At 75.0% G+C, this 54192-nt stretch carries 63 protein-coding genes (1 of these 63 only partly in view); 33 read left to right on the top strand and 30 right to left on the bottom strand.

What is annotated here, in order from left to right; all coding sequences use genetic code 11:
* The 3 genes from ACI797_RS22075 to ACI797_RS22065 all read left to right on the top strand — a co-directional run.
* Positions 1 to 784 carry the 3' portion of an endo-1,4-beta-xylanase gene (locus ACI797_RS22075; protein ID WP_456861431.1) on the top strand. Its footprint begins 488 nt before the window's first position, so the window shows 784 of its 1272 coding nt (coding positions 489-1272); the start codon falls outside the window, past its left edge; its stop codon occupies positions 782 to 784.
* A gap of 72 nt (positions 785 to 856) precedes the next feature.
* Positions 857 to 3220 (top strand): beta-xylosidase/alpha-l-arabinosidase, encoded by a 2364-nt coding sequence (locus ACI797_RS22070; RefSeq protein ID WP_456861429.1) that lies wholly within the window; start codon positions 857 to 859, stop codon positions 3218 to 3220.
* Positions 3220 to 4224 carry an acetylxylan esterase gene (locus ACI797_RS22065; protein ID WP_456861427.1) on the top strand — a complete coding sequence of 335 codons (1005 nt, stop codon included), beginning with the start codon at positions 3220 to 3222 and terminating at the stop codon, positions 4222 to 4224. The genes ACI797_RS22070 and ACI797_RS22065 overlap by 1 nt, the downstream gene beginning before the upstream one ends.
* 48 nt (positions 4225 to 4272) lie before the next feature.
* Here the strand turns inward: ACI797_RS22065 and ACI797_RS22060 are convergent, their stop codons facing one another.
* Positions 4273 to 5283 carry a LacI family DNA-binding transcriptional regulator gene (locus ACI797_RS22060; protein ID WP_456861425.1) on the bottom strand — a complete coding sequence of 337 codons (1011 nt, stop codon included), beginning with the start codon at positions 5281 to 5283 and terminating at the stop codon, positions 4273 to 4275.
* A 191-nt stretch (positions 5284 to 5474) separates the two neighbouring features.
* On the opposite strand from ACI797_RS22060, the gene ACI797_RS22055 reads away from it, so the two are divergent.
* The 8 genes from ACI797_RS22055 to ACI797_RS22020 all read left to right on the top strand — a co-directional run bounded on the left by ACI797_RS22055 (position 5475) and on the right by ACI797_RS22020 (position 11422).
* Entirely contained in the window at positions 5475 to 6620 is a 1146-nt protein-coding gene (locus tag ACI797_RS22055; RefSeq protein ID WP_456861423.1) for an endo-1,4-beta-xylanase, read from the top strand.
* Between the two features lie 308 nt (positions 6621 to 6928).
* Positions 6929 to 7531, top strand: coding sequence for a dihydrofolate reductase family protein (locus ACI797_RS22050; RefSeq protein WP_456861420.1), 603 nt, complete (start codon positions 6929 to 6931; stop codon positions 7529 to 7531).
* Positions 7532 to 7665: 134 nt separating this feature from the next.
* Positions 7666 to 8115 (top strand): iron chaperone, encoded by a 450-nt coding sequence (locus ACI797_RS22045; RefSeq protein ID WP_456861418.1) that lies wholly within the window; start codon positions 7666 to 7668, stop codon positions 8113 to 8115.
* An 84-nt stretch (positions 8116 to 8199) separates the two neighbouring features.
* Positions 8200 to 8982 carry a DUF899 family protein gene (locus ACI797_RS22040; RefSeq protein WP_456861416.1) on the top strand — a complete coding sequence of 261 codons (783 nt, stop codon included), beginning with the start codon at positions 8200 to 8202 and terminating at the stop codon, positions 8980 to 8982.
* A gap of 84 nt (positions 8983 to 9066) precedes the next feature.
* On the top strand, positions 9067 to 9237 hold the full coding sequence (locus tag ACI797_RS22035) for a CsbD family protein (RefSeq protein WP_456861414.1): 171 nt from the start codon (positions 9067 to 9069) through the stop codon (positions 9235 to 9237).
* 225 nt (positions 9238 to 9462) lie between these two features.
* Positions 9463 to 9681: a HupE/UreJ family protein gene (locus ACI797_RS22030; protein ID WP_456861412.1), complete on the top strand. Its 219-nt coding sequence runs from the start codon at positions 9463 to 9465 to the stop codon at positions 9679 to 9681.
* A 33-nt stretch (positions 9682 to 9714) separates the two neighbouring features.
* Positions 9715 to 9903 carry a hypothetical protein gene (locus ACI797_RS22025; RefSeq protein WP_456861410.1) on the top strand — a complete coding sequence of 63 codons (189 nt, stop codon included), beginning with the start codon at positions 9715 to 9717 and terminating at the stop codon, positions 9901 to 9903.
* Positions 9904 to 9967: 64 nt separating this feature from the next.
* The gene (locus ACI797_RS22020; RefSeq protein ID WP_456861408.1) at positions 9968 to 11422 is read left to right on the top strand and encodes a protein kinase domain-containing protein; all 1455 of its coding nucleotides are present in this window, start codon (positions 9968 to 9970) and stop codon (positions 11420 to 11422) included.
* Positions 11423 to 11648: 226 nt separating this feature from the next.
* On the opposite strand, the gene ACI797_RS22015 is transcribed toward ACI797_RS22020, so the two are convergent.
* From ACI797_RS22015 to ACI797_RS22005, 3 genes are all read right to left on the bottom strand, one after another.
* Positions 11649 to 12458, bottom strand: a complete 810-nt coding sequence (locus tag ACI797_RS22015) for a hypothetical protein (RefSeq protein WP_456861406.1) — start codon at positions 12456 to 12458, stop codon at positions 11649 to 11651.
* 160 nt (positions 12459 to 12618) lie between these two features.
* Positions 12619 to 13461: a siderophore-interacting protein gene (locus tag ACI797_RS22010; protein ID WP_456861404.1), complete on the bottom strand. Its 843-nt coding sequence runs from the start codon at positions 13459 to 13461 to the stop codon at positions 12619 to 12621.
* Between the two features lie 59 nt (positions 13462 to 13520).
* Positions 13521 to 14159, bottom strand: coding sequence for a DUF1707 domain-containing protein (locus ACI797_RS22005; protein WP_456861402.1), 639 nt, complete (start codon positions 14157 to 14159; stop codon positions 13521 to 13523).
* Between the two features lie 132 nt (positions 14160 to 14291).
* Here ACI797_RS22005 and ACI797_RS22000 point away from each other — a divergent pair, with 132 nt between their 5' ends.
* The 3 genes from ACI797_RS22000 to ACI797_RS21990 all read left to right on the top strand — a co-directional run bounded on the left by ACI797_RS22000 (position 14292) and on the right by ACI797_RS21990 (position 16534).
* Complete coding sequence (locus ACI797_RS22000) at positions 14292 to 15398, top strand: sensor histidine kinase (protein WP_456861400.1); 1107 nt, start codon at positions 14292 to 14294, stop codon at positions 15396 to 15398.
* On the top strand, positions 15395 to 16051 hold the full coding sequence (locus ACI797_RS21995; RefSeq protein WP_456861397.1) for a response regulator: 657 nt from the start codon (positions 15395 to 15397) through the stop codon (positions 16049 to 16051). Before ACI797_RS22000 ends, ACI797_RS21995 begins: the two co-directional genes overlap by 4 nt.
* Before the next feature lie 81 nt (positions 16052 to 16132).
* Positions 16133 to 16534, top strand: a complete 402-nt coding sequence (locus tag ACI797_RS21990) for a hypothetical protein (protein WP_456861395.1) — start codon at positions 16133 to 16135, stop codon at positions 16532 to 16534.
* Here the strand turns inward: ACI797_RS21990 and ACI797_RS21985 are convergent.
* Together ACI797_RS21985 and ACI797_RS21980 are read right to left on the bottom strand one after the other, a co-directional pair.
* A complete protein-coding gene (locus tag ACI797_RS21985) occupies positions 16531 to 18612 on the bottom strand; it encodes a SpoIIE family protein phosphatase (protein ID WP_456861393.1) in 2082 nt (693 codons plus the stop codon). The genes ACI797_RS21990 and ACI797_RS21985 overlap by 4 nt on opposite strands.
* An 88-nt stretch (positions 18613 to 18700) precedes the next feature.
* Positions 18701 to 19279 carry a hypothetical protein gene (locus ACI797_RS21980; protein ID WP_456861391.1) on the bottom strand — a complete coding sequence of 193 codons (579 nt, stop codon included), beginning with the start codon at positions 19277 to 19279 and terminating at the stop codon, positions 18701 to 18703.
* Between the two features lie 128 nt (positions 19280 to 19407).
* Here ACI797_RS21980 and ACI797_RS21975 point away from each other — a divergent pair, with 128 nt between their 5' ends.
* Entirely contained in the window at positions 19408 to 20028 is a 621-nt protein-coding gene (locus ACI797_RS21975) for a TetR/AcrR family transcriptional regulator (protein WP_456861389.1), read from the top strand.
* Between the two features lie 19 nt (positions 20029 to 20047).
* Positions 20048 to 21085, top strand: coding sequence for a DUF2332 domain-containing protein (locus ACI797_RS21970; RefSeq protein ID WP_456861387.1), 1038 nt, complete (start codon positions 20048 to 20050; stop codon positions 21083 to 21085).
* Here the strand turns inward: ACI797_RS21970 and ACI797_RS21965 are convergent.
* From ACI797_RS21965 to ACI797_RS21945, 5 genes are all read right to left on the bottom strand, one after another.
* A complete protein-coding gene (locus ACI797_RS21965) occupies positions 21082 to 21864 on the bottom strand; it encodes a motility protein A (RefSeq protein ID WP_456861385.1) in 783 nt (260 codons plus the stop codon). The genes ACI797_RS21970 and ACI797_RS21965 overlap by 4 nt on opposite strands.
* 2 nt (positions 21865 to 21866) lie before the next feature.
* The gene (locus ACI797_RS21960; protein ID WP_456861383.1) at positions 21867 to 22136 is read right to left on the bottom strand and encodes a flagellar FlbD family protein; all 270 of its coding nucleotides are present in this window, start codon (positions 22134 to 22136) and stop codon (positions 21867 to 21869) included.
* Between the two features lie 100 nt (positions 22137 to 22236).
* Entirely contained in the window at positions 22237 to 23535 is a 1299-nt protein-coding gene (locus ACI797_RS21955) for a hypothetical protein (protein ID WP_456861381.1), read from the bottom strand.
* The gene (locus ACI797_RS21950; protein WP_456861379.1) at positions 23532 to 23945 is read right to left on the bottom strand and encodes a hypothetical protein; all 414 of its coding nucleotides are present in this window, start codon (positions 23943 to 23945) and stop codon (positions 23532 to 23534) included. Before ACI797_RS21950 ends, ACI797_RS21955 begins: the two co-directional genes overlap by 4 nt.
* On the bottom strand, positions 23942 to 25792 hold the full coding sequence (locus ACI797_RS21945; RefSeq protein WP_456861376.1) for a hypothetical protein: 1851 nt from the start codon (positions 25790 to 25792) through the stop codon (positions 23942 to 23944). The genes ACI797_RS21950 and ACI797_RS21945 overlap by 4 nt, the downstream gene beginning before the upstream one ends.
* Positions 25793 to 25864: 72 nt before the next feature.
* Between ACI797_RS21945 and ACI797_RS21940 the strand changes: the two genes are divergently transcribed.
* On the top strand, positions 25865 to 26626 hold the full coding sequence (locus ACI797_RS21940; RefSeq protein ID WP_456861374.1) for a MerR family transcriptional regulator: 762 nt from the start codon (positions 25865 to 25867) through the stop codon (positions 26624 to 26626).
* Here the strand turns inward: ACI797_RS21940 and ACI797_RS21935 are convergent.
* A complete protein-coding gene (locus ACI797_RS21935; protein WP_456861372.1) occupies positions 26598 to 26777 on the bottom strand; it encodes a hypothetical protein in 180 nt (59 codons plus the stop codon). The genes ACI797_RS21940 and ACI797_RS21935 overlap by 29 nt on opposite strands.
* A 132-nt stretch (positions 26778 to 26909) precedes the next feature.
* Here ACI797_RS21935 and ACI797_RS21930 point away from each other — a divergent pair, with 132 nt between their 5' ends.
* Positions 26910 to 27926, top strand: a complete 1017-nt coding sequence (locus ACI797_RS21930) for an iron-siderophore ABC transporter substrate-binding protein (RefSeq protein ID WP_456861370.1) — start codon at positions 26910 to 26912, stop codon at positions 27924 to 27926.
* Between the two features lie 23 nt (positions 27927 to 27949).
* Positions 27950 to 28732 carry an isocitrate lyase/PEP mutase family protein gene (locus tag ACI797_RS21925; RefSeq protein ID WP_456861368.1) on the top strand — a complete coding sequence of 261 codons (783 nt, stop codon included), beginning with the start codon at positions 27950 to 27952 and terminating at the stop codon, positions 28730 to 28732.
* A gap of 167 nt (positions 28733 to 28899) precedes the next feature.
* Here ACI797_RS21925 and ACI797_RS21920 read toward each other — a convergent pair whose 3' ends face one another.
* Positions 28900 to 30108, bottom strand: a complete 1209-nt coding sequence (locus tag ACI797_RS21920; RefSeq protein ID WP_456861366.1) for an acyltransferase family protein — start codon at positions 30106 to 30108, stop codon at positions 28900 to 28902.
* A 269-nt stretch (positions 30109 to 30377) separates the two neighbouring features.
* Between ACI797_RS21920 and ACI797_RS21915 the strand changes: the two genes are divergently transcribed.
* Positions 30378 to 31082 (top strand): response regulator, encoded by a 705-nt coding sequence (locus tag ACI797_RS21915; RefSeq protein WP_456861364.1) that lies wholly within the window; start codon positions 30378 to 30380, stop codon positions 31080 to 31082.
* A 10-nt stretch (positions 31083 to 31092) separates the two neighbouring features.
* On the opposite strand, the gene ACI797_RS21910 is transcribed toward ACI797_RS21915, so the two are convergent.
* The 13 genes from ACI797_RS21910 to ypfJ all read right to left on the bottom strand — a co-directional run bounded on the left by ACI797_RS21910 (position 31093) and on the right by ypfJ (position 40368).
* Positions 31093 to 31824, bottom strand: a complete 732-nt coding sequence (locus tag ACI797_RS21910; RefSeq protein ID WP_456861362.1) for a response regulator — start codon at positions 31822 to 31824, stop codon at positions 31093 to 31095.
* Positions 31818 to 32270: a hypothetical protein gene (locus ACI797_RS21905; RefSeq protein ID WP_456861360.1), complete on the bottom strand. Its 453-nt coding sequence runs from the start codon at positions 32268 to 32270 to the stop codon at positions 31818 to 31820. Before ACI797_RS21905 ends, ACI797_RS21910 begins: the two co-directional genes overlap by 7 nt.
* Before the next feature lie 38 nt (positions 32271 to 32308).
* The gene (locus ACI797_RS21900) at positions 32309 to 32488 is read right to left on the bottom strand and encodes a hypothetical protein (protein ID WP_456861358.1); all 180 of its coding nucleotides are present in this window, start codon (positions 32486 to 32488) and stop codon (positions 32309 to 32311) included.
* Positions 32485 to 33099, bottom strand: a complete 615-nt coding sequence (locus tag ACI797_RS21895; protein ID WP_456861355.1) for a signal peptidase I — start codon at positions 33097 to 33099, stop codon at positions 32485 to 32487. The genes ACI797_RS21900 and ACI797_RS21895 overlap by 4 nt, the downstream gene beginning before the upstream one ends.
* 31 nt (positions 33100 to 33130) lie before the next feature.
* Positions 33131 to 33754, bottom strand: coding sequence for a TasA family protein (locus tag ACI797_RS21890; protein WP_456861353.1), 624 nt, complete (start codon positions 33752 to 33754; stop codon positions 33131 to 33133).
* Between the two features lie 204 nt (positions 33755 to 33958).
* The gene (locus ACI797_RS21885; protein WP_456861350.1) at positions 33959 to 35218 is read right to left on the bottom strand and encodes a sensor histidine kinase; all 1260 of its coding nucleotides are present in this window, start codon (positions 35216 to 35218) and stop codon (positions 33959 to 33961) included.
* Positions 35215 to 35598 (bottom strand): response regulator transcription factor, encoded by a 384-nt coding sequence (locus tag ACI797_RS21880; RefSeq protein WP_456861348.1) that lies wholly within the window; start codon positions 35596 to 35598, stop codon positions 35215 to 35217. Before ACI797_RS21880 ends, ACI797_RS21885 begins: the two co-directional genes overlap by 4 nt.
* Positions 35599 to 35696: 98 nt before the next feature.
* The gene (locus ACI797_RS21875; protein WP_456861346.1) at positions 35697 to 36398 is read right to left on the bottom strand and encodes a DUF3618 domain-containing protein; all 702 of its coding nucleotides are present in this window, start codon (positions 36396 to 36398) and stop codon (positions 35697 to 35699) included.
* A 20-nt stretch (positions 36399 to 36418) separates the two neighbouring features.
* Positions 36419 to 36961: a phage holin family protein gene (locus tag ACI797_RS21870; protein ID WP_456861344.1), complete on the bottom strand. Its 543-nt coding sequence runs from the start codon at positions 36959 to 36961 to the stop codon at positions 36419 to 36421.
* A gap of 3 nt (positions 36962 to 36964) precedes the next feature.
* Positions 36965 to 37780 carry a hypothetical protein gene (locus ACI797_RS21865; RefSeq protein ID WP_456861342.1) on the bottom strand — a complete coding sequence of 272 codons (816 nt, stop codon included), beginning with the start codon at positions 37778 to 37780 and terminating at the stop codon, positions 36965 to 36967.
* Positions 37781 to 37924: 144 nt separating this feature from the next.
* Positions 37925 to 38584, bottom strand: coding sequence for an NADPH-dependent F420 reductase (locus tag ACI797_RS21860; protein WP_456861338.1), 660 nt, complete (start codon positions 38582 to 38584; stop codon positions 37925 to 37927).
* Positions 38585 to 38625: 41 nt separating this feature from the next.
* Positions 38626 to 39405, bottom strand: a complete 780-nt coding sequence (locus ACI797_RS21855) for an enoyl-CoA hydratase/isomerase family protein (protein ID WP_456861336.1) — start codon at positions 39403 to 39405, stop codon at positions 38626 to 38628.
* Positions 39406 to 39426: 21 nt separating this feature from the next.
* Positions 39427 to 40368: a KPN_02809 family neutral zinc metallopeptidase gene (gene ypfJ / locus ACI797_RS21850; protein ID WP_456861334.1), complete on the bottom strand. Its 942-nt coding sequence runs from the start codon at positions 40366 to 40368 to the stop codon at positions 39427 to 39429.
* Positions 40369 to 40552: 184 nt separating this feature from the next.
* Between ypfJ and ACI797_RS21845 the strand changes: the two genes are divergently transcribed.
* The 4 genes from ACI797_RS21845 to ACI797_RS21830 all read left to right on the top strand — a co-directional run bounded on the left by ACI797_RS21845 (position 40553) and on the right by ACI797_RS21830 (position 43052).
* On the top strand, positions 40553 to 41059 hold the full coding sequence (locus ACI797_RS21845) for a SigE family RNA polymerase sigma factor (RefSeq protein WP_456861332.1): 507 nt from the start codon (positions 40553 to 40555) through the stop codon (positions 41057 to 41059).
* Complete coding sequence (locus tag ACI797_RS21840; protein WP_456861330.1) at positions 41056 to 41715, top strand: hypothetical protein; 660 nt, start codon at positions 41056 to 41058, stop codon at positions 41713 to 41715. Before ACI797_RS21845 ends, ACI797_RS21840 begins: the two co-directional genes overlap by 4 nt.
* A 329-nt stretch (positions 41716 to 42044) precedes the next feature.
* The gene (locus tag ACI797_RS21835) at positions 42045 to 42491 is read left to right on the top strand and encodes a nitroreductase family deazaflavin-dependent oxidoreductase (RefSeq protein WP_456861328.1); all 447 of its coding nucleotides are present in this window, start codon (positions 42045 to 42047) and stop codon (positions 42489 to 42491) included.
* Between the two features lie 75 nt (positions 42492 to 42566).
* Positions 42567 to 43052 (top strand): hypothetical protein, encoded by a 486-nt coding sequence (locus ACI797_RS21830; protein WP_456861326.1) that lies wholly within the window; start codon positions 42567 to 42569, stop codon positions 43050 to 43052.
* A 34-nt stretch (positions 43053 to 43086) separates the two neighbouring features.
* Here the strand turns inward: ACI797_RS21830 and ACI797_RS21825 are convergent, their stop codons facing one another.
* Positions 43087 to 44058 carry an aldo/keto reductase gene (locus ACI797_RS21825; protein ID WP_456861324.1) on the bottom strand — a complete coding sequence of 324 codons (972 nt, stop codon included), beginning with the start codon at positions 44056 to 44058 and terminating at the stop codon, positions 43087 to 43089.
* Positions 44059 to 44104: 46 nt separating this feature from the next.
* Here ACI797_RS21825 and ACI797_RS21820 point away from each other — a divergent pair, with 46 nt between their 5' ends.
* Positions 44105 to 44980, top strand: coding sequence for a hypothetical protein (locus ACI797_RS21820; RefSeq protein WP_456861322.1), 876 nt, complete (start codon positions 44105 to 44107; stop codon positions 44978 to 44980).
* Here ACI797_RS21820 and ACI797_RS21815 read toward each other — a convergent pair.
* A complete protein-coding gene (locus ACI797_RS21815; protein ID WP_456861320.1) occupies positions 44977 to 46038 on the bottom strand; it encodes a winged helix DNA-binding domain-containing protein in 1062 nt (353 codons plus the stop codon). The two genes, ACI797_RS21820 and ACI797_RS21815, sit on opposite strands and share 4 nt — an antisense overlap.
* A gap of 96 nt (positions 46039 to 46134) precedes the next feature.
* Here ACI797_RS21815 and ACI797_RS21810 point away from each other — a divergent pair, with 96 nt between their 5' ends.
* The 7 genes from ACI797_RS21810 (at position 46135) to ACI797_RS21780 (ending at position 50410) form a co-directional block, all read left to right on the top strand.
* On the top strand, positions 46135 to 46878 hold the full coding sequence (locus tag ACI797_RS21810) for an SDR family NAD(P)-dependent oxidoreductase (RefSeq protein WP_456861466.1): 744 nt from the start codon (positions 46135 to 46137) through the stop codon (positions 46876 to 46878).
* 13 nt (positions 46879 to 46891) lie between these two features.
* A complete protein-coding gene (locus tag ACI797_RS21805) occupies positions 46892 to 47467 on the top strand; it encodes a class I SAM-dependent methyltransferase (protein WP_456861318.1) in 576 nt (191 codons plus the stop codon).
* Between the two features lie 117 nt (positions 47468 to 47584).
* Positions 47585 to 47806, top strand: coding sequence for a three-helix bundle dimerization domain-containing protein (locus ACI797_RS21800; protein ID WP_456861315.1), 222 nt, complete (start codon positions 47585 to 47587; stop codon positions 47804 to 47806).
* 33 nt (positions 47807 to 47839) lie between these two features.
* Positions 47840 to 47962, top strand: a complete 123-nt coding sequence (locus ACI797_RS21795; protein ID WP_456540044.1) for a hypothetical protein — start codon at positions 47840 to 47842, stop codon at positions 47960 to 47962.
* A 9-nt stretch (positions 47963 to 47971) separates the two neighbouring features.
* Positions 47972 to 48397 (top strand): DUF1801 domain-containing protein, encoded by a 426-nt coding sequence (locus ACI797_RS21790; protein WP_456861313.1) that lies wholly within the window; start codon positions 47972 to 47974, stop codon positions 48395 to 48397.
* A gap of 56 nt (positions 48398 to 48453) precedes the next feature.
* Entirely contained in the window at positions 48454 to 50073 is a 1620-nt protein-coding gene (locus ACI797_RS21785; RefSeq protein WP_456861311.1) for an ABC-F family ATP-binding cassette domain-containing protein, read from the top strand.
* 31 nt (positions 50074 to 50104) lie between these two features.
* Complete coding sequence (locus ACI797_RS21780; protein WP_456861309.1) at positions 50105 to 50410, top strand: hypothetical protein; 306 nt, start codon at positions 50105 to 50107, stop codon at positions 50408 to 50410.
* 69 nt (positions 50411 to 50479) lie between these two features.
* Here the strand turns inward: ACI797_RS21780 and ACI797_RS21775 are convergent, their stop codons facing one another.
* Complete coding sequence (locus ACI797_RS21775) at positions 50480 to 51712, bottom strand: amino acid deaminase/aldolase (RefSeq protein ID WP_456861307.1); 1233 nt, start codon at positions 51710 to 51712, stop codon at positions 50480 to 50482.
* Between the two features lie 85 nt (positions 51713 to 51797).
* On the opposite strand from ACI797_RS21775, the gene ACI797_RS21770 reads away from it, so the two are divergent.
* A complete protein-coding gene (locus ACI797_RS21770) occupies positions 51798 to 53132 on the top strand; it encodes a D-arabinono-1,4-lactone oxidase (RefSeq protein WP_456861305.1) in 1335 nt (444 codons plus the stop codon).
* A 35-nt stretch (positions 53133 to 53167) separates the two neighbouring features.
* On the opposite strand, the gene ACI797_RS21765 is transcribed toward ACI797_RS21770, so the two are convergent.
* On the bottom strand, positions 53168 to 54058 hold the full coding sequence (locus tag ACI797_RS21765; protein WP_456861303.1) for an aldo/keto reductase family oxidoreductase: 891 nt from the start codon (positions 54056 to 54058) through the stop codon (positions 53168 to 53170).
* Positions 54059 to 54192: the final 134 nt, after the last annotated feature.

Here is a 54192-nt window from a genome sequence, read left to right as displayed (position 1 = left end):
GCTGATCGACACCTGGGACGCGATCAACGAGGTGGTGATCATGCCGGTCTTCGCGAACGAGGACCGGCAGAACGCGATCACCCGCCTGTGCCGTCGCATCGGTCGCATCCCGACGATCCGGCTGGCCTTCGAGGAAGCGCGCGCGGCGAACCCGGCGACGACCCTGGTCCTGAACGACTTCAACCTGTCGACGGCCTACGAGTGCCTCATCGAGGGCGTCCTGGAGGCCGGGGTGCGGGTCGACGCGATCGGCCTGCAGAGCCACATGCACCAGGGCTACTGGGGCGAGGAGCGGACGCTGGAGGTCCTGGAGCGGTTCTCCCGCTACGGCCTCCCTCTGCACTGGACCGAGACGACCCTCGTGTCCGGGGACCTGATGCCGCCGGAGATCGTGGACCTGAACGACCACCAGGTCCCGCAGTGGCCCTCCACGCCGGCGGGGGAGGAGCGGCAGGCCGACGACATCGTCCGCCACTACCGGACGCTGCTGGGCCACCCGGCGGTCGAGGCCGTGACCTACTGGGGGATCACCGACCGAGGGGCCTGGCTCGGCGCCCCTGCCGGACTGGTGCGCGCCGACGGCACTCCCAAGCCGGCCTACGACGCCCTCCGGGGCCTGGTCAAGGGGGACTGGTGGCTGGCACCCACCCGTCTGCGGACCGACGGCGAAGGCCGGGTCACCGTCCGTGGATGGGCTGGTGACTACGCGGTGTCGGTGGGGGAGGACTCCGGGACCTGGACGCTGCGGCAGGACTCGCCGCAGCAGGAGGTCACCCTCGCCTGACCGCCGGACCGGAGCAGGACAGGCCTCGGCCGATCGAACCCACGACAACAGACAGGACGGATTACCGAGGGCATGGTCACCAACGCCGACACCGACCCAGCGCCCTGGCGCGACCCGCGGGTCCCCACCGAGGACCGGGTCGCGGACCTCATCAGCCGCATGACCCTGGAGGAGAAGATCGCCCAGCTGTACGGCGTCTGGGTGGGCTTCGATGCGACCGAGGGCGAGGTCGCCCCCCACCAGCACGAGATGGCCGCGGCGCCGGTGGACTGGGACGAGCTCATCCGCAGTGGGCTCGGGCAGCTGACCCGGCCGTTCGGGACGGCGCCGGTGGACCCGCTCGTCGGGGCCAAGGGTCTGGCGGAGAGCCAGCGGCACATCGTGGCGGCCGGCCGCTTCGGGATCCCCGCGCTGGTGCACGAGGAGTGCCTCACGGGGCTCGCGGCGTGGACGGCGACCGTCTTCCCCTCACCGCTGTGCTGGGCGGCCGGCTTCGACCCGGACCTCGTGGAGCGGATGGGTCGGCTCATCGGTGAGGGCATGCGCCGGCTCGGTGTCCACCAGGGGCTCGCCCCGGTCCTCGACGTCGTCCGCGACCTGCGCTGGGGACGCGTCGAGGAGACCATGGGCGAGGACCCGCACCTGGTCGGCACGATCGGCAGCGCGTACGTGCGCGGCCTGGAGTCGAGCGGCGTCGTGTCGACCCTCAAGCACTTCGTCGGGTACTCCGCCTCTCGAGCGGGGCGCAACCTCGCCCCGGTCTCCGCCTCCCCCCGGGAGATCGCAGACGTGCTCCTCCCGCCGTTCGAGATGGCGCTGCGGGCCGGTGCGCGGTCGGTGATGAACGCCTACACCGACATCGACGGGGTGCCGTCGGCGGGCGACCCGGCGCTCCTCACGTCACTGCTGCGCGGGACCTACGGGTTCACCGGCACCGTCGTCGCCGACTACTTCTCGATCGCCTTCCTCCAGACGCTGCACGGCGTCGCCGCCTCGCCGGCGGACGCGGCCGCCCGTGCCCTGGAGGCGGGTATCGACGTGGAGCTGCCGACGGTGAGCTGCTACGGCGAGCCCCTGGTGGAGGCGGTGCGGACCGGTGCTCTGGCCGAGGGACTGGTGGACCGCGCGCTCCGCCGGGTGCTGCTGCAGAAGTGCGACCTCGGCCTGCTGGACCCCGACTGGTCGCCGGACCCACCGGCGGTCCTCGACGGCGGGGTGACCCTGGACTCCGAGGAGTCCCGGGCCGTCGCCGGGGAGCTCGCCCGCCGCTCGGTCGTCCTGCTCTCCAACGACGGGACCCTGCCGCTGCGGCCCGGGCTGCGCCTGGCGGTCGTGGGCCCCCGTGCCGACACCGCGCAGGCGATGCTCGGCTGCTACTCGTTCCCGATGCACGTCGGCGTCCACCACCCCGACGTGCCCGTGGGTGTCCGCATCCCGACCCTCACCGACGCGCTGAGGTCGGACCCGGCGGCGTACGGCGTCGTGTTCGCCGAGGGGTGCCCGGTGCTCGGCGGCGACGACGAGGGGATCGAGGCCGCCGCGCGGGCCGCAGCCGACGCCGACGTGTGCGTCGCCGTCCTCGGCGACCAGGCCGGGCTGTTCGGCAACGGCACGTCGGGCGAGGGTTGCGACGCCGTGGACCTGCGGCTCCCCGGCCGGCAGGAGGAGCTGCTCGAGGCCCTGCTCGCAACGGGAACGCCCGTCGTGCTCGTCCTGCTCGTCGGCCGCCCCTACGAGCTGTCGCGCCAGGTCGACCGGCTCGCCGCGGTGGTGTGCGGGTTCTTCCCCGGCGAGGAGGGTGCTCCCGCGCTGGCGGACGTCCTGAGCGGGCGGGTGAACCCGTCGGGCCGGCTGCCGGTGAGCTTCCCGCGCGCGGGGAGCAGCCAGCCGGGCACCTATCTCGCAGCGCCCCTGGGCGGCCGCACCGACGTGAGCACCGTGGACCCGACCCCGCTGTTCCCCTTCGGGCACGGCCTGGGATACGGGTCCGCGACCTGGGCCGGGGTGCGGGCGCTCAGCGGAGCCGAGTGGGCCACCGACGGGACCACCGAGCTGGAGGTCGAGCTCCGCAACGACACCGACCGGGAGGTCAGCGAGGTCGTGCAGGTCTACCTGCACGATCCCGTCGCCGAGGTGGTCCGCCCGGTGCAGGCGCTCGTCGCCGCCCGGCGGGTCGACCTGGCCGCCCGGTCCACCGCCGCCGTCCGGTTCACCCTGCACGCCGACCTCACCTCCTTCACCGGCCGGGACGGCACGCGGGTCGTCGACCCGGGGGAGGTGGAGCTGCGGGTGGGTGCCTCCAGCGCCGATGTGCGGGACGTGCTGCGGTTCACGCTCACGGGCAGCCGTCGCACGGTCGGGTTCGAGCGCGTGCTGCACCCCGAGAGCGTCGTCCAGCACCGGACGGCGGACGGAGCTGCGGAGATCGACGGCTGATGCCGCAGATCGACCTCTCGCTCGACGAGCTCCAGCGCTACGCCCCGGACCTCCCGGCGCCGGAAGACCTCCGCGAGTTCTGGGAGGCCACCCTGGAGGAGGCGGGCACGTGGCCGCTCGACGCATCCTGCGCACCCGTCGACTCGGGGCTGGTGGCGGTCGAGAGCCATGACGTGTCCTTCGCCGGCTTCGGTGGCCACGAGGTCCGCGCCTGGCTGCACCTGCCTGCCCGGGCTCTGCGGGGGGACGGCCGGTTGCCCGCGGTCGTCCAGTACCAGGGCTACAACGGGGGGCGAGGGCTACCGCACGAGCACGTCTTCTGGGCGTTGGGGGGGTTCGCCCACCTCGTCGTGGACACCCGCGGGCAGGGCAGCGGCTGGACCGTCGGGGACACCGGCGACCCCGTCGGGTCCGCCGCCGCGCAGCCGGGATTCATGACCCGCGGCGTGCTGTCCCCGCAGGACTACTACTACCGCCGCGTCTACACCGACGCCGTGCGGGCCGTGGACGTCCTCCGAGCCCACCCGGAGGTCGACGGCGACCGGATCGCGGTGACCGGCATCAGTCAGGGCGGCGGCATCGCGCTGGCCGTCGCGGCGCTCGCACGCGGGGTGCGGGCGGTCATGCCCGATGTGCCGTTCCTCTGCGACTTCCCGCGGGCCACCCGCATCGCTCCCGGTGACCCGTACGGCGAGATCGTGCGGTATCTCAAGGCCCACCGCGACCGCGTGGACCAGGTGTTCCGGACGTTGAGCTACTTCGACGGCGCGGTCCTGAGCCGCAGCTCGTCGGCCCCGGCGCTGTTCTCCGTCGCCCTCATGGATGCGACCTGCCCGCCGTCGACCGTGTTCGCGGCGTACCACGCGTACGGAGGGCCCAAGGAGCTCCGGATCTACCCCTTCAACGACCACGAGGGCGGAGAGGCCCTGCAGCAGCGCGAGCAACTGGCCTGGCTGCGCGGCCGGCTCGAGGTGCCCACCGCCCGGCACGCCACGTCGCCGTGACCCGGTGCGAGCTGACGGCCCCCACGGCGTGATGGGCCACCGAGGCGGTCAGCGCGGAGCGGCGGTGCTGTCCCGGACGACCAGTTCGGTGGCCAGCTCCACACGGGGGCCGACCACCGATTCGCCGCGCACCAGGCGGAGAACCGTGCGGGCGGCCAGCGCGCCCATCTCCGCCAGGGGCTGGCGGACGGTCGTCATGGGGGGTGACGCCCACCGGGTCTCCGGGAGGTCGTCGAAGCCGACGACGCTGACGTCCTCGGGCACCCGGCGCCCGGTGCGCCGCAGGGCCTCGTACACGCCCAGCGCCATGTGGTCGTTGGCGGCGAAGACCGCGGTGGGGGGCTCGGCGAGCCCCAGCATCCCGGTGGCCCCGCGGAACCCGGACTCGAAGCCGAAGTCTCCTTCCGCCACGAGTTCCGGGTCGAAGGGGAGCCCCGCCGCCTGCAGGCCGGCGCGGTACCCGTCGAGCCGCGCCCTGCTGCACCACAGCGTCGGAGGTCCGGCGACGAAGCCGATCCGACGGTGGCCGAGCCCTGTCAGGTGTTCGGTCGCGCTCACCCCACCGGCCCAGTTGGTCACGCCGATCGTCGGCACGTCGAGGCTCGGCACACCGGCCGGGTCGATCACCACGGCGGGCACGTGCAGGCTCTTCAGCTCCGCGTGCAGCGCCGGATCGAGGTCCGTCGTCACCAGCACCGCGCCGTCGCTGGCCCGCGCCGAGACGTTCTCCAGCCACTCACGCGTGTCGCTGGCGCGCCGGTGGATCGCCGAGACCACCGTGCCCACACCTTCCGCGTGGGCCGCCTCCTCGACACCCCGGATGATCTCCACCGCCCAGGGGCTGTCCAGGTCGTTGAACACGAGGTCGAGGAGCTGGGCCCGGGGCCGGCTGCCCCGGCGCTGGTAGCCGTGCTGCCGCAGCAACTGCTCCACCCGCTCCCGGGTGTGCGCGGCCACGTCGGCCCGACCGTTGAGCACCCGGCTGACGGTCGGCACGGAGACGCCGGCCTCGGCGGCGATGGCGGCGATGGTGACCGTGCGCTGCTGGGTGTCGGACACCGGGCTCCCTCCTCGTGGGCCGTCCGAGCCTATGCCGCCCGCCCGCGTGCGGCGTCGTACCACGACCTCCGGCCGATGTAGCCGCGCGGACTTGACCGTGGCGCAGGTCACTGCATAGCCTCGCTGCACCGCCTACCGGAAGTTTCCGGAAGTTCCGTGGCGGTCAGACATCACCATCCCGAGGAGCTTCTTTGCGCGCGTCTCGCCCCCTGATGACCGGCGCCCTGTCGCTGGTGACCCTGATGGCCGCCCCCACCGCGGCTCTCGCTGCCCCCGCCCCGCCCGCCGCCCCCAGCGCTTCTCAGCACTCGGCCGCCATCGGCCAGGAGACCCTGCGGAGCCTCGCCGAGGAAGCCGGCATCGAGTTCGGCGTCGCCGTCAACACGGACCTGCTGGCGGACAACGGCAAGTACCGCAACATCGTCAACACCCAGTACTCCAGCGTGACGGCCGAGAACGTCATGAAGTGGGAGGCCCTGAACCCGGCGCCCGGCGTGTACGACTGGGCGGCGGCTGAGGCGCTCATCGCCAACGCCGAGGCCAACGGTCAGGTCGTGCGCGGGCACACGCTCGTGTGGCACAACCAGCTGCCGACCTGGCTCACGACCGGCGACTACACCGCCGAGGAGCTGCGCGCGATCCTCGAGGACCACGTCCGGACGGTCGCCGCCCACTTCGCCGGCGACATCCAGCAGTGGGACGTCGTCAACGAGATCTTCAACGACGACGAAGCCGGCAGCTTCCGCGAGACGATCTGGTACCAGGCCTACGAGGAGCTCGGCCTCCCCGGCGAGCAGTACGTCGCCGACGTGTTCCGCTGGGCCCACGAGGCCGACCCGGACGCGCTGCTCTTCTACAACGACTACAACCTCGAGTTCACCGGCCCCAAGAGCAACGCCGCGTACGCGTTCGTGCAGGAGCTGCTGGCCGACGGCGTGCCGATCCACGGCGTCGGGTTCCAGGGCCACCTGGACACCCAGTACGGCTACCCGGACCTGCGGAACAACCTGCAGCGCTTCGCCGACCTCGGTCTCGAGGTGGCGCTCACCGAGGTGGACATCCGCACCTACGTGACCCAGAAGCCGAACGGCACCTACACCAACACCCCGGCCGACCCGGCCGAGGCGGCCCAGCAGGTCGAGTGGTGGGCGCAGGCGCTCGAGGACTGCCTCGCCGTGGAGGCCTGCAACTCGTTCACGGTGTGGGGCGTCTCCGACGCCAACTCCTGGATCCCCGGCTGGTTCACCGGCCAGGGCGCCGGCCTCCTGTACGACATGCACTCCAACCCGAAGCCGCAGTACGAGGCGGTGCGGGAGGTCCTGCGCGCGGCCGCCTGATCACCTCGGCGGTCGTGCACACCGTCCCGGCCGCCGACCCGTGGCGGGGTGTCCGCATGACTCAGCTCCACCCCGATGACCAGGCCGTTCTCCCTCGGGAGAACGGCCTGGTCCGTGCATGCCGGAGCTGTGCCCGGCTGTGAGGCACCGCCCGGTGGGTCCCGAGGTCCGACCCGACCGATGAGTCGAGCCGGGGTGGCGGGTCTCCACGTGCATCAGCAGCCGCGCGCCCCGTGGAGGGCAGGTAGTTCCCCAGCGGCGTCGTCGCGCAGGCCTACCAGTCGGAGTACACCGGAGGAGCGAGGACCGTGGGCAAGGTGGTGGCGAACGCGATCATGTCCCTCGACGGGTACGTCGCGAAGCAGGACAACACGATCGGCCGGTTGTTCGACTGGCTGCAGAACGGCGAGGTCGAGATCCCGACCCCCGCCGGCGACTTCACCGTCCACCTGTCCCCGCCCAGCGCGGAGCACTGGCGGCGGTGGACGTCCTCGCTGGGGGCGCTGGTCTGCGGCCGGACGCTCTTCGACGTGGCCGAGGGCTGGCAGGGCCGGCACACCCTCGACGTCCCCGTCGTCGTCGTGACCCACCGGGTACCGACCGACTGGGTCGACGCGCACCCCGACGCCCCGTTCACCTTCGTGACCGACGGGATCGAGGCCGCGGTCGCACGAGCCCAGGAGCTGGCCGGGGACCGTGTCGTCGCGATCACCGGGGGCACCGTCGCCCGGCAGTGCCTGGACCTGGGGCTGCTCGACGAGGTGGCCGTCGACCTGGTCCCCGTCGTGATGGGCGAGGGCAACCGCCCGTTCTTCGGCCAGCTGGCCTCCCAGGATGTCCTGCTCGGCAACCCGACGGTCTGCCTGCCCGGCGACAGGGTCACCCACCTGGTGTTCCCGGTGCTGCGCTGACCGAGACCGCCCTTCGCGGGTTCGTCCACCGGTCTTCCTGACCGCTGTCACACATGCGGGCCGGGACGTGTCATTGCATCGAGGAGCACGTCGCTCCCGTCGACACGATCGACGCAGGCGAAGGGGAGAGCAGCATGTCCACCCACACCACCACGAGGACGACCGACGGCTTCAGCGCTGCCGAGCGGGCCGCCATGAAGCAGCGCGCGGCGGAACTGCGCGCCGAGGGACGGAGCGGCGCGAAGAAGGCCGAGGGGCTCCAGGCCCTGCTCGACAGCCTCGCGAAGATGGACCCCGCCGACCGGGCGATCGCCGAGCGCGTCCACGTCACGGTGACCGCCCACGCTCCCGACCTGGTGCCCCGGACCTGGTACGGCATGCCGGCCTACGCGAACGCCGACGGCAAGGTCGTCCTCTCGTTCAAGAACGCCGGCAAGTTCGGTCAGCGCTACTCGACCCTCGAGTTCCAGGACCCGGCCCACCTCGACGACGGCGAGATGTGGCCCGTGGGGTTCGCGCTCGTCGCGTGGACCCCGGCGGTGGAGGACGAGGTCGCCGCGCTCGTGCGGGCCGCCGTCTCATGACCCGGCAGGGCGATGAGTTCCGCCCGGGCCGCGGGTCTTCCTGGTGACCGACGTCGCTCGGCACGAGCCACCCCGGAGGACACCGTGACCACCACCCCGGACCAGTCGACCACCACGCTCCCCGGCCGCCCGCCCGTCGTCGACCTGGCCACCTGGCAGGCCGCCCGGGACGAGCTGCTGGTCCGCGAGAAGGCGCACACCCGCGAGGGCGACGCCCTCGCCGCGGCCCGCCGCCGGCTGCCGATGGTCGAGTTCGACCCGACGGTCGAGGTCGTCGGACCCGACGGCTCCGTGCCGTTCCTCGACCTGTTCCGGGGCCGCGACGAGCTCGTCGTCTACAAGCACATGTGGTACGACGGCGCGCCGCACCAGGGGCAGTGCGAGGGCTGCACCATGACGGCCTGGCAGCTGCAGGACACCGTCTACCTCGAGGCCCGCGGCGTCTCGTTCGCCGTCCTCACCACCGGGGTCTGGGACGAGGTGGCCGCCTTCGTGGAGTTCATGGGCTACCGCCAGCCCTGGTACTCGGTGCGCGACGTGCCCGAGCCGGTCGGCGGGGAGATGGGGTACCTCACCTGCTTCCTGCGCGACGGCGACCGCGCCTTCCTCACCTACTCCACGACGGGCCGCGGCAACGAGCCGGTCGCCGCGTCCTTCGCCCTGCTCGACCGGACGCCCTACGGCCGCGGCGAGGCCTGGGAGGACAAGCCCGAGGGCTGGCCCGAGGGGAACCACGCGTGCTGGTACTGGCGCAAGGACGCCGACGGGAACCCCACCTGGGGCGAGACCAGCCGGCCCGTGGCCCAGTGGACCCGCCCCGGCGCGACCCCCGTGGACACCCTCGGCCGGAGAGGTCCGCACCACTGACGGACGCTCGGCGCCCTCTCGACGGCGATCGGGCGCCACCGACCCTCGGCATGCAGGCGGCCGCGGGTGGGTACTGAACGCGGCATGAGCGCTGAGGACAAGGCGAGCAACAAGGTCGACGAGCTGGCGGGCAAGGTCAAGGAAGGCCTGGGCCGCGTCACCCGCGACCCCGCCCTCGAGGACGAGGGCAAGCGCCAGCAGACCGCGAGCAACCTCAAGCAGGCCGGCGAGAAGGTCAAGGACGCCTTCAAGTAGGCCCGACCCGCGCCGCCCCCGGCCGGCCCGCCGTGCGGCGGGCCAGCCGGCGGTGCGCGCGCGTCAGGCGTCGAGGCCGGAGAACGAGGGAGGGGCCTCCTCGCCGTCCCGGTTCACCCGGAACATGAAGGCCTCCTCCAGCGGCGCGAGGTAGGCGTCGGCCTCCTCCTCGGTGAGGCCACCCGGGGCGAGCAGGTCGTCGAGGGCGGGCCGGCGCTCGGCTGGGTGTCCGTGCCGAGCGGGCCGGTGGAGGTGCTCATCGCCGGCGCCTTCGGCCTGGTGCACGGGCTGGCGTTCGCCGGCATCCTCACCGACCTCGGCCTCGGCGGCTCGACCTCGCTGCTCCCGCTGCTGGCCGTCAACCTCGGCGTCGAGCTCGCCCAGCTCCTCACCGTGGCGCTGCTCTTCCCGTCGCTGTACCTCGCCTCGCGCACCCGCTGGTAGGCCGTCCTGCGGATCGGGATCGCGTCGGTCGCCGTGGCCGCCGCCACCGGCTGGGCGCTCGAGCCCCTCGGCGTGCTCGCCGACCCGCTCGGCGGGGTGGAGGCAGCGCTCGTCGCCCACCCTGGGACGGTGGTCGCCGGCGTGGCCATCGTGGCCTGTCGACTCGTCGACAGGTCGCCGCGCGTCGCTTCACGACTCAGCGAGACCGCATGGTTACGGTGAGGTCACGTCGGGACGGGGGTCCGGCAGCTCGACCCCACCCGACCCGGAAGGACGACGGCTGAACGTGCGAGCCGCGGCTGAGGACATCCGCAGGACCGGTTCCCGCGAGGGCGACCTCCTCGGGGACCGCTACGAACTCGAGTCGGTGATCGCCTCCGGCGGCATGGGCCAGGTGTGGCGGGCCCGGGACACGGTGCTCGACCGGCCGGTCGCGGTGAAGGTGCTCAGCGGCCAGCTCACCACCGATCCCACCTTCGTCACCCGCTTCCGCTACGAGGCGCGGCACGCCGGCCGCCTCGGGGACCCCAACATCGCCGCCATCCACGACTACGGCGAGGGCACCGACGGCGACGGCGAGGAGCTCGCCTACCTGGTGATGGAGCTCGTCGAGGGCGAGACGCTGTCGAAGCTGCTCCGGCGCACGCCCCGGCTCGACCCGGCGACGGCGTTGGACGTCGTGCGCCAGACAGCCTCGGCACTGGCCGCCGCGCACGCCGCCGGGGTGGTGCACCGCGACGTCAAGCCCGCCAACGTGCTCGTCCGGCCCGACGGCGTCGTCAAGCTCACCGACTTCGGCATCGCCTGGTCGTCGGCGAACGTGCCGCTGACCCGCGCCGGCCAGGTCATGGGCTCGGTGCACTACCTCGCGCCCGAACGCCTGGACGGCGACCGCGCCACCCCGGCCAGCGACGTCTACTCCCTCGGCGCCATCGCCTACGAGTGCCTGGCCGGCCGCCGCGCCGTGGAGGGCGACAACTCGGTCACCACCGCCTTCAAGCACGCGCGCGAGACGCCGCCGCCGCTGCCCGACGACGTGCCGGCCGACGTCCGGGCGCTGGTCGAGCGCGCCATGGCCCGGCAGCCGGCCGACCGCTTCGCCGACGGCGCCGCCCTGCGCGACGCCGTCGACGCGCTCCCGGCGGCCGCGATCCCCGACCGGCACCCGACCGTGGTGCTGGCCGCCGAGGACGTCGACGGCGCCACCGTGGCCCTCGACCCGGGGCGACGCCGGTCGCGCATCGTCCCCGCGGTCGTGGCCGTCGCCGTCCTGGCCGTGATCGCCGTCGTGGTGGGCAGCGCCCTCCTGCTCTCCCCGGACGCCCCGGCGACGGACGCTGCGCCGGCGCCGGTCCCCGCGACGTCCACCTCGGCCGATCCGGCCGTCGTGACCGCCGTCGTCCTCTCGGCGGACGGGCTGGTCGGCAGCACCGTGGCGGAGGTGCGCTCCCAGCTGATCGCCCGCGGTCTGCAGGTGCAGCTGCGGCCGGCCGAGTCGGCCGACGCCCCGGCCGGGCAGGTGCTCGCCCTCGACCCGCTCGGCGAGCTCGCGCCCGGCCAGCTGGTCACCGTCACCTACGCGGTCGCCCCGGCACCCGCGCCCACGACCGCCCCGCCCGCTCCGCAGACCACCGAGGCGCCGGCCGCCGAGCCGAGCGCCGTCGACACGCCGGAGCAGGACGACGACGGGCGCGGCGGCGGCCGGGGTCACGGCAACCGTGGCGGCCGCGGGGACGACTAGCGCCGCGGCGATGCCGCCCGGTGGCGGCTCGGAGCGGTATCGCGGCCGTCCGACACCGCTCCGATCCGACTCGGGGCGACGTCCGGCCGTCCGGGATGCCGATCCCGGACGGACGTGGCAGCCTGTCCGCAGGCCACGCCCCACCGGGTGGAGGGGGACTCCCCGGCGGGGCACCGGGTCGGGTTCAGAGCACCAGCTCCCCGGCTCGGCCATGCCCGCCGCACGGTCACGGCGCCGGCGTCGCCTCCAGCGGTGCCGGCTGCGTCGTGCGCGGCGAGGACGTCGAGGAGGACGACGACGAGGAGCTCGAGGACGTCGACGTGGACGACGACGTCGAACGCGTCGGCTCGGCCGGCTCCGACCCCTCCGGCTCCACCTCCTCGTCCGCCGACCCCGTGGGATCGGCCGCGGACTCCTCGGCGGTCGACGTCGCCGGCGCGCCCGTGCTGGGGGCGGACGGCGTCGACGGGGCCGGGGTCGTCGAGCTCGCGGGGGAGTCGGCCAGCTCGCCGAGCGTCGTCGTCCCCGAGGAGGAGGAGCTGGTGACCATCGCCGAGACCGGCTGCTGGCCGATCACCTCGATGCCGGTGATGATCCCCATCGCCACGGCGAAGACGCCGACGGCGTAGGCGGCCATCCGGCCCCAGCGCGGCTGGAACCGCCGGCCGGGCGCGCGGCGCGGGTCGCGCTGCGCGGGCAGGACGGCGGTGGCGGCGGCGTCGGTCTCGGCGGGCTCGGCCGCGGCCGCGGCGGCCCGCGGCGTCCGGCCGGTGGCCAGCACCTTGCGCAGCCGCTCGTTGGTCTTGGCCAGGGAGCTGCTGTAGAGCGCGGCGCCCACGCTGCTGACCACGCTGGCGAGCGCGGCGCCGACGAGCGTCCCGGCAACGCCGAAGAACGAGAGCAGGACCGCCGACGACACCGCGGCGAGCGCGCCGGCCGCGATCTGGACGACGTTGATGACGCCGCCCTTGGGCTTCTCCTCCTCGGCCTTCGGGTCGTCGGTCTCGGCTGCGGTCTGGGGGCTCGGGGAAGTCATGGGCTCCGGGGTGGACGGGCACGAACAGGGGAAGAGGACCCGGCGCGCGGCCGGGCCACCGGTTCGAGGCTACGACCTCCGGCCGCCCGGCGACGGGCCGTCGTCCCCGCTCAGCGCGCCGCTGACCAGCGGGAAGACAGCCGTGTGATTCCCGGCACGTTCAGACGGCGACCGCCGCCTCCTCCGCCTCGATGGCGGCGTTCCACTCCCGCTTGCCGGCCTGCCAGCCCTCCTCGGTGTCCCCGCGCCGCCAGTAGCCGGAGATCGACGTGAACTCCGGCCGCAGGCCGTACTGCGCGCGCAGGAACCGGCGCAGGTCGCGGACGGCGCCGGCCTCGCCGTGCACGAACAGGTGCGGCGTGCCCTCGGGCAGCGGCGCGGCGAGCACGGCGGCGACCAGCGCCACGCCCGGCACGCCGTCGCGGCGGTGCACCCAGGCCAGCTCCACGCCGTCGCCGACGACCAGGTCGTCCTGCTCCTCGGTGGCGTCGGCCACCTCGACGAAGACGAGGGCGCGGGCGCCGGCCGGCAGGGCCTCGAGGGCCGCGCCGATCGCCGGCAGCGCGCTCTCGTCGCCGGCGAGGAGGTGCCAGTCGGCGTCGGGGGAGGGCGCGTACGCCCCGCCCGGGCCGAGCAGCTGGATCAGGTCGCCGGGCCGCGCGGCCGCCGCCCACGGGCCGGCCAGCCCCTGGTCGCCGTGGTGCACGAAGTCGATGGTCAGCTCGCCGGTGGCGGCGTCCCACGACCGGACCGTGTAGGTGCGGGTGACCGGCCACTGCTCGCGCGGGAACTCCGCCCGCACCTGCTCGACGTCGTACGGGACGCGGTAGGGCGCCCCGGCCGGCGGGAACAGCAGCTTCACGTAGTGGTCGGTGAACGCGCCGGCCGGGAACCCGGCCAGGCCCTCCCCGCCCAGCACCACCCGGATCATGTGCGGCGTCAGCCGTGAGGTGCGCAGCACCTCGGCGACGCGGGGGGCGCGCGGACGTCGTGCCTCGGTCATGCGACCGCCTCTCTCGAGATCATCGCCGGCCAGGTTAGCCTTACCTCAGTCCGCGGCGGCTACAGCTCCTTGCGCCGCTCGCCCAGCCGGTCGAGCAGGGCGCGCCAGCGGCTGGGCGACTCGCCGGGGGCCAGGCTGCGCAGCCGCAGGTCGCCGAAGACCGCCGAGGCGCGGACGACGACCACCGGCGTGCCGGCCAGCCGCGGCACCGGGGCCAGCTCGGTCCTGCGGTCGCCGAACACCGTCCAGCCGTGCAGCTCGGCCTCCACGCCCTCGGGGACGATCACCTCGACGTCGCCGAAGACCGTGCGCAGCTCCAGCTCCAGCCGCGGCTCGCCGGTGCGCAGCCCGCGCAGGTCGACGCGCACGTCCCCGAAGACGGTCCAGGCCGAGGGCGTGTACCCGGTGAGCCGGAGGTCGCCGAAGACCGAGCGCGTGTCCTCGGGCAGCCGGGCGCCGACGACCTCGGCGCCGCCGGGCACCGCGGGGGTGCCGGGCGCCGGCAGGTCGGCCACCAGCGGTGCCAGGTCGTCCAGGGTCACCGCGGCGTAGGCGGCCGCCGCCCGCTCGCCGAACTCGTCGACGTCCAGGCGGCCCTCCGCCAGCGCCGCCTGCAGCCGGTCGACGGTCGTCATGCGGTCGACGTCGGAGGCGCGCAGGGCGGGTGCGCGCCCGGGCTCGGCGGGGACGTCGGACACGCGCCGACCGTAGCGAGAAACCGATCCGGCACTCCACCGTGTCGTCGTCAGCAAGGCCGGGGGAGCGGTGCTGTCCGCCGCCCGCCCGTGCGGGGCGTTGACCGCCGGGCGGCGGGCCCGCACAGTGGGCCGGTGAGGCGCGCGCTGGCGGTCCTGGCCTGCCTGGCGCTGCTGACCCTGGTGGCCGAGGTGGCGGGGGAGCCGCACGCCGTGCCGGCGATCGCGGTGGGCGCCGGCTACGTGCTGCTCGCCACCGTCGGCTTCGCGTGGGTCGACCGGCAGACCCCGGCCCGCCGGCGGTGGCTCGCGGCCGGCTACGTGCTCGTCGCGCTGCCGCTGGGCTTCCTCGTCTTCGGCCTCGGTGCCGCCGGCGTCGGCGGCACGCTCATGCTGCTGGTCCTGGTGAGCCAGGCCTGGCTGCTGCTGCCGCTGCCCGCCGCCGTCGCCGTGACCGCGGTGGTGCCGCTGGTGCACCTGCCCATGGGCTGGGTGGACTTCGTGCGCAACGCCCTCGGCCTGCTCGGCGCCGCGGTGTTCACCGCCGTCGTCACCGAGCTGCTGCGCCGCGAGCAGCGGTCCCGCGCGGAGCTGGCCGCGGCGCACGAGCAGCTGCGCGGGTACGCCGCCCAGGCCGAGGAGCTGGCCACCACGCAGGAGCGCAACCGGCTCGCCCGCGACATCCACGACGGCCTGGGGCACCACCTCACCGTGGTCCAGATGCAGGTCCAGGCCGCGCGCGCGGTGCTGGGCACCGACCCGGCCCGGGCCGACGACGTCCTGGCCAAGGCGCAGGTGCAGGCGCAGGAGGCGCTGGCCGAAGTGCGCCGGTCGGTGGCCGCCCTGCGCGAGCAGCGCACCCGCCCGCCGCTGCGCACCGCGCTGGAGGCGCTCGCGGCCGAGGCCTCGGCGGCCGGCGTGCCCACCGTGCTCGACGTCGAGGGGACGCCGCGGCCGCTGCCGGCCGAGGCGGAGGAGTCGCTGTTCCGGGCCGCCCAGGAGGCGCTCACCAACGTGCGCAAGCACGCCGGCGCCGGGAGCGCCCGGGTGGTGCTCGACTTCCGCGGCCCCGCGACGGTGCGGCTGGAGGTGTGCGACGACGGCCGCGGCCTGCCGGCCGCCGAGGGCACCGGCTTCGGCCTGGTGGGCATCCGCGAGCGGGCGGCGCGGGTCGGCGGCCGGCTCGACGTCCGGTCGGCGCCGGGCGGGGGGACGACGCTGCTGGTCGAGGTGCCCGGGTGAACCGGCCGGTGCGGGTGCTGCTCGCCGACGACCAGGCGCTGTTCCGCGAGGCGCTGGGCACCTTGCTCGGGGCGCGCCCCGAGGTCGAGGTGGTCGGCGAGGCGGCCGACGGCGCCGAGGCGCTGGACCGGGCCGCCGAGCTCCGTCCGGACGTCGTCCTCATGGACCTGCACATGCCGCTGCTCGACGGGGTCGCGGCCACCCGGCGGCTGCGCGCCGAGCAGCCGGAGGTGCGCGTGCTGGCCCTGACCACGTTCGACGACGACGAGGACGTCTTCGCCGCGCTGCGCGCCGGGGCTCTCGGCTACCTGCTCAAGGACGTCTCCTCCGACCGGCTGGTCGAGGCGCTGCTCGCCGCCCGGCGGGGCGAGTCGGTGCTCCAGCCGTCGGTGGCGGCCAAGGTGGTGGCCCAGTTCGCCCGGCTCCCCGCCGAGCCGGCGCCGCGGCCGCAGCCGCTGGTCGTCCCGCTGTCGGACCGCGAGCTCGAGGTGGTGCGGCTGCTCGCCGGCGGGCGCAGCAACCGCGAGATCGCGCAGGAGCTGTACCTCGCCGAGGGCACGGTGAAGAACCACGTGACCAACGTGCTGGCCAAGCTCGGTGCCCGCGACCGCACCCAGGCGGCGCTGCGGGCCCGGGCGCTCGACCTCCTCTGACCGGGGTCACGCCATGACGTGACCCGGGGTCATGACCTCCGGCACGTCAGTTCCGGGCGGGTCGGCGCCACCCTTCCCGCCATGACGACGGAGACGCTGCCCACCACCACCCGCCGGCGCGCGGTGTGGCACTTCACCCGCCACTACCTCGAGATGGTCGTGGCCATGCTGGCCGGCATGGTGGCCCTCGGTCCCGTGTGGAGCCTCGTCTGGCCCGGCTGGACGGCGACCACCGAGGTGCACGTGCTCGGCATGGCCACCAACATGGCGATCGGCATGACCGCCTGGATGGCCTTCCGGCGGCACTCCTGGGGATCGATCGCCGAGATGTCGGCCGCGATGTACGTGCCGTTCCTGGTGCTGCTCGTGCCGTACTGGGCCGGCGCGGTCTCGGCCGGGTTCGTGTTCACCGCCGGGCACGTGCTGATGCTGCCGGCGATGGCGGTGCCGATGCTCCGCCGCCGGCACGAGTTCGCCCACTAGCCCGGGCGGACCTCCGGCTCCGCGGTCACCGGTGCCCCCTGCAGCCGCAGGCAGAGGAGGACGACGTCGTCCTGCAGCCGCCGGCCACCGGTCAGCTCGCGCATCACCCCGTCGCACCACTGGGCGGGGTGGTCGCCGTCCAGCCCGGCGGCGACGTCGGCGAGCCGGCCCAGCCCGGCGTCGAGGTCGGCGCCGCGGCGCTCGACCAGGCCGTCGGAGTACCAGATGAGCACCGCCCCGGGCGGGACGTCGACCTCGGCCTCCGTGCGGGCCGCGGTCTGCACCGCCAGGGGGCGCGAGCGGCCACCGGGCAGGAACTCGGCGCGGTGGTCGGTGACCAGCAGCGGCGGCGGGTGCCCGGCGCAGGCGTACCGCAGCCGGCCGGCCACCGGGTCGTACTCGCCGTAGCCGATCGTGGCGAACCGCGCGCCCGGGATGGCCGTCGAAGCCAGGTCCAGCGCCTCCAGCACCGCGGCCGGCCCGTCGTGCGGCGCGGCGGCCACCACCCGCAGCGCCGAGTGCAGCCGGCCCATGGCCGCCGCGGCCCCCAGGTCGTGGCCGACGACGTCGCCGACGACGAAGGCGATCCGCCCGTCCGCCAGGGGGAACGCGTCGTACCAGTCGCCGCCGATGTCGTGCTGCTCGTCGGCCGGCCGGTAGCAGCCGGCGACCAGCGCGCCCGGGAGCACGTCGGGCACCGAGGGGAGGAAGGCCTGCTGCAGCTGGTGGGCCGCCTCCCGCTCGGCCTCGTACAGCCGCGCCCGGTGCAGGGCCTGGGCCATGAGCTCGGCGAGCGTGCGGGCCACCGCCGTCACGTCGTCGTCGAGGGCGTCCGCGGTGTCGAACCCGAACGACAGCGCGCCCACCGTCGTCCCCGCGGCCCGGGCCGGCACGGCCAGGTCGGAGCCGGTCCGCACCGGGGCGCCGGTCAGCGCCGCCGTCGTCACGATCGAGGCGTCGTCCAGCGGCACCTCGGCCGGGCCGGACGCCGCACCGGTGGTCCAGACCCGCAGCCGGGCGCCGTCGGGCGTGAGCACGCCGACCGCACCGGAGTCGGCGAGCAGCCCGATCCCGGAGCGCACCAGCACCTCGGCGATCGCGTCGGACGTCGCCGCGGTCGCCAGGCCGGCCGTGACCGCCTGCAGCGCCTCCACCCGGCGGCGGGCCGAGCGCTCGCGCCGGGAGGCCGACCGGGCCCGCTCGCGCTCGAGGATCTCCACCGCGAGCAGCCACGCGCTGAGCACGGTGACCGCCACGAACAGCTGGAGGGCGGCCGCCTCCATGCGCGGGGAGTCCTCGAGACTGGCCCAGGGGCCGTGGCCGGTCACGGTCATGACGTTGGCCGTCACGGCGAGCGCCAGGCCGGCCTCGGTGACCACGGGGACGCCGTAGCGGACGGCGAACCAGAGCAGCAGCGGCAGGGTGAGGTAGGCCACCGGTGCCTGCGTCGGCCAGAACGTCACGACCGTCAGCGCGACGGTGGCGGCGACGCAGGCCAGGCGGTGCAGGATGCCCGCGGTGGTCGGCCGGTCCCGCTCGAGCCGCCAGCAGAGCACCGCCCCGCCGACGGTGATGGCGCCGAGGCCGTCCCCGGCCCAGAAGGGGAGGAGCCCGTCGAGCACCGCCGGGCCCTGGGACAGGTGGATGGTCACCGAGCCGATCAGGCCGCCGACGAAGGGGCCGGCCACCCCGCCGCAGAGGAGGAAGTAGCCGAGGTCGCGGCGCCGGCTCAGGTCGACGTCGCGCACGAAGCGGCGCAGCAGGGTGGCCGCCACCAGCGGCTCGGCGGTGTTCGCGAGGGCGAAGCCGAGCACCCACGGGAACTCGAGCCCCTGGCTGACGTCGACGACCACCTCGACCACCGCGGCGGTGCCGAGGACCCACGGCCACCGGCGCGGCTCGTTGAGCACCAGTGCGGCCAGGGTGACCCCGGCGGGCAGGAAGAGGACCGCGCCGGTGGGGGAGGACTCGAAGAGCAGGAAGGAGGTCAGCGCCCCGACCGCGTACGCGGCGCCCACGAGCAGGACCAGCCGCCACGGCACCCGCCGGTGGGCCGCGCGCTGGTCCGGGCTCGCCATCAGGCCTCCGCTGCTCGAAGTGCCCCGCGCGTCCTCACGAGATCAACTGCGGTACACGATGCCAGGCGCACCGCCGGGCGGACAGGGCCTATGACGGCGCACCCCGCCGCCGCGCGGTCTGCACCTCCAGGCCGCCGACGAGGAAGTCGACGAGCACGTCGATGTCGACCGCCGAGCGGGCGCCGCCCCGCAGCCGGTCGAGCACCAGCCCGCGCAGCACCCAGTTGAGCGTCTGCAGGGCCGACGGCGGGACGTCGCGCGCGGCGGCCCGGCTGAGCACGGTGCCCAGCGCCCGCGCGAGCGGCCGGTCGAGGGCCAGGCCGGCCGCCTCCCGGAGCGGCAGGTGCCACTCGGCGGCGCTGAGGACGGCGGCCACCGCCATCTCGTCGGTGGTGCGCGGCCCGCGCCAGCCGGCAAGCAGGGCGCGCAGGTCGCCGGTGAGCGAGCCGGTGACCGGGGGCTCGGCGAACAGCTCGACACCGGAGATCGCCGTGACCACGAGCTCGTCGAGGTCGGGGGAGTCGCCGAGCGCCGCGGCGGCCGGGCCGGCGCGCAGCGCGACCGCGTCGGTGGTCAGCCCCTCGTAGCCGTGCTCGCCGAGCGCGTCGAGCACGGCGCGCAGCACCGGTCGCGAGCCCGGCGACTCCCAGCTGTGCCGGCTGTGCACGCGTCCCCCCGCCTCGGGCACGTCGGTCGTCGCCCTTGTCGGCGACGGTAGGTCCGGTACCAGGAAACCAGCCGGTTCCGGATGTGCCGCGTCCGGGGTGCGCGGACGGGCGCCGGTACGGTCGCGTCATGGGGGACGAGCGGCACGACGAGGTCCGCCGCCGAGGACGCCCGCTGGACCGGGCGCTGGACGGCGCGATCCGCAAGGCCGCGCTCGAGGTGCTCTCCGAGACCGGCTACCGCCGGCTGACCATGGACGAGGTCGCGATGGTGGCCGGCGTCAGCAAGGCGACCATCTACCGCCGCTGGCCGAGCAAGGTCGACCTGCTCGTCGACGTCGTCGACGCCGCCAGCGACGACACGCTGGTCCGGGTGGACACCGGCACGCTGCGCACCGACCTCGTCGCGCTGCTGGGCGCGCTGACCGAGATCCTCACCGGGCCCGGCGGCGGCGCCAGCCGCGCGCTGCTCGGCGTGCTCGACGAGGAGCCGCTGCTCGCGGAGGCCTACCGGCGCGGGCCCCTGGCGCGCTGGGCCCTCGCGTTCACCGACGCCTTCGAGCGGGCGGTCGCCCGCGGCGAGGTGCCCCCCGGCGCCGGCGCCACCCTGGCCGCGGAGGCGGGGCCGGCGATCGTCGTCCAGCGGTGGATCGTCGGCGGGCTGCCGCTCAGCGAGGACCTCGCGGCCGACGTCGTCGACCGGGTCATGCTGCCGCTGCTCACCGCGGCTCCTCCGCCGGCCGGTGGCTAGGTCCCGCTCCCTCGCCGACGTGTACCGGCACTTCGGCGGGGTCGACGCCGCCGGGACGTCGCCGCTGCACGCGCGGGTCGCCGTCGCGGTGAGCGAGTCGGACGCGGCGTTGCGGGCCCTCGCCTCGGCGCCGGCCCGGGCGCGGAACCCGACCGTGGTCCTCGCCGCGCTGCACGACCTCGCCCTCGCGGGGCACGCCCCGGCGCTCGCCGCCGCGTACGCCGCCGCGGACGCCGCCGCCGCTGCCGCCGCGGCCGTCGACACGCTGGTGCGGAGCACCGACGCCGTCCTCGACGTCGCCGTCCGCCGGCGGCCGCTCCCGGACGAGACCGGGCACTGCGCCGTCCTGTACCCGGCCGTCGCCGAGGTGGCCCGCCGGGTGGGCGCGCGGGCGGTCGGGCTGGTGGACGTGGGCTGCTCGGCGGCGCTGGACCTCAGCGTCGACCGGGTGGGCATCGCGTACGGCAACGGGCAGGTGCTGGGCGACCCGTCGTCGCCCGTGCAGATGTCCGCAGGGGTCGTGGGGGACCGGTCTCTGCCGACGGGCGCGGTCCCCGAGGTCGTGGCCCGGGTCGGCGTCGACGCCGACCCGGTCGACGTCACCGACCCGGACGACGCCCGGTGGCTGCGCGCCTGCGTCCCGCCGGACCGGCCGGAGCGGGCAGCGGCGCTCGAGGCCGAGCTCGCGCTGGCGGCGACGGAGCCGCCCGTGCTGCTGCGGGGGGACGTCGTCGACCTGCTGCCCGACGCCGTCGCCCGCGTGCCCGCGCACGCCCTGCCCGTCGTCACCACGACGTGGGCGCTGTCGGGCCTGCCGCTCGAGCGCCGCCTGCACTTCCTGCACCGCCTCGACGAGGCGGCGGCCGGCCGGCCCGTGGCGTGGGTGTCGGCAGAGGGTGTGGGGGTCGCGCCGGCGGTGCCGACGCTCGGCGACCGCCGGGCCTCCGGCCACAGCATCCTCGGTCTGGCGGTGCTCGACGGGTCGGTGCTGCACGCCGAGGCCGTCGGCCGCTGCTGGTCGCGGGGGCGGCTGCTGGCCTGGCTCGCCGACTCCTAGGCCGCCGCCCGCGCGCGGGCGGCAGCCGCCTCGGCGGGAGGCAGCAGCCCGGTGAGGCGCTGGCGCACGAGGTGGGGGTTCGTGCGGGCCTGGATCTCGGCGATGCCGGTGAGCAGCAGCTCCAGCTGCGCCGAGCGCAGGGCGCTGGTCCGCAGGATGCGCGCGCTCATCGGCAGCCAGAGGACGTTGGCCGACAGCACCCCCCAGAGCGTGGCGACGAAGGCCGAGGCCACCAGCGGTCCGATCGTGTCCGGCTGGTCCAGCCGACCCATCACGTGCATCAGGCCGACGACCGTGCCGATGATGCCGACCGTCGGCGCGTAGCCGCCCATGCGGGCGAAGAAGCGCGCCGCGGCGCGGTCCTCCGCCTGGAGCACCGAGATCTCGGCCTCCAGGTAGGCCTTCAGCCGCTCGGGGTCGGTGCCGTCGATCGCCAGCCGCAGGCCGCGCCGCAGGAACGGGTCGTCGACGTCGCCCACCCGGCGGTCGAGGGCGAGCAGCCCCTCGCGCCGCGCGCGGCCGGCCAGGTCGACGAGGGCGTCGATGCGCTCGGCCCCCGTCGGCACGCGCGCGGGCGCGAGTGCCTGGCGCATCCACCGGCCGACCTTGCGGACGTCGTCCATGGCGGAGCCGGCGACCACCGCACCGGCCGTCCCGGCGACGACGAGCACGATCGCCGGGAGCAGGAGCAGCTCCGACGGCGCGACGCCGTCCGCGAGCATCGTGACGAGCAGCCCGCCCAGCGCGACGGCGATGCCGATCAGCGTCGTGGGGTCCACCGTCAGCGCTCCCGGCGGCGCGGGAACGGCACGACGGCCGCCCCGGTGACCTCCGCCCGGTCCGCGGGCGTGTCGATCAGCCGCCAGGCGCTGACCATGACCGCCGCCCGGTAGGCCCCGATCTTGGCCGTGACCTGCTCGGGCGACTCCGTGACGACGTACTTCGCGCCGTCGGTCAGGAACACCACGGTCTCCGGGTGCGCCTCGATCCGCTCGATCGCGGCCGGGTCCAGGCAGCAGCGTTCCCCGGTGGTGCGCGTCAGTGCGATCACCGTCGCCCCTCTCCTCGACCTGGGTGGGCATCCGCCGCATCGGCCCCGCCGGGGCCGCCCTGGAGCCGGGGCGGGCGAGGTCCACCCGGACGGGTGACCCCTAGAAGCCGAAGAGCAGGCCGAGCCCCGCGATCGTGAAGACGATCATGACGTTGACCAGCGGCAGCTGGTCGGACGCCGGGGCGCCGGGGAACAGCCGCAGCGCCCGCTCGTGGGCGAGCGTGACCCCGACGACGTGGCCGGCGACCACCGACCCGACCTGCACGTAGGCGATGGCGTCGGGGCCGACCGCGGTCAGGTCCGCCACGTTGCCCGCCGCGCCGAAGAGGTCGACGCCGCCGGTGCCGAACGGGTCGTTGAGCAGGATCCAGGTGTGCTGCCCGTCGAGGACGAGCAGGCTGAAGTAGTGCGCGACGGTGTAGCCGAGCGCGATGGGCAGGACGGTGGCGGCGAACAGGCGGGGGCAGTGCCGGCCCGCCTGCCGGCCCATCCGCGCCGAGAGGCGGGTGCCGGCGACGTACAGCCCGGCCACCAGCGCGGTCGACGCCAGCAGTCCCGCGGTGCCGGTCAGCACGCCGTCCCCGGCGCCCGGACCGCTCTGCCACCAGGCGGTGCGGGTGAGCCCGTCGAAGCCCGTCGAGCCCAGCAGGACGACGACCACCGCCGCCAGCCCCCGCTCGGGCGGTGTCGTCAGCGCGTTGGTCAGCGGGTCGCGCAGCACCACCCGGCCGTCGTCCCGGCGCGCCCAGACCGAGAGCCGGCCGAGCAGCGTGGAGTACACCTCGAAGGCGTCGCCGCGGGCGAACCAGCCGTCGCCGAACCACCACGCGGCCGCCAGGTGCACCACGGCGCAGCCGGTGACGAACCCGGCGACGACGGCCGGTTCCGCGCGGTCGGCCGGCACCAGCTCCAGCCACACGAAGACCAGCAGCGACCCCGCGGCCGGCCAGAGGCCGAGGGCGGGCAGCCGGGCGGCCGCGCGGCCGCGCCCCGGCAGGGCGCGGGCCAGCAGGCGCAGCGGGTTGACCACCCGCCAGACCGGCCCGAGCAGCAGGCTCGCCGGCACCAGCCCCACCCAGAACGTCACGTACAGCGCCCAGGGCGCCAGGTTGCGCGCCGCCTCCCGCGGCCCGGCCAGCGCGACGGCGAGCACGAACAGGACGACGACGAGGGCGGACGCCTGCAGCGCGGTGCGCACGCCGGCGCTGTCGGCGGCCCGCTGCAGCCACGCCGGCACGGGGCGGCCCGACGACGCGTTCCCCAGCAGCGGCCGGCGCCAGACCAGCAGCAGGACGGCGAAGCTGGCGAGGATCGCGAAGCCGCCGCCGTAGAGCGCCAGGCCGCCGGGGATCAGCAGGTCGGTGCGCGAGCCGACCCCGTGCGCGAGGACGCCGGTCACCGCACCTGCAGGGACAGCAGCTCCTGACCGCGCTCCTCGAGCTCCACCTCGAAGACCCCGGGGACGGTGGCCTCGAACGTGACCGTGCCCGGGGCGTCGGGTGCGACGTCGGCCATCAGGTCGTAGCCGTGCACGTGCACGTGGTCGGCGACGTCACTGGTCACCTGCAGCGTCACCGCCGTCCCGAGCTCGACCGGGATCCGGCCGCCGCCGCCGACCTGCCCGCCGCGGTAGGCCACCTCGACCACCTGCGCCCGCGCGCTCGGCTCCGCGGACGCGGTCACGGACGACGTCGTCCCCGGTGACGAGCTCGTGGGGTCCGCCCGGGCGGGCGGTGGCGCGGTGCCGGCGCAGCCGGCGAGGAGCAGGGCCACCCCGGCGGGGACGGCGGCCCGGAGCAGCCGGCTCACCGGCGGCCGGTGCCGGTGGCCTCGGGGGCGTCGACCGGCCGGTCGGGGAAGGCCTCGCTCGCGCTGCCGCGCCGCGAGTAGCGGCCCACGCCCCACGAGATCGCGGCGAGGATCGCCAGCGTGCAGGCCAGGACCACCAGGCTGGAGGCGCCCCACAGCCAGCGCGGGGCGTCGTCGGTCTGCTCGCGCTGCAGCAGCTCCTTCTCGGGGATCGCCTCGCGGGTCACGCCGTCGGTGGCCGCGATCTCCTCGGCGCCGATGACCGGGTCCTCCGGCAGCCAGATCGGGACGGCGGTGAGCACGCGGCCGTCGTGCACCCGCAGCAGGGTCTTCCAGGTCCCGTCGAGCGGCACCGGCTCCGTGGTGCGGTAGGTGCCCGGGCCGACCTCCTCCAGGTCGTCCACCACCAGGCCGCCGCCCTGCCAGGAGGTGATCTGCGCCCACGCCGGGTCGTCGACGGCGTCGTGCGGGATGAGCTGGACGGTGACGATGCCGGTGCGCGGCGAGTCGGTGACCTCCTCGATGCCGACGGTGGCCTGCACGTCGTCGGGCACGGTGGCGATCAGCCCGTTGGCCACGGCCGCCGCGATCGCGGCCAGGCTCGCCACCAGCACGCCGCGGGCGGCGGCGGGCCGCGGCAGCCGGCGGCGGAGGCCGAGGGCGAGCAGGGCGCCGAGCAGGGCCCCGGCGAGCCCGCCGACCAGCGCCATGAGGGTGCCCTCGACGGCGGTGTCGCTGCCCCACGACAGCGTGCTGACCAGGTTGCTCCACCCGGCCTCGCTGAGGTGGCCGAGCGTGCCGATGCCCAGGCCGGCCACCGCCGCGTAGAGCAGGGGTCGCCGGAGCAGGGGAGAGGCGAGCGCGAGCAGTTCGACGACCAGCGCCGACCCCAGGTAGAGCGGGAAGGACGGCGTCGTCTCGCCGAGGACGGGCCCGACGAGGAGGCTCACCGTGCCGCGGACGGCGAGGAAGAAGAACGCCGCGAGCAGGGCGCCGCCGCGGCCCATCCACAGCCGGGCGGCGACCAGCGCGACGCCCGCGGCACCGGCGATCATCAGCGGCGCCAGCACCTGGCGGAACTGGGGGACATCGAAGTCGTACTCGCCCTGGAACACCGACAGCCCGAGCAGCAGCCCGCCCATCGCCGACGCCTGGCGCAGGTATCTACCGACGCTGCCGACCTTGCGGTCGCCGTCGTCGGTGGAGGCGCCGCCGTGGCCCTCCTGCTCGAGCAGCAGCAGGCCGACCAGCGACAGCCCGGCGCCGCCGATGAGCATCAGGTGGGTGGGGCCCCACAGCGTGACGTCCTGGCCGAAGAGCCGGTGCCAGACGTCGTCGAGGGGGAAGCCGAGCAGCGCGTAGAAGCCCGACGCGGTCAGCAGGATGCCGCCGACCGGCACGTACCAGCCGCGCAGGAAGCGGACGGCGACCGGCCCGGGGCGCTCGCCGAGCGGCATCGCGCAGGCCAGCACGCCGCCGGCGAAGACGCCGAACAGGCCGAAGAGGATGAAGTAGTGGGCCGGGTTGGCCAGCGGCCCGGAGTCGCGCCCGACGTCGATGTGCAGGCTGATGTCCCACATCATCCCGAACAGCGCGACCAGCAGGGACACCGTCGTGAGCACGGTGGGCAAGGCCACCCACGCCGGGACGCCGGTGGCGCGGCCGAGCCGGTCGCCGAGGCGGGTCAGCCCGCTCCACCGGCGGGAGCGGTGCAGCCAGACCACGCCGAGCAGCAGCGCGGTGAGGAGCAGGCCGAGGGCGGTGGCCAGGACGACCTCACCCAGGGCGGCACCGCCGGCGGGGCGGTCCTCCGCCGCGGCGAGGACGGACGCCGTCGTCGTCGTCATGGTTCGCTATTTGACACTAGTTGGCGTGACATCGCCAAGTGATACATAGCGGACGGCGTTAACCTGGGGTCCGTGAGCCAGGCGACGGGCGAGGACGGCGACCGCGAGCTGACGGTCGACCAGCTCGCCGCCGTGGTGGGCGTGACCGTCCGCAACGTGCGCGCGTACGCGGCGCGGGGTCTGCTGCCGCCGCCGCGGCTGGTCGGCCGCACCGGCTACTACGGCCGTGAGCACGTCGCCCGGCTGCGCCTGGTGCGGGAGATGCTGGCCGAGGGCTACTCGCTCAACATGATCGAGCGCACGCTGGCTGCCGCGCCGGAGACCGCCGGGTCGGCCACGCTGGCGCTGCACCGGGCGCTGCTGGCGCCGTGGCTGCCCCCGGAGCCGGAGGAGACCACCGCCGGCGAGCTGGCCGCCCGGGCCGGCGTGGCCGAGGACGACCGGCTGGTCGACGGCCTGGTCGCGCTGGGGGTGGTCGAGCGGCTGGACGGCGACCGGCTGCGGGTGCTCGACCCGGCGCTGCTGACCGCCGGGCTGCAGGTCGTCGAGCTCGGGGTTCCGCCGGAGGCCCTCATCACCGCGCAGCTGGCCGTCGCCGAGCACGTCCGGGCGATCGCGCAGACCTACGTGCAGATGTTCGTCGAGACCGGCTGGCGCGCGCTGGCCGACGCGGGCGCCAGCCCCGAGCAGCTGGAGCGCGCGCAGGCGACCGTCACCCGGCTGCAGCCGGCGGCGGCGCAGGCGCTGCTGGCCACCTTCCGCCGCGAGATGGCGGCCGCCGTGGAGGTCGCGGTCGAGGCCGAGCTCAGGAAGCTGGGGGAGTCTCCGGGCTGAGGTCCGCCTCCGCCCGCTCGCGCGCGGCGAGCCGCCGGTCGCGGACCACCGCGCCGACGACGAGGGCGACGAGCAGCAGCGCCGGGCCGAACACCCCGATGGTCGCGATCGACCCGAGGCTGTCGAAGGCGAGGACGTCGAAGCCGGCCATGCGTCCCATGTGACACCGACCGATGTCACGTGTCAAACGCGGGTGGTCGCCCCGCAGGGCGCCGTGCTGGTTAGGGTAGCCTTCCCTTCTCTCGCGGGGCCGTCCCGCGACCAGGTCGAGGAGAACCCTCCGATGCGCATCCGCGCCACCCTGTCGGCCCTCGCGGCCCTGACCCTGCTGGTCAGCTGCGGCAGCTCCGAGGAGCCCGCGGAGGAGGCGTCCGGCTCGGGCGCCTCGGACGGCGGCTCGGACGGCGCCTTCCCCGTGACGATCGACCACGTCTTCGGCGAGACGACGATCGAGGAGGAGCCGGAGCGGGTCGTCGTCCTCGGGTGGAGTGCGCAGGACGTCGTCTACGCGCTGGGCGTCACGCCGGTCGGCATGCCGGCCTACGCCTACGGCGGCGACGACGAGGGCGTCCTGCCGTGGAACGCCGACCTCTACGACCCCGAGCAGACGACGCTGATCGACACGACCGACGGCTACCCGCTCGAGGAGATCGCCTCGCTCGCGCCCGACGTGATCCTGGCGCCGTACGACGGCTTCGAGGAGTCGGTCTACGACAGCCTCACCGGCATCGCGCCGACCGTGGCCTACCCGGACGAGGCCTGGGCGACGCCGTGGGAGGACCAGACCCGGATCATCGGCGAGGCGCTCGGCCGCAGCGACGAGGCCCAGCAGCTGATCGACGAGACGAACCAGCAGATCGCCGACGTCGCCGCGGAGCACCCGGAGTTCGAGGGCGTGACCTTCAGCTACGCCAACCTCGGCGCCGACTCGATGTTCGTCTACCTGGCCAGCGACCCGCGGGTGCAGCTCGTCGAGGGGCTCGGCCTGACCCTGGACCCGGCCGTGCAGACCCTCGCCGGCACCGGCGAGCAGACCAGCTTCTACTCGACGCTGTCGCTGGAGCAGGCGCCGCAGATCACCTCCGACGTCCTGGTCGCCTGGACCGCCGGACCGGCCGACGAGGTCACCTCGCAGCCCATCTACGCGCAGGTGCCGGCCATCGCGCGCGGGTCGGCCGTCGTCGTCGACGACCCGGGCTTCGTGTTCGGGGCCAGCGCGGTCAGCGTGCTGTCGATCCCGTGGGTGCTCGACCAGTTCGTCGGAGAGCTCTCCACCGCCGTCGCCGCCGCCCAGGGCTGACCCGCGGCCGTAGGGTCGGCCGCATGACCGACCTGGCCACCCGCGCCCGCACGCTGCTCGACCTGCACACCGCATCGGAGATCCTGGTGCTGGCCAACGTCTGGGACGTCGTCTCGGCGACGGTCGTCGCGGGCACCGAGGGCGTGCGGGCGCTGGCGACGGCGAGCCACTCGATCGCGGCCACGTTCGGCTACGAGGACGGCGAGAACATCCCGCTGGACCTGCACCTCGACATGGTCGGCCGGATCACCGCGGCCGTGGACCTGCCCGTGACCATGGACTTCGAGGCGGGCTACGGCGACGCGGGGGAGACCGCGCGCCGGGCGATCGCGGCCGGCGCCGTCGGCGGCAACCTCGAGGACCAGATGAAGCCGCTCGACGACGCCGTCGCCGCGGTGGAGGCCGTCGTCCGCGCCGGCCGCGACTCCGGCATCGACTTCGTGCTCAACGCCCGCACCGACGCGCTCCTGCGCGCCGGGCGGGACGCCGACCGCGGTGCGCTGGTGGCCGAGGCGGTCCGGCGCGGCCGGGCCTTCCTCGAGGCCGGCGCGCCGGTGGTGTTCGTGCCCGGGGCCGTGGCCCGCGACGAGATCGCCGCCCTGGTCGACGGGCTCGGCCCGCGGAAGCTCAGCGTCATCGCGGTCCCGGGGGTCTCGCTGCCGGTGCGCGAGCTCCAGGAGCTCGGGGTCGCCCGCGTCTCCACCGGGCCGTTCACGCAGCGGGTCGCGCTGACCGCGCTGCAGGACGCCACCGCCGAGCTGGTCGCCGGCGGGGTGCTGCCGCCCGGCACGCGCAACCTGAACTAGGCGGTCGCGGGCAGAACTCGCTCGAACCGGGGCCCCGCCCGCCGTCGGGATTCGCCTGACGTACGTCACCCGCGGGTCGTCCCGCCCGTGACGCGAAACTCGAGCGGCCGGCGTCCGCCTCGGGGCCGCTGCCCTCCGGGACGTTCCCGCGGGAACGTCGCGGTCGGCTAGCTGGCCAGCAGGCGGACCGGTAGGACGGGCGCCTCGAGCACCGGCGGGTGCAGCGGCCGGTGCGGCCGCTCGGGCACCAGCGCGGGGTCGGTCAGCACCTTCTCCGTCGGGGTGGCCGGGACGAGCCGGTCGCGCAGCCGCAGGGCCGGCCGCTCGACGAGCACCGTCGCGGCGATCCCGACCAGGACGGCGGAGCCGTACTTGACCGCCAGCGCGGCGGGCGAGGCGTCGTCCGGGCTCCGGCCGAGCCAACCCAGCACCGTGTGCGCGGCGAAGATGTGCCAGATGTAGATGCCGTACGAGTACCGGCCGAGCGCGGCCACCGGCGCGCTGACCCAGCGGGCGCGCGACACCCACGCCGCCCGGTAGAGCAGCAGCAGGACGGCGGCGGCGGTCACGTACGCCACCGTGAAGCCGATGGTGCTGCCCACCAGGCCCTGCTTGCCGACGGTGCACAGGAAGACGACGCCGACGGCCAGCACCGCGAGCAGTGCGCGCCGCCGCTGCTGCAGCGCGGCGAACCGCTCCGGCCAGCGCACGCTGACCACCGCGAGCAGCACCCCGGCCGCCAGCGAGTCGACCCGGAAGTGCGTGCGCCACTGCAGCCGGGTCTCGCTCACCCCGGCCAGCCCGCCGGTGATCCGCAGGACGAGCGCGGCGACCAGGACGCCGACGAGGACGCCGGCGAACAGCTCGAGCTTGCCGCCGCGGCGCCGGACCAGCAGCGGGAACAGCAGCGCCAGGGCCAGGTAGAAGTGCTCCTCGACCGCCAGCGACCACAGGTGCGCCAGCGAGGTGCCCGCGTAGTTCTGCACGTGCAGCGCGTTCTGCCACAGGTAGGAGCCCAGCGGCTCGCTGCCGAAGAGGGCGTGCACCACGAGGAAGACGTAGAGCACCGGCCAGAGCTTGAGCACGCGGCGGACGGTGAACCGGCGTCCGTCGAAGCTGCCGGTCCGGGCGTGCTCGGCGAGGACGAGCCGGCCCATGAGGAAGCCGCTGAGCACGAAGAACAAGTCGACGCCGGCCCAGCCGAACATGCGGCCGGGGAACTGCAGGACGTCGACGAGCCAGCTGCCGCTGGGGCCGGAGAAGTGCCAGCCCAGGGCCAGCAGGATGGCCAGGCCCCGGACGACGTCGAGGTCGAGCCGGCGCCCCTTCGCGGTGGCGGGGGCGGTCTCGGTGCGGTGCTCTCGGATCGAAGGCATCGTTTCCCGACGCTAAGAGCGTGCGCTGGCGCTCGCAGGGATCGGCGGAGTCGCCCAGGTGCTCTCCGTCTTCCTCCCCAGGTCAGCGCCGTGCCCGTGTGACCCGATTCACCTACCCGGCCGGCCGCGCGACCCATCCACCCGGACGGGTGAGGTGCGCCACTGGCGGCTGCCCCGCCCGCTCAAGCGGGCCCCGCCCGCTGCCGATCACCCGACCAGGTGACGCCTGGGGTCGGCCCACGGCGAGGTCGAGGAGGAGGAGCGGTTCGTTGCCCGACCAGAGCGTGCTCGTGGTGGAGGACACCGACGAGATCCGTGAGCTCGTCGCTACGGTCCTCGGCAGGGCCGGCTTCGAGGTCCGCACGGTGAGCACCGGCGCGGACTGCCTGGCGGAGGTCCGTCGGCAGACGCCGGACCTCATCGTGCTCGACCTGGGGCTCCCGGACGCCGACGGCACCGAGGTGTGCCGCCAGATCCGCGCGGAGACCGAGTGCTACGTCCTCATGCTCACCGCGCGCGCCGAGGAGGTCGACCTGCTGATCGGCCTCGCCGTCGGTGCCGACGGGTACATGGCGAAGCCGTTCTCGCCGCGCGAGCTCGTCGCCCGCGTGCAGGCGCTGCTGCGCCGTCCCCGCGCCGCCGTCGCCCCCGCCCCGCGGGAGCCGGTGGAGGAGACGGTGCGCCGGCTGGCCGAGCTGGAGGTCGACGAGGACAGCCGCGAGGTGCGGGTCGACGGCGCCGTCGTCGACCTGACCCGCACCGAGTTCGACCTGCTGGCCGCGCTGGCCTCGCGGCCGGGCCGGGTGCTGCAGCGCGAGACCCTGCTGCGCGAGGTCTGGCAGACCGACTGGGAGGGCAACCTCCGGCTGGTCGAGGCGCACATGTCCAACCTGCGCCGCAAGCTCCAGGCCGCGGGGCTCAACAACCCCGAGATCAAGACCGTCCGCGGCGTCGGTTACCGCCTCGTCGCCTGACCGCCCGCCCTCAGACCCCTGCCAGCAAGGCGCCCGCGGCCACCTGGTTGGCGCGCGTGGCCCGCAGGCTCAGCACCTGCAGCTCCATCAGCCGGTTCTGCGAGACGATCCCGCGGCGTGCCTCCGCCGCGATCTCCTGGCACACCGCGGCGATCCGCGGGTGGCCGAGCTGGCCGCCGGCCCCGCCCAGCGTCAGGGCGGCCGCGGCGACGGCCATCGCGTCGCCGGCCTTGGCGCCGTCGGCGATCAGCGACAGGCGGTGCGGCAGCGCGCTGATGAACATCTCCTGCAGCCGGCCCATGGTCGCGGCGTCGACGTCGGCCGGGTCGGCGGCCACCGGCTCGGCGTCGCGGACGACCCGCAGGTGGCGGACCCGCGCGGCCGGTGCCCCGGCGCGGCGGCGCAGGAAGTCGATGAGCGCCCGCGGGTCGATCGGCTTGGCCAGGCAGGCCAGGGCGCCCACGGAGGCGGCGGCGGCGCGGATGCGGTCGGTGGGGTCGTCGGTGACGACGAGGAACCGGGCCCGGCAGCCGGCGGTGCGCAGCCGGCTCAGCATCGACAGGCCGGTCTCGCCGGGCAGGACGACGTCGGTGACGATCAGGTCCAGGTCCCGGACGGCGGCGATGCGGAGGGCCGAGGCGGCGTCCGTGGCCTCGACCACGTGCCACCCGCCGAGGCGGAGGAGGGCGCCGACGCGGCGGCGGGCGTCCTGCGAGGGGTCGACGACGAGGGCGGTCAGCACCTGATGACTCCGACCTGCTGGGACTGCTTCGTCCAGCCGTAGGACGTGAGCGTCGTGACGGTCACGGTGATGTTGTTGTTGTTGACGACGGAGGCGTCGTAGTTGCCGGTCAGCGACGTGACCGAGGCCGGCACCTCGTCGATGGGGTACGGGAACCCGTTGACCAGCGCGACGACGCGGTAGCCGCTGACGCCGCGGGTGTTGCTGGCTCGCCACGAGAGCTTGGCGTTCAGCGTGGTGGTCGTCGTCCCGTCGGCGTTGGTCGTGGTGGTGCACTTGGTGCCACCGAAGTTGAGGTTCGTGGGGGCGTCCACGGTCACCGTGGAGACGGCCATGGTGGGCAGGCCGGCGGCGTTGGAGAACTGCGCGCCGGCCGGGAGCGCGGTGCCGAGGAGCACGGCGGCGGCCGTGCCCAGCAGGACGGCGATGCGGCGGATGCGGGTCATGTCCGGGTCCTCCCCTCGAGGTCTTCGGTGTGCGGTGGTCAGCGGTCGGTGCCGGCGGCGGGTGCGTCCGGCAGGTGGTTCCAGAGCTCGGCGTCCAGGTCGACCTCGTGCAGGTCGTCGGCGTCGACGAGCGGCAGGAGGTCCTGCCCGTCCGCGGGGCCGTGCAGGCGGGCCAGGAGCCGCAGCACGCCGTCGGAGTCGAGGGCGATGCGGGTCACTTCTCGTCCTCCTCGTCCTCGGGCCGCCAGATCGACAGGATCAGCCAGCCGGCCAGCAGCGCCGGGGCGCCCCAGACCAGGGCCTTGGAGACGACCGGCTCCCGCAGGAACTGGATCACGTGGCCCAGCTCGGGGACGACGGCCTGCACCTGGTAGGCGGTGTCGCCCTGCAGCGTCGCCTGCCACGGGTCGACCGCGGTGTTCGCGTCGCCCTTGGTCTGGACGGTGACGCTGCCGTCGTCGCCGTGCTCGACGGAGACGACCCGGTGGGTGACGACGCGGTGGTCGTCGATCGGGATGTGGTAGCTGATCACCATGCCCTCGGTGACGTCCTCGACGTCGAGGGGGGTGGAGATCACCACGTCCCCGGCCTCGATCTGCGGGGCCATCGAGCCGGTCAGCATCGTCATCGTCCGGTAGTCGAGGACGTGCGGGCCCACGGCGAGGACGGCGAAGGCGAGCACGGCGGCCGCGAGCAGCCCGCGGACGGACCAGCGGACGAGGCCGGCGGAGATCGTGCGCGCCGCTCCGGCCCGGCGGGTGGCGGTCCCCGCAACCGGGGGCAGCGCGAGGGCTGCCCCCGGGCGGCGGACGGGGAGCACGGCGGTCATCGGATGTCCCTGAGGAGTCGTCGGACCGCGGTCACTTGGCGGCAGCGGCGCGCTGCGTGCCGGTGAAGGTCAGGCTGAGCGAGGCGCTCTTGCCCTGGAAGGAGTTGTCGGCCGAGGTCGGCAGCGACACGGAGAACACGAGGTGGTCCACGCCACCCGGGTTGAGGCTGGCCGGGTTGCTCAGGGCGATGTTGCCCGCGGCGGCCGGCCCGGCGTACAGGCTGCGCTCGGTGCCCGAGCAGCTGTAGGACGGCGCGGCGGCGGTGCCACCCTGGGTCCACGCGACCGAGCAGGACTTCAGCGAGAGCTGCAGGCCGTTGACCGTGTCGGTGGTCAGGGGGTTCGCGGTACCGGTGCCGATCGCGGTCAGCGAGACCGAGGAGAGGGCCGAGCTGCCGTCGTTGGTCAGGCTCACCGCGCGGGTGAGCGAGTCACCGGGCACGAAGTTGGTGGTGGTGACCGGGATCGAGTAGGCGCCGCTCGGCTGGTTCAGGTTGATGTCCACCGTGCCGGTCTGCACCGTGGTGGCGACCGGGGTCGTGCTGTCGGTGAAGGTGCCGAAGGTGCCGAGGCCGGCGACGGCGGCGGCGGCGCCGGCGATGGCCAGCGAGCCGACGACCTTGCGGGTGTTGCTGCGGCGGGTCTTGCTGCTCATGTCCGTGCTTCTCCCTGTGTCCGTTGCGCCACCGGGTGTCCGGCGACAGGGAGAACTCTGGGCGAGCAACCGCAGGGCACCCGCCCGGAATCCGCAAGGATTGCGCAAGGCTCGTGCGGGAAACCCGCAGATCAGGGGCTCACGGCGGCCCAGCCCGGCGTTAGGCGCCGAAAACGGCCCCGCTTTCGGCGCCGAAAGCGGGGATCAGGCGCGGGGGAGGGTGAGCGTGAAGGTGGTGCCGCGGCCCTCGGCGCTGGTGAGGTCCAGCGTGCCGCCGTGCGCGGTGGTGATGGCCTTGGTGATCGACAGGCCCAGGCCCACGCCGGCGACGGCGCTGCGCCGTGCGGTGGAGGCGCGGAAGAAGCGGGTGAACAGCTTGCCCTGCTCGCCGGTGGGGATGCCGATGCCGGTGTCGCTCACCGACAGCCGGGCGACGGGGGAGCCGTCCTCGCCGACGTCGGCCCGCAGCGCGATCGTGACCCGCCCGCCGGCCGGCGTGAACTTGACGGCGTTGGAGACGAGGTTGTCGCAGGCCTGGCCGAGCCGCATGGCGTCCCCGCGCACGACCAGCCCGTCGGTGGGGACGTCGACGCGCACCTCCACGCCGGCGGCCGCCGCGGTCACCCGGACGGTCTCCTCGGCGGCGCGCGCGACGGCGGCCAGGTCGACGTCCTCAGGCGTGAGGGTGAACCGGCCGGCCTCGACCTGCGCGGTGAACAGGAGGTCGCCGACGAGGCCGAGCAGGCGCTGCGCGTTGCGCTCGACGGTGCGCAGGTAGCCGGTCTGCGTCTCGGTGAGCGGCTCCTCCTCGTCGTCGAGGACCAGCTCGAGGTACCCGAGGATCGAGGTGAGCGGCGTCCGCAGCTCGTGGCTGATGAGGCTCACGAACTGGTCCTTCATCCGCTCGGTGGCGCGGACCTCGGTCATGTCGGTACCGACGAAGTTCCAGCCGGCGTGCACGCCGTCGTCGTCCGTGCGCGGTGTGATGGCGACCGACACCGTGCGGTGCGAGCCGTCGGCGGCCACGTAGGTCCAGTCGCGGACGTCGCTGCCGTGCTCCTGCGCGGCGTGCACGAGGGCGTCGATGCCGGCGGGGACGCCGGCGACCTCCGCGGCCTCGGCCAGCTCCTCGGGCAGGTGGAACTCGGTGATCGAGCGCAGGCGGACCACCTCGGCCCGCGGCAGGCCGAGCATCTTCTCCGCGCCGGGGTTCCACACGCGGACGACGCCGTCGCGGTCGGTCCCGATGATCGACTGCTCGGTGACCGCGTCGATGACGCTGGTCATCGTGCGCGCGCGGGCGCGCAGCATGCGGGTGGCGACCTCGAGCTCCTCGCCGCGGGTCTGCATCTGGGTGTGCAGCGCGGTCTGCTCGGCCTCGAGCCGCTCGATCTGCGCCGCCTGCCGGGCCAGGGTGCGGCGCAGCTGCGCGACGACGTGCGCGGGATCGGCGAGCTCGGTCACGCCGTCAGCTCCCGCACCCGGGTGGCGAGCGCGGCGACGCCGAACGGCTTGGCGAGGTAGGCGTCGGCCCCGGCGGCCAGGCCGCGGGCGACGTCGTCGGGGGAGGCCCCGGCCGAGAGCAGCAGCACCCGGATGCCCGCGGTCGCCGCGTCGGCGCGCAGCGCGCCGCAGACCTCCAGCCCGGTGCTGCCGGGCATCGAGACGTCGAGGACGGCGAGGTCGGGCAGCTCGGCCCGGGCGGCGGTCAGCGCGGCGGTGCCGTCGGCCACCGACGCCGCGACCGTGCAGCCGGCCTTGCGGACGGCCAGGCCGACGAGCGCGCGGATGTCGTCCTCGTCGTCGGCGACGAGGACCCGCGGGGTCGCATCCGGTGCCTCCACGGGAGGAGCAACGGCGTCCCGGGCGAGCGCCTGCAGCACGGCGGCGCCGTCCCCACCCCTTGCGGGTGAGGACGGCGCCGCCGTCCGATCAGGTCAGGTCAGGAGCTCGACGCCTGGCTCTGCACCGTCTCCTTGGACTGCTGGGCCTGGCCCTGGACGTCCTGCACGGCCGACTGGCCCTCGCCCTTGACCGTCTGGGCGGCGTCCTGGGCGGTGGACTTGACCTCCTCGACGGCCTGCTGGGCGGCGGGCTTGAGCTGCTCGCCCATCTCCTGCGCGGCCTCCTTGGCCGGCTGGAGCAGCGCGTCCTTGTTCTCGCGCAGCGCCTGCTCGGCCTGCTGGGCCAGCTGCTGCTCCTTCTGCGTCGCGGGCAGCAGGCTGGAGACCAGCCAGCCGACGCCGAAGGCGATGAGCCCGGCGGCCAGGGGGTTGCCCTGGGCCTGCCGCACCACCATGTCCGGCGCCTCCTGGATCGTGCTCACCGCGGAGGACGCGGCGTTCTGCACCGAGTCGGCCGCGCTGGAGGCGGCGTTCTGCACCGAGCCGGCCGCGTTGGAAGCGGCGCCCTGCACGGAGCCGGCCGCGTGCTGCGCCATGCCGTGCATGTCGGAGGTCGTGTTCGAGGCGCTGCCCATCACCTTCTCCTTGACGCTGGTGAAGCGGCCCTTCACGTTCGCGACGCGGCGGTCCACGACGCGGGCCGGGTTGACCTTCTCGTTGAGGGCGTCGACGTCGTAGCTCAGCTCACGCCGCGTGTCCTCGATCTGCCGCCGGATGACGTCCGGGTCACTGCTGGTCATCTGTGCAACTCCAAGTCTGGTCAGTTCGGCTTGAGAGCGCTGGGCACCTGCTGCAGCGTCTCGACGGTCCGTTCGGGCTTCGGGTTCACCTGGCGGAACTTCTTGCGGCCCATGGAGTAGGTGACCGCGGCGACGATGCCCCAGATGATCGCGACGATTAGCGCGGCCAGGCCGGCGTCCATCACGTTCTCCAGCGCCCACCACAGGGCGATGGAGAGGAAGAGCAGGAGCATGTAGCCGGCGAACCCGGCGGCGCCGAACATGCCGGCGCCCTGACCCGCCTTCTTGGCCTCGACCTTGAGCTCGGCCTTGGCGAGCTCGAGTTCCTGGCGCATCAGCACCGAGAGGTCCTTGGTGACCTCACCGATCAGCTGGCCGACGGAGGTGCCCTCGACGTCCGGGCGGCCCTCCTCGGTCATCGGGGTGCCCAGGTTGCCGCTGTGCGACCCGTAGGACTCGGGTCCGACGGCGTAGTTGCCGTGCTCCGGCCCCACGGTGGGGATGCTCTGCGTGTCGCCCGGCGTTCCGCTGTAGCCGGTGGCGCCGCTGTAGGGGGTGCTCATGGATCACACCCCGCCCGTGCGCCGGGTCGGGTCGTCCCAGCCCGCCGGGGTGGTCGGCGGGACGACGCTGCCCGCCGGCGGCACCGTGCCATACGGCGGCGGCGGCAGCGGTGTGCCGCCGGTCTCGTAGCCGGGCGTGCCCGTGTAGCCCGCGGTGGTGGTCGCGTAGCCGCTGTCGGCGTAGCCGGCCGAGTAGCTCGGCGCCGGGTCGACGTAGTTCGAGGTGTAGCCGGTGCCGGCCGCGTGCTGCCCGGACGAGCCGGAGTCGCTGTGCGCGGCCTTCACGCCGCTGGTCAGCCGGCCCGCGGCAACCCCGAGCAGGGCCGCGCCGATCAGGAAGGTCCCGGGCTTGCGCCGGGCGAAGCTGCGGACCTCCTCGAGCAGGTCGGCCGGCTCGCGGTTCTGCAGCTTGCCGGAGAAGTTCTCGACGAAGCCGGCGGCCTGCTGCAGCAGGTCACGGGCGGGGCCAGGGGCTCCCTGGCTGCTGCCGTCGGCCAGGCCGCGGAGCTCCTGGGCCAGCGACGACAGGCCCTGGGCGGCCTTCTGCTGCTGGGCGACCGTCTGGTCCTTCAGCTGCGAGCGGCCCTGTTCCAGCAGGTCCTTGGCCTGGCGCTGCGTCTCGTGGACGACCTCCTTGGCCTGGTCGGCAGCGGTCGAGGCGACCTGGCTGCCGGCCTGCTGCGCCGTCTGGCCGAGGTTCTTGGCCTCGTCCTTGGCGACGTCGGTGGTCGACGGTTCGCTGCCCGTGGCGTATGCGCCGCTGGTACCGGTGGTGGTCGCCGGCGGCGGCGGGAACGGGGCGTCGATGGAGTGAGTCATCGGTCCTCCTCGGCGGGTCTGTGTGGGTGGTACGAGGCGCTCCGGTGAACGCCCGGCGCATCCGTGCGCATCGGGCGGTGAGCGCCACCGTGCGATCCGCCTGGTACCCCCAGGGGTGACACGATCAAACCGAGACGAGAACGATCACACGGAGCGGTGGGCTCGCTCCAGCGCGTCCCGGAGGCCCTCGGCGTCCAGATCCGGTCCGTACCCGGGCGTGCCCGGTTCGATCCGCCAGCTGTCGGCGAGCGTGCCGGCGTCGACGACGTCGAAGCCGATGTCACCGACGAACGACGCCGCCGTCCCGCGTGCTGCCGGGTCGTCGGCGAAGACCGCCAGCGCCCGGCGGCGGGCGGCGTCGGCCGCCGTCCGGTGCCCGACGATGTCGCGCGCCCCGATGTGGTTGAACGCCTTGACCACGTGCGCGCCGGACAGGTGCTCCTGCAGCAGCCCGGAGGAGGTGGCGGTGCCGTCGTCGAGCTCGGCGATGTGCCCGTCGCGCTGCGGGTAGTAGTTGTTCGTGTCGAGCACGACCTTGCCCGCGAGGGGGTCGGCCGGCACGTCGCGGTAGGCGTGCAGCGGCACCGTGACGACGGCGAGGTCGCCGGCGGCCGCGGCTTCGGCGGCGGTCGCGGCCCGGACGGTCCCGCGGTTCGTGGGTCGGGCGGCCAGGTCCGCGACGAGGTCGGTGAGGGTCTGCGGTCCGCGGCTGTTGGACAGGACGACGTCGTAGCCGGCGTCGAGCGCGACCTCCGCGAGCGCCGAGCCGATGTTGCCTGCGCCGATGATGCCGAGTGTGGTCATGGCGGCGTGCAACGCCACCGGGCGCGGGGGATTCCCGCTGGTCAGACGGTCCAGCCGAACCGCGGCGGACGGCGCTCGGCGAACGCGGCGACCCCCTCGGCCAGCTCGCCGCTGGCGATCGTCTCGCGGTACCAGCGGGCCACCTCGCGCTCGCCGTCGCCGCCCGCGGTGAGCGCCGCGACCACCTCCTTGGTGGCCCGCTGGGTGAGCGCCGAGCGGGAGGCCAGGACGTCGGCGAACCGGCGCACCTCGGCGTCGAGGTCCTCGGCCGGCACCAGCCGGTCGACCAGGCCGGCCCGCAGCGCGGTCGGTGCGTCGACGAGCTCGCCGCTGAACAGCAGGTACTTGGTCATGGCCGGGCCGACGAGGTCGAGCAGCGCCCTGGTCGACGCCGGGGCGTACACCACGCCCACCTTCGCCGGGGTGACCCCGAAGACGCCGGTGGGGTCGGTGAAGCGCAGGTCGCACGCCGCGGCGAGCTCGACCCCGCCGCCGATGCAGTGCCCGCGGACGGCGGCGACCGTCGGGTGGGGGAAGGTGCGCAGCGCGGCCTGGGCGGCGAGGTTGTCCCGCCGGACGTCGGCCATCGGGTCGTCGGCGTCAGGACCGCTGAGCAGGTCGGCGATGTCGGCTCCGGCGCAGAAGCTCGGCCCGGCGCCGGTCACGACGAGCACCCGGAGGGCGGGATCGCCGGCCAGCCCGGCGAGGAGGTCCGGCAGTGCCGCCCACATGCCGGCGGTCATGGCGTTGCGCTTCTCGGGCCGGTTGATGGTGAGGACGGCGACGCCGCCGTCGCGCTCGACGGTCAGCAGGTCTCCCACCCGGCCGAGGCTATCGGCCGCTCAGCCGAGGTCGTTCGTGGAGAACGTGTCGCACTGGTTCGGGTCGCCGGTCTCGTAGCCGGTGGTGAACCACTTCTGCCGCTGCTCCGACGACCCGTGGGTGAAGGCGTCCTGGTTCACGGTGCCGCCACCGAGCTCCCGCTGGATGAAGTCGTCGCCGATGCGGCCGGCCGCGTCGAGCGCGCGGTCGATGTCGTCCTGGGTGATGTCGCTGATCAGCGGCTGGCCCGACTCGTCCGGGACGGTCTCGGCGTGGTTGGCCCAGACGCCGGCGAAGCAGTCGGCCTGCAGCTCCAGGCGCACGGTGCCGCTGGTCGGACCGGTCTCGCCCGAGTTCACCTGCTGGTTGAAGCCGAGCAGGTTCTGCACGTGGTGGCCGTACTCGTGGGCGAGCACGTAGGCGTTGACGAAGACGCCGCCCTCGGCGCCGAACTGCTGCTGCAGCGTGTCGAAGAAGGTGAGGTCGATGTACACCAGCTGGTCGGCGGGGCAGTAGAACGGCCCGGAGCCGCTGGTCGCGCCGCCGCACTGGGTCTGCACCTGGCTGGTGAAGAAGACGGTGTCGGTGCGCACGTAGCGGCCGCCGAGGGTCTGCTCCCAGTAGTCCTGGATGGAGTTGATCGACGCCACGGCGGCGCACTGCGCGTCGCGGTTGGCGTCGGCGCCGGTGCGGCAGTCCTGCTCGAGCTCGCCGTTGTCGGCCGCCTGGCCCTGGCTGACGCCGAACCCGGCCAGCCCGCCGAGCCCGCCGCCGCCCCCGCCGGTGGAGCCGCCGCCCCCGCCGAGCACGTTGAGCAGCACGACGATGACCAGGCCGACCAGGCCGAGGCCACCGCCGCCGACGGCGATGCCGCGCCCGCCGCCGAAGCCGCGTCCACCTCCGCTGCCGCGGATGTCTGAGACGTCCGACGTCTCGAGGTCGGCACCCTCGTTGAACCTCACGGGCGGTGGCTTCCCCGGAACGTCGCCCCGGTAACCCCACTGGTCCCGAGCCCGCGCGTCCCCGGGCTCCCGGACCGACCCGGCCCGAAGATTCCCCGACGCCGCTCAACCTTTTCCTCCCGGGCTGGCGTGTCTATGGGGTGGATGCGGCCCAGGGGGGCCGCCGGAACGAGGGGGAGGCCCGGTGGGCCGGGAGTTCGACGACGAGTTCGCCGAGTTCGTCACGCGCTGGTCACCCGCACTGCTGCGGGTGGCGTTCCTGCTGACCTCCGATCGGGGGGAGGCGGAGGACCTGCTGCAGACCGCGCTGCTGAAGACGTCGCGGCACTGGGACCGGTTGTCCGACCGCGAGGCCGCCTACGCCTACGTGCGCCGGGTGCTGGTCACCACGCACACGAGCTGGCGCCGCCGGCGCCGGGTGCACGAGGTGCTGCTCGACCAGCTGCCCGAGCGCGCCGCCGCCGAGACGGGCGGGATCGAGGCGGGCCGGGCGCTGCAGGCGCTGGAGCAGCTGCCGCCGAAGATGCGCGCGGTCGTGGTCCTGCGCAGCTACGAGGGTCTCACCGAGGCCGAGACCGCCGAGGCGCTCGGCTGCTCGGTCGGCTCGGTCAAGAGCCAGGCCTCCCGTGGTCTGACCCGTCTCCGCGAACTCCTCACCCAGCCCGACCTCGCCCCGGAGGGAGCACGATGAACGACCTCGACCTGCGCGCTGCCCTGCACCGCGACGCCGACCTGGTCGGCGAGCCCGCCCCGGACCTCCTCGACCGGCTCTACGACCGCCGTCGGCACCAGCAGCGCACCCGCATCGCACTGGCCGGCGCCGTCGCCGCCGTGGTGCTCGTCGTCGCCGGCATCCCGGTCGGCGCGTCGTTCCTGACCGGCTCGGACGGCGGCCCGGCCACGCAGACGGTCGAGCCGACCCCGTCGCGGACCGACGAGCCGGCGCCGACCACCTCGGAGGCGACCACGCCCCCGGCCACCACGACGTCCGCCCCGGTCGAGTCGGAGACGCCCACGAGCGAGACCGACGTCGAGGTGACCGAGCCGGCCGTCCCCGAGACGCCCGAGTGCCCGGACGTCGCCACCCTGGACGCGGCGCTGCCGCCGGACACCGCGGACCACACCTACACGATGTTTCCGCGCGAGGTGCCCGTCTGCGCCGGTACCTGGGCTGCCGCCGGCTACTCCGAGACCTGGATCGACCCGGCCGGCGAGGAGCTGGGCGACGGGCAGACCGGGCTGTTCCTGCACGTCGACGGCGCGTGGACGTTCCAGGACCGGTGGACCACCTGCGACACCGTCGACCTCCCGGAGGCCGTCTGGCAGCGGGCCTGCTGGGTGGACTGACGACCGCCGCGACGGCCCCGCACCCTGTCCGGGTGCGGGGCCGTCGTGCGTTCGGCGCAGCGCCCAGCCCAGGTCGGGCACCCGGCGGGAGCGGCGAGCCGGAGCATGGCTGGGAGCGCCAGCACCTGGTGGTGCGCGATCAGCGGCTCCACCGTCACCGCGGCGCAGCAGCCGGCGGGGACCGCCCGCCGTCCTCCGCCGGTCCACGGCGCCCGGAAGCCGGGCCGTGCGGGCCCGAGCACCCGGCGACCGAGGCGGGGAGCGGGCGCGGGCGGCACGACCGCTGTCGTCCGCTGCCGGCTCGCGGCGCCCGACCTAGTCTCGGATCCATGCCGTTGCAGGGGGAGTACGAGCCGAGCGCCCAGGGCTGGGTCCGCGAGCAGGTCGAGCGCTACGAGGCGACCGGTGGCCGGGAGGCCAACACGCTGCGCGACACCGGCCTGCCGATCGCGGTCTTCTGGACCCGCGGCGCGAAGAGCGGGAAGGTCCGCAAGAACGCGCTCATGCGGGTCGAGCACGACGGGGTCTACGCCATGGTCGGCTCGCAGGGCGGCGCGCCGGAGCACCCGGCGTGGGTGCACAACCTCCGGGCGGCACCCGACCAGGTCACCGTCCAGGACGGCTCCGAGCCCTGGGACGGCGTCGCGCGCGAGATCTCCGGCGAGGAGCGCGAGATCTGGTGGAAGCGGGCGGTCGACGCCTACCCGCCGTACGCCGAGTACCAGGAGCGGACCGACCGGCTGATCCCCGTGTTCCTCGTCGAACGCCGCGGCTGAACCCCTGGCGCGGGACGCCCCCGGCGGACACACTCTCCGGCCGCACCCATCCGGATCGACCGAGGACGTACCCCCGTGCCGCTCAGCATCGCCGAGACCCAGGCCCGCGTGGCCGCCGAGCTCAACCCGCCGGGACAGCCGTTCCGCTACACCGCCCAGGGCGACACCATCGTGGGGACCTGGGACATCGCGGACGTGACCTACCAGGGGCTGCTCTCGGCCGGGACGATCGACAAGGACTACGCGATCACCGTCACCCTCGACGAGGGCTCGGGCACCTACGAGTTCACCGAGCGCAAGACCGAGAGCGAGAGCGACGTCCGCTTCCGCGACGGGAAGATGGAGTTCGGCGGCCAGAAGGAGTTCTTCAAGGGCAGGTCCGTCGGCAAGCAGTGGGGCGGCGGCATCTCCCTCCGGGCCACCTCGCACGGCCAGGAGGGGCACACCTGGAGCTACGAGTTCGAGACCTCCCGCATCAAGCAGCCGCTGTTCGACCTGCTGGCCGCGGCGGGCTGGGAGCCGGAGAAGAAGGGCTTCTTCTCCCGACTCTTCTCCCGCTGACGCCGGCCGCGGCTACGGGTCTGCTCGTGCCGGCTCAGAAGCCGGCCGGGGCGTGGGGCGTGTAGGGCTCCTCGAGGCGGGTGATCTCCTCGTCGGTGAGCTGCACGTCCACCGCGGCGACGGCGTCGTCGAGGTGGTGGTCCTTGGTCACCCCGACGATCGGCGCGGTGACGACGGGCTTGGCCAGCACCCAGGCCAGCGCCACCTGGGCGCGGGAGATGCCGCGCTCGCGGGCGATCTCGGCCACCCGCTCGACGATCGCCCGGTCGCTGCGCTCGTCGTAGAGCTTGGTGCCGAAGGCGTCGTTGGCCGACCGGTTCGTCGTCTCGTCCCAGTCGCGGGTGAGCCGGCCGCGGGCCAGCGGGCTCCACGGGATGACGCCGATGCCCTGGTCGGCGCACAGCGGGAGCATCTCCCGCTCCTCCTCGCGGTTGAGCAGGTTGTAGTGGTCCTGCATCGACACGAACCGGTGCCAGCCGTGCTCGCCGGCCAGGTGCAGCGCCTTGCCGAACTGCCACGCCCACATGGACGACGCCCCGAGGTAGCGCACCTTCCCCGAGCGCACGCAGGAGTCCAGCGCCTCGAGGGTCTCCTCGACCGGCGTGCGCGGGTCCCACCGGTGGATCTGGTAGAGGTCGACGTAGTCAGTGCCCAGCCGGCGCAGGCTCTCGTCGAGCTCGCGCAGGATCGCCTTGCGGGAGAGGCCGGCGCCGTTGGGCCCGGGGTGCATCCGGCCGTGCACCTTGGTGGCCAGCACGATGTCGTCGCGGTTCGTGAAGTCGCGGATCGCCCGGCCGGTGATCTCCTCGCTCGACCCGGCCGAGTAGACGTTCGCGGTGTCGAGGAAGTTGATCCCGCCGGCCAGGGCCTTCTCGATGATCCGGCGGCTCTCGTCCTCCGGCAGGCTCCACGGCTGGTTGCCGCGGCCGGGCTCGCCGAAGCTCATCATCCCCAGGCAGATCCGCGAGACCTCGAGACCGGTCGAACCCAGGCGCGTGTACTCCATGCCTCCACCCTGGTCGGTAGCCCGCGCGGATGCCAACGTGAGCGGCATGGACGTCGACCTGACCGCCGCCTCCGCCTTCGTCACCGGCTCCGCCCGCGTGCTCGACCGGCGCCGGTTCGACCTGCTGCTCGGCAGGGGCGACCGGGGCGCCGTCCTCGCCGCGCTGGACGGCTACGCCAACCCCGACGGCGGCTACGGGTGGGGTCTCGAGCCCGACCTGCGGGCCCCGGAGAGCCAGCCGGCCGGCGCCATGCACGCGCTCGAGGTGCTCGCCGAGGCCGCCGATCCCGACGAGCCCCGCGCGCCGGCGCTGCTCTCCTGGCTCGAGCGGACCACCCTGCCCGACGGCGGGCTGCCCTTCGCCCTGCCCGTGCGCGACCCGACCGCCTGCGCACCGTTCTGGGTGGGCGCCGACCCGACGGCCTCGTCGCTGCAGACGACGAGCCAGGTGGCCGCCCAGGCGCACCGGCTCGCCCGCGTGCGGCCCGACGTCGCCGGGTCCGACTGGCTGAGGACGGCGACCGACCACTGCACCGCCGTGATCCGCGGGCTGCGGGAGTCCCCGATCGCCCACGAGCTGCTGTTCGCGGTCCGCTTCGCCGACGCCGTCCCGGAGCCCGACGAGCTGATCGAGCGGCTGCGCCGGTTCGTGCCCGAGGACGGCGCCGTGCCGGTGGCCGGTGGCTCGCCGGGCGAGGCGCTGCACCCGCTGGACCTCAGCCCCGAGCCCGACGCCCCCTCCCGCCGCCTGTTCGCAGCCGGCGTGGTGGAGGCCGACCTGGCCCGGCTCGCGGCGGCGCAGCAGCCCGACGGCGGCTGGCCGGTGGACTTCGCCTCGTACTCGCCGGCGGCCACGGTGGAGTGGCGCGGCTACGCGACGGTGGCCGCCGTGGCCGTGCTCCGGGGCAACGGCGTCGTCTAGGGCAGCAGCGCCGCCCGGGTCTCGACCGCCGTCCGGACGTCGTCGGCGAACTCCTCGAACGGCTCGGCGGCCAGCGACCGCTTCGCACCCCTGCCGTTCCACCGCCAGGTGCCCACGATCCGGCCGTCGGCGACGACGGTCGGGCGGAACACGCCGTTGCCGCCGGGCACGATCCGGTCGGCGTGCTCGGCGGCGAGCACCGCGCTGCGGTCGCCGTAGCCCAGCACGTACTCGTCGAAGCCGGGCAGCAGGAAGACGCCGCCGGCCTCGGCGCGGGCCTCGGCGAGCCGGTCGGGCGTGGCCGGGTCGAGCAGGTGCTGGGTGCCCCCGACGTCGAGCGCGGCCAGCTGCGGGCGGACGTCGGCCAGCCCGGCCCGGGCGTCGGTGACGGTGATGCCGGCCCAGCGGGCGAGGTCGGCGACGGTGGCCGGCCCGTGGCCGCGGAAGAAGCGCAGCGCGAGCTCGGCGCGCGCCTCCTCCCGGTCCAGCCGGCGCGGTGCGGTGATCCACTCCGCGGCGAGGACGAACAGCTGCTCGCCGCCGTCGGTCGGGCCGAGCACCAGCGTGCCGGTCTGCGCGAGGTACCAGAGCAGGTGGTAGCCGCGCTGGCCGGTGGTCGCGACCCCGCCCTCGTCGAGCGCGGCCAGCAGCGCGGCCCGGGCGAGCCGGCCGCCGCCGCACAGCGCGGCCACCGCCAGGTCGCGGGCGCGCTCGGTGTCGGCCTCGGTGAGGCCCAGGCCGGCCCGGCGCTTAGCCGCGCCCGCCAGCACCCGCGGCCCGCAGAGCTCCAGCAGCCAGCCGAGGTCCTCGGCGGCGACCAGGTGCAGCGTGCTGCGCATCGGCCACGACCGGACCACCTCACCGCAGTCGAGCGCCGCCTCGACCGCCGCGCGGTCGCCGGCCTCCGTGCGCAGCGCGACCGAGGTGAGCGCGCCGGGGAAGTCCTGCGCCTGGACGGCGGTGAGCCACCGGACGGTCTCGGCCGCGGTGGGCAGCGGCGGCCCGGCGATGCGCTGGGCGGCCAGCCGCAGCAGCGCGACCTCGTGCGGCGTCGTCATGCCCCGCACTCTGGCAGGCGGCGCCGACGCATCCGTCCGGAATTCTCGCGCCGCGCCCGTTAGGGCGCGGATCCGTGGGTAGACCCTCGACCCGTGATGCGTCTCGCCGGCCGCAGGGTCGTCGTCACGGGGGGAGCCCGGGGCGTCGGCGCTGCCATCGTCCGCACCTTCGCCGCCGAGGGGGCGCGGATCGCCGTCCTCGACCGTCGGCGCGACGAGGCCGCCTCCCTCGCCGCGGCGGTGGGCGGGCGCGCCTGGGAGGTCGACCTCGCCGACGTCGCCGCCGCGCGCGAGGCGATGGAGAAGGCGATCGCCTGGCTGGGCGGGGTGGACGTGCTGGTCAACAACGCCGGCATCCTGCGCTCCGGAGCGCTGCTGGACCTCGAGCCGCAGGAGTGGGACGAGGTCTTCGCCGTCAACACCCGGGCGACGCTGGTGACCACCCAGATGGCGGCGCGGGCGATGATCGCCTTCCGGTCCCCGGCCGACGACTGCGCCGGGAAGATCGTCAACGTGGCCGGACCCGGGGCGACCTCCGGCGGCGGCGGGCAGGCGCACTACGCGGCGTCCAAGGCCGCCGTCGTCGCGCTCACCCGGGCCGCGGCGCAGGAACTGGGCCCGCACGGCATCACGGTCAACTGCGTCTGCCCCGGCTACGTCCGCACCGACATGGGCGGCGCCGACCGCACGGTGCCGGGGGTGGCCGCCTGGGCGGCGCTCTCGCCGCTGGGCCGCCTCGCCGAGCCGGAGGACGTCGCCCGGGCGGCGCTGTTCCTGGCCACCAGCGACTCCGACTACCTGACCGGTGACGCGCTCAACGTGACCGGCGGCATGCGCTGACACACTCCGCGGCATGCGCGCCGCGGACTGGGACCAGAGGTACGCCGAGCGCCAGCAGTGGTCGGCCGGGCCGAACGCGCTGGTGGCGTCGCTGCTCGGGGACCTGCCGCCCGGGGTCGCCGTCGACCTGGCGGCGGGGGAGGGGCGGCACGCGCTCTGGCTGGCCGCCCGCGGCTGGCGGGTCACCGCCGTCGACTTCTCCGCGGTCGGACTGGACCGGGGGAGGGCGCAGCCGGGCAGCGACCGCGTGACCTGGGTCGAGGACGACGTCCTCGCCTGGACGGCGCCGGCGTCGTCGCTCGACCTGGTCCTCGTGGCCTACCTGCACCTGCCCGAGCCGGACACCGTCGCGGTGCTCACCCGGGCGATCGGGTGGCTGCGTCCCGGCGGCCGGCTGCTCGTGCTCGGCCACGACGTGGCCAACCTGGCCGACGGCGTCGGCGGGCCGCAGGAGCCGGCGATCCTGCACAGCGTCGAGCGGCTGGCACCGGTGGCCGCGCTGCTCGACGTCGACCGGCTGGAGCAGGTCCGCCGTCCGACGCCCGAGGGCGACGCGCTCGACACGCTGTTGTGGGCACGACGCGGCTGACCTGGGCGTTGGACCTAGGTCCCTGGCGCACCCCTTGTCCCATCGGTCACAGTCTCCGCGATCCGGAACGGGGCCGGACAGCACGAGCCCCGACCCTCTCGCCGCGAAGGACAGCCCATGACCCTGGTCGTCCCTCCCGCCACCGACCCCTCCGCTGACAGCTCGGTCGCGTCCGCCGTCTCGCGGCTGGCCGAGGAGTTCAGCGATCGGCTGCGGCCGCAGCTGATCGTGCGGGTGGTGCGGGACTGCCGGCGCGACCTCGGGGGATCGCCGGTGGGTGCGATGCCGGAGCTGGTGGAGCGGCTGGCGCGCATCCGGCTGCAGGAGTCGATCGCCTGACGGTCGTCGTCCCCGCGCGCTAGCGTGCCGCCCGTGATGGGGATGGGCGGTGCCGGCGGCCGGGACGCCGAACGCCGGCGGCGGCTGGTCGCCGCGGTGCTCGTGCTGGCGCTGGTCCTCGGCGTGGCCGCCGTCCTGATCTCGACGGTGACGTAGGTGGGGTCGATGGCCGACGACATCGAGGACTGGTTCTCCGCAGCGGGGCCGCGCGAGGAGGAGCTGCGCCGGGTCGACGAGCTGGTGATGGCCGCCGCGCCGGGCATCGACCGGCAGCTGTTCCCGGTCGGCGCGCAGCGGATGCTGGCGTACGGGCTCATGCCGTACAAGCCCAAGTCCGCCAAGGAGGCCACGCCCTGGCCGCTGATCGCGCTGGCGGCGCAGAAGCGGCACCTCTCGCTCTACGTCTGCGCGGTCGTGCAGGGCACCTACCTCGCCGAGTCCCGGGCCGAGCAGCTGGGCAAGGTGTCCTGCGGGAAGAGCTGCATCCGGTTCACCTCGCTCGACCAGGTGGACACCGGCGCGCTCACCGCCGTCCTCCGCGACGCCGTCGCCGCCACGAAGGCCGGCGACAACGACTACTACGCGGCCTGATCGGCCTAGCGTCCCGACCGCGCGAAACCGGTTGTCCGTGCCGGGAGGATGACCGGGTGGGTTCGGTTGACGTCTCCGGTGTGCGGCACACCCTGCCCGACGGGCGGGTCCTGCTCGACGACGTGTCGTTCCGGGTGGGGGACGGCGTCCGCGCCGCCCTCGTCGGCGAGAACGGGGCGGGCAAGACGACGCTGCTGCGGATCATCAGCGGCGACCTGACCGCCCAGGCCGGCACCGTGGTGCGCAGCGGCGGGCTGGGGGTGATGCGGCAGTTCATCGGCTCGGTCCGCGACGACACGACGGTGCAGCGGTTCCTCGTCGACCTGTCGCCGTCGGCCGTCCGCGAGGCGTGGGACGCGGTCGAGGCCGCCGAGCTGGCCCTCATGGACACCGACGACGAGCCCGCGCAGCTGGCCTACGCGCACGCGCTGGGCCAGTGGGGTGACGTCGGCGGCTACGCGGCCGAGATCACCTGGGACACCGTCACCGTGGCCGCGCTCGGCGTCCCGTACGAGCGGTGCAAGTACCGCGAGCTGTCCACCCTGTCGGGCGGCGAGCAGAAGCGGCTCGCGCTCGAGGCGCTGCTGCGCGGTCCCGACCAGGTGCTGCTGCTCGACGAGCCCGACAACTACCTCGACGTCCCGGGCAAGCGGTGGCTGGAGGAGCGGCTGCGCGAGACCCGCAAGACGGTGCTGTTCGTCAGCCACGACCGCGAGCTGCTCGCCCGCGTCGCCGACCGGGTGGTCACCGTCGAGGGCGGGACGGCGTGGGTGCACGGCGGCGGGTTCGCCGGCTATGCCCAGGCCCGGACGGCGCGGCACGCGCGGATGGCCGAGCTGCGCCGGCGCTGGGAGGAGGAGCACCAGCGGCTGGTCGACCTGGTGCGCACCCTGCAGCAGCAGGCCAAGAACTCCGAGGCGATGGCCGCCCGCTACGCCGCCGCGCAGACCCGCCTGGCCAAGTTCGAGGCCGCCGGACCGCCGCCGGACCGGCCGCCGGAGCAGAAGGTGGCGATGCGGCTGCGCGGCGGGCGCACCGGCGTGCGGGCGGTGATCGCCGAGCAGCTGGAGCTCACCGGGCTGATGCGGCCGTTCGACCTGGAGGTCTGGTACGGCGACCGGGTCGGCGTGCTCGGCGCGAACGGGGCCGGCAAGTCGCACTTCCTGCGGCTGCTCGCCGGGCAGGACGTCGCGCACACCGGCGGCTGGCGGCTCGGCGCCCGCGTCGTCCCCGGCTTCTTCGCGCAGACCCACGCCCATCCCGAGTGGCTGGAGCGCACGCTGGTCGACCTGCTCTGGCACGGCGAGCCCGGCCGGCCGGGCGTCGACCGCGGCCGGGCGATGGCGGCGCTGCGCCGGTACGGGCTGGCCGAGCAGGGCGACCAGCTCTTCCGGACGCTGTCGGGCGGCCAGCAGGCCCGGTTCCAGATCCTGCTGCTCGAGCTCTCCGGCGCCACGCTGCTGCTGCTCGACGAGCCCACCGACAACCTCGACGTCCTCTCCGCCGAGGCGCTGGAGGAGGCGCTCGCCGCCTTCGACGGCACGGTGCTCGCCGTGACGCACGACCGCTGGTTCGCCCGCTCCTTCGACCGGTTCCTCGTGTTCGGCGCCGACGGCCGGGTCTACGAGTCCGCCGAGCCGGTCTTCGACGAGACGCGGGTCCAGCGCGCCCGTTGAACGTCAGGCTGCCCTGACGGACACTGGTGCCATGCCGGATGTCGAGGAGCTGGAGGGGCGGTTCACGCTCGCCGCGGCAGTAAGCCGGTTCGACGAGCTGCGCCTGCGCGACTCGCTGGACGACCCGCCGCTGAGCCATGACGAGGCGCTCGAGCTGCTGGCCCTCGGCGAGGTCATCGCCCGCAAGGCCGGCTACGGGCGCCAGCTCACCGTGCGCACCGCCCGGGCCCGCGGCGCCTCGTGGGCGGCGATCGGCACGGCGCTGGGGACGACGCGGCAGTCGGCCTGGGAGGCGCACCGGCGCTGGATCGACCAGCAGGCCGCCCGGCCGCGTTGATCATCGGCAGGTGGCTGGGCGACGCGCCGAGCGGTCCGACCACCTGCCGATGATCAACGCGGGAGGGGGTCAGCCGAAGGCCTTGCCCTCGCCCCGGTAGGTCGGGACGACGTCGACGACGGCGTGCCCGGCGACCAGATGCAGCTCGTCGACGTGCTCGCACAGCTCGCCGGCCTTGGCGTGCCGGAACCAGACGCGGTCGCCGATCCGCAGCGCGTCGGCCGCCGCACCGCGCAACGGCGTCTGCACCTCGCCGGCGCCCTCCGCCGGCAGCAGCCGCAGCCCCCGGGGGTGGGTGGGGATCGGCACGCGGTCGCCACCGACCGGGCCCGAGGCGATCCAGCCGCCGCCCGCGACGGTGACCACGCCGGGCGCCGGGCGGCGGGTCACCGGCAGCGCGAACAGCGCGGCGGGCCGGCCGCGGAAGGCCCGGTAGGCGTCGAACAGCCCGGGGGAGTACAGCCCGGAGCCCGCGGCGAGCTCGGTGACTGAGACCTCGGTCGAGGTCCGCTCGAGGCTGCCGGTGCCGCCGCCGTTGACGAACTCCAGGTCGGCCACGGTCCGCACGGCGGCGACCGCCGCGGCCCGCCGCGCGGCCAGCTCGCGCCCGGAGAGCCGCTGCATGCCGCGCACGGCGAGCCCGCGCAGCGGCCGTCCGGCCGGCGCGTCGCCCACCCCGGCGATCTGCGCCTCGTAGGCCATGACGCCGACCAGCGCGAACCCCGGGCGGTCGGCCACCGCGCGCGCCGCCGCCAGGGCGTCGTCCGGCGTGTGCACCGGCGAGCGGCGGGCGCCGACGTGCACCCGGCCGCCGGCGGTCCGCCACGAGGCGTCGAGGTCCAGGCAGATCCGCAGCGCCGGCCGCCCCGCGGCCGGGACGACGGCGTCGACCAGGTCCAGGTGCTCGACCGAGTCGACCATCAGCGTGACCCGCGCGGCGGCGCGCTCGTCGGCGGCCAGCCGGAGCAGCGCGCCGCGGTCGGCCGTGGGGTAGCCGACGACGACGTCCCCGCTGACCGGGTCGTCCCCGCCGGCGAGCCACAGCGCCTCGCGCAGCGCGTAAGCCAGGATCCCGGCGTACCCGGGCCGGGCCAGCACGCGCCGCAGCACGGCCCGGCTGCGCACCGACTTGCTGGCCACCCGCACCGGCTTGCCGCCCGCCCGCCGGGAGAGGTCGGCGGCGTTGGCGTCCAGCGCGTCGAGGTCGACGACGGCGAACGGCGGGTCGAGATCGGCGGTCGCCCGGTCCAGCCGCCGTCGTGCCTCCGCCGGATCCGCGTCCGCACGCGTCATGGTGACCATGACGCCGCAGCGTGCTGGCCGCAGCACGCGTGGTCAACAGGCGGGTCATTGACCTCGCGACACCGCCGTGCTGGAGTGCGGCGCCGTGGACGGAGACGAGCCGGTGGGCAGCAGCGAGCGGACGCGGTGGCGCAACTGGGCGGGCAACCAGTCGGCGACCGTCGACGTCGTCCACCCCGCCTCGGCCGACGAGGTCGCCGCCGTCCTCACCCGGGCCGCCGCCGAGGGCCGGCGGGTGCGGCCGATCGGCAGCGGGCACTCCTTCACCGGCATCGGCCGGCCCGAGGACGTGCAGCTGGTGGCCGACCGGCTGGTGGGCATCCACGACGTGACCGACTCGGGCCTGGTGACGGTCGGTGCCGGGACGCCGCTGCACCGGCTCAACGCCGAGCTGGCCCGCCGCGGGTGGGCGCTGACCAACCTCGGCGACATCGACCGGCAGACGATCGCCGGCGCGCTCTCCACCGGCACCCACGGCACCGGCGCCGGCTTCGGGGGGCTCGCCACGCAGCTGCGCGGCGTGGAGCTGGTGACGCCCGCGGGGGAGGTGCTGCGCTGCGACGCCGGCCACGACGCCGACGTGTTCTCCGCCGCCCGGGTGAGCCTGGGCGCGCTCGGCGTCGTCACCGCGGTCACCCTGCAGGCGGTGCCGGCGTTCGCCCTGCGCGCGGTGGAGGGCCCCGGCACGCTGACCCGGGCGCTGGCCGAGTTCGACGAGCTCGTGACCTCGACCGACCACGTCGAGTTCTACTGGTTCCCGCACACCGACGCCGTCCTGCTCAAGTGCAACACCCGGGTGCCGATCGAGGAGGTCGACCCGCTGCCGCGCTGGCGGGCGGTCTGGGACGACGAGGTGCTCTCCAACGTCGCCTTCGCCGGCGTGGTCGCCGCCGGCAGGCGCGTGCCCGCCCTGGTGCCGCAGCTGGCCCGGATGTCGGCCAAGGCGCTCGGCCCGCGCACCTGGACCGACCACGCCCACCGGGTCTTCGTCAGCCGCCGCCGGGTGCGCTTCCTCGAGATGGAGTACGCGGTGCCCCGGGAAGCCGCGCCGGCGGTGCTCGGCGAGCTGCGGCGGGCGCACGAGGCCAGCGACTGGCGCGAGGCGTTCCCGGTGGAGGTCCGGGTGGCGGCCGCCGACGACATCCCGCTGTCGACCGCCTCGGGCCGCGACAGCGCCTACGTCGCCGCGCACGTGCCCGCCGGCACCGCTCCCGGCCGCTGGTTCGAGACCCTCGAGCGCATCGCCGGCGAGGTCGGTGGCCGCCCGCACTGGGGCAAGCTGCACGGCCTCGACGCGGCGGTGCTCCGCGAGCGCTACCCGCGGTTCGACGAGTTCACCGCGGTGCGCGACCGCCTCGACCCGACCGGGGTGCTGGCCAACGGGTACCTGGACCGCGTGCTCGGCCCGGCGCGTGGCTGAGGGGGCCTCGAGGTGCTTCGTCCCGGTGAAGCACCTCAGAGGTCGACGTCGGGCTCGCCGGTGCCGCCGATGCGGTCGAGCTCCTGCAGCTCCACCGGGCCGAGCACCCGCGCCGCGGCCTGCAGGTTCTCCTCGAGGTGCGCGACCGACCGCGTGCCGGGGATGAGCAGGATGTTGGGGGAGCGGGCCAGCAGCCAGGCCAGCGCCACCTGCATCGGCGTCGCCTCCAGCCGGCGGGCGACCGTCTCCAGCGCCGCCGACTGCAGGGGGCTGAACCCGCCCAGCGGGAAGTAGGGCACGAACGCGATGCCCTCGCGGGCCAGCGCGTCGACCAGCGGGTCGTCGGCCCGGTGGACCAGGTTGTAGTGGTTCTGCGCGCACACGACCGGCGCGATCGCCTGCGCCTCGGCGAGCATCTGCGGGGTCACGTTGCTGACCCCGAGGTGCTTGACCAGCCCCTGCTGCTGCAGCTCGGCGAGGGTCTCGAACGGCTCGGCCAGCGACCGCTGCACCGGCGCGGAGAAGCCCGGCATGCGCAGGTTCACCACGTCGAGCGCGTCGACGCCGAGGTGGTCGAGGTTGTCGTGCACCGCCGTCCGCAGCTCGTCGGGGGAGAGGGACTCCGGCCAGGCGCCGTCCGGCGTCCGGCGCGCGCCCACCTTGGTGACGATCGTGAGGTCGTCCGGGTACGGGTGCAGCGCCTCGCGGATGATCTCGTTGGTCACGTGCGGGCCGTAGTAGTCGCTGGTGTCGATGTGGTCGACGCCCAGCTCCACGGCGCGGCGCAGGACGGCGATCGCGCCGTCGCGGTCGTCCGGCGGCCCCATCACGTGCGGCCCGGCCAGCTGCATCGCGCCGTAGCCCATCCGGTGCACCTTGCGGTCCCCGAGGGGGAACTGGCCCGACTGCTCCGCGGTGGTCGTCATGCCCGGCTCCTGCCCCGGCCCGGACCGGTCATGGGGGCCGGGCGGGGGCCCCCCCCCCCCCCGCCCCCCCCCCCCGCCGCACCTCGTCGTCCCGGCCGGTTGCGAGCAGGGCCAGGGCGTGCAGGTCGCGCAGC

The organism is Geodermatophilus sp. SYSU D00691, from assembly GCF_054050275.1.
This window is presented reverse-complemented; position numbering and strand designations above follow the sequence as displayed.

What these genes read in the sequence shown, in the direction of transcription:
- ACI797_RS22070 (WP_456861429.1), top strand. Translation starts at nt 857, where the DNA reads ATGGTCACCAACGCCGACACCGACCCAGCGCCCTGGCGCGACCCGCGG.
- ACI797_RS22065 (WP_456861427.1), top strand. Translation starts at nt 3,220, where the DNA reads ATGCCGCAGATCGACCTCTCGCTCGACGAGCTCCAGCGCTACGCCCCG.
- ACI797_RS22045 (WP_456861418.1), top strand. Translation starts at nt 7,666, where the DNA reads ATGTCCACCCACACCACCACGAGGACGACCGACGGCTTCAGCGCTGCC.
- ACI797_RS22035 (WP_456861414.1), top strand. Translation starts at nt 9,067, where the DNA reads ATGAGCGCTGAGGACAAGGCGAGCAACAAGGTCGACGAGCTGGCGGGC.
- ACI797_RS22015 (WP_456861406.1), bottom strand. Translation starts at nt 12,458, where the DNA reads ATGACTTCCCCGAGCCCCCAGACCGCAGCCGAGACCGACGACCCGAAG.
- ACI797_RS22010 (WP_456861404.1), bottom strand. Translation starts at nt 13,461, where the DNA reads ATGACCGAGGCACGACGTCCGCGCGCCCCCCGCGTCGCCGAGGTGCTG.
- ACI797_RS21990 (WP_456861395.1), top strand. Translation starts at nt 16,133, where the DNA reads ATGACGACGGAGACGCTGCCCACCACCACCCGCCGGCGCGCGGTGTGG.
- ACI797_RS21985 (WP_456861393.1), bottom strand. Translation starts at nt 18,612, where the DNA reads ATGGCGAGCCCGGACCAGCGCGCGGCCCACCGGCGGGTGCCGTGGCGG.
- ACI797_RS21975 (WP_456861389.1), top strand. Translation starts at nt 19,408, where the DNA reads ATGGGGGACGAGCGGCACGACGAGGTCCGCCGCCGAGGACGCCCGCTG.
- ACI797_RS21945 (WP_456861376.1), bottom strand. Translation starts at nt 25,792, where the DNA reads ATGACGACGACGACGGCGTCCGTCCTCGCCGCGGCGGAGGACCGCCCC.
- ACI797_RS21935 (WP_456861372.1), bottom strand. Translation starts at nt 26,777, where the DNA reads ATGGCCGGCTTCGACGTCCTCGCCTTCGACAGCCTCGGGTCGATCGCG.
- ACI797_RS21930 (WP_456861370.1), top strand. Translation starts at nt 26,910, where the DNA reads ATGCGCATCCGCGCCACCCTGTCGGCCCTCGCGGCCCTGACCCTGCTG.
- ACI797_RS21925 (WP_456861368.1), top strand. Translation starts at nt 27,950, where the DNA reads ATGACCGACCTGGCCACCCGCGCCCGCACGCTGCTCGACCTGCACACC.
- ACI797_RS21920 (WP_456861366.1), bottom strand. Translation starts at nt 30,108, where the DNA reads ATGCCTTCGATCCGAGAGCACCGCACCGAGACCGCCCCCGCCACCGCG.
- ACI797_RS21905 (WP_456861360.1), bottom strand. Translation starts at nt 32,270, where the DNA reads ATGACCCGCATCCGCCGCATCGCCGTCCTGCTGGGCACGGCCGCCGCC.
- ACI797_RS21895 (WP_456861355.1), bottom strand. Translation starts at nt 33,099, where the DNA reads ATGACCGCCGTGCTCCCCGTCCGCCGCCCGGGGGCAGCCCTCGCGCTG.
- ACI797_RS21890 (WP_456861353.1), bottom strand. Translation starts at nt 33,754, where the DNA reads ATGAGCAGCAAGACCCGCCGCAGCAACACCCGCAAGGTCGTCGGCTCG.
- ACI797_RS21875 (WP_456861346.1), bottom strand. Translation starts at nt 36,398, where the DNA reads ATGACCAGCAGTGACCCGGACGTCATCCGGCGGCAGATCGAGGACACG.
- ACI797_RS21870 (WP_456861344.1), bottom strand. Translation starts at nt 36,961, where the DNA reads ATGAGCACCCCCTACAGCGGCGCCACCGGCTACAGCGGAACGCCGGGC.
- ACI797_RS21865 (WP_456861342.1), bottom strand. Translation starts at nt 37,780, where the DNA reads ATGACTCACTCCATCGACGCCCCGTTCCCGCCGCCGCCGGCGACCACC.
- ACI797_RS21860 (WP_456861338.1), bottom strand. Translation starts at nt 38,584, where the DNA reads ATGACCACACTCGGCATCATCGGCGCAGGCAACATCGGCTCGGCGCTC.
- ACI797_RS21840 (WP_456861330.1), top strand. Translation starts at nt 41,056, where the DNA reads ATGAACGACCTCGACCTGCGCGCTGCCCTGCACCGCGACGCCGACCTG.
- ACI797_RS21835 (WP_456861328.1), top strand. Translation starts at nt 42,045, where the DNA reads ATGCCGTTGCAGGGGGAGTACGAGCCGAGCGCCCAGGGCTGGGTCCGC.
- ACI797_RS21825 (WP_456861324.1), bottom strand. Translation starts at nt 44,058, where the DNA reads ATGGAGTACACGCGCCTGGGTTCGACCGGTCTCGAGGTCTCGCGGATC.
- ACI797_RS21820 (WP_456861322.1), top strand. Translation starts at nt 44,105, where the DNA reads ATGGACGTCGACCTGACCGCCGCCTCCGCCTTCGTCACCGGCTCCGCC.
- ACI797_RS21815 (WP_456861320.1), bottom strand. Translation starts at nt 46,038, where the DNA reads ATGACGACGCCGCACGAGGTCGCGCTGCTGCGGCTGGCCGCCCAGCGC.
- ACI797_RS21810 (WP_456861466.1), top strand. Translation starts at nt 46,135, where the DNA reads ATGCGTCTCGCCGGCCGCAGGGTCGTCGTCACGGGGGGAGCCCGGGGC.
- ACI797_RS21805 (WP_456861318.1), top strand. Translation starts at nt 46,892, where the DNA reads ATGCGCGCCGCGGACTGGGACCAGAGGTACGCCGAGCGCCAGCAGTGG.
- ACI797_RS21800 (WP_456861315.1), top strand. Translation starts at nt 47,585, where the DNA reads ATGACCCTGGTCGTCCCTCCCGCCACCGACCCCTCCGCTGACAGCTCG.
- ACI797_RS21790 (WP_456861313.1), top strand. Translation starts at nt 47,972, where the DNA reads ATGGCCGACGACATCGAGGACTGGTTCTCCGCAGCGGGGCCGCGCGAG.
- ACI797_RS21780 (WP_456861309.1), top strand. Translation starts at nt 50,105, where the DNA reads ATGCCGGATGTCGAGGAGCTGGAGGGGCGGTTCACGCTCGCCGCGGCA.
- ACI797_RS21775 (WP_456861307.1), bottom strand. Translation starts at nt 51,712, where the DNA reads ATGGTCACCATGACGCGTGCGGACGCGGATCCGGCGGAGGCACGACGG.
- ACI797_RS21765 (WP_456861303.1), bottom strand. Translation starts at nt 54,058, where the DNA reads ATGACGACCACCGCGGAGCAGTCGGGCCAGTTCCCCCTCGGGGACCGC.